Below are 42,226 nucleotides of genomic sequence, written 5' to 3' on the forward strand. Positions count from 1 at the left end.
GCCTGCTCCGCGGCCGCGGGCAAAGTAGCCCCCCTTTCCGCGTCAGCGACCCACCAAGCCGCGCGCTCGGCTGGCGCCGGCGCCGGCGCCGCGCGGGGGTGCGGCCCGGTGTCCCCTGGCTTCAGTGCCTTTTTCCCCTCTCTTTTTTTCATTCCGCATGAGAACCACCCGCGTACCCTTCCCGCGCGGCGGGCGCCGACTCCTGGCCCCGCTGCTGCTGCTGCTGCTGCTGCTCGCCTATTTGCCGGGCTGGGCCCAGCAAGCGCAGCCCATCGGCAGCTTGCTCACTTCTCGAAACACCGCCCAGGCGTGGCGATTGGCCCTGCTAGCCTGGCTCGTGCCCCTGCTCACCTGGCTCGCCCCCCCGCTAAAAGCCCAATCCGTGCGCTGGCAAAAAACCTACGGCCTGCCTTATACCTCCGGTAGTTCTACTCAGACTTCCAATGACGTTAACGCGGCCGTCGCCACCCCCGACGGGGGGTTCTTGCTGGCCGGACAAACTACCCAAATCATCCCTGGCACCACCACCACGGGTTACTACGGGCTATTGGTTAAAGTGGATGTTAGCGGCCAGGTGCTCTGGCAGAAGACCTACGGCCAGAGCTATACCTTGACCTACACCTCCGGCACTTACACTCGCGCTCAGAGTAACCTCACTGCGGCGGTAGCAACCCCCGATGGCGGGTTCTTACTGGCCGGAAGCACTTACCAAACCAAATCGGGTGTTGATGTAGGCGTCTTTGGACTACTAGTCAAAGTGGATGCCGATGGCCAGGTGCTCTGGCAGAAGACCTACGGCCAAACCTTCTCGAATGGCACTTGTGCTTACTGTCTTATGGCTTCCAATTCCCTCAACGCGGTCGTAGCAACCCCCGACGGCGGGTTCTTGCTAGCTGGAGGCACTACCCAACTCGTCTCTGGTAGTGGGCATTCTGCTCTAGGTGGCTACGGGCTGCTAATCAAAGTGGATGCGACGGGCAACATGCTCTGGCAGCAGACCTACGGCCAGACCTATACCTACAACAACAGTCCTGCTAACGCTCGAACTATCCTCAATGCGGCCATAACTACTCCTGATGGCGGGTTCTTGCTGGCTGGATACACTACCCAAGATAGTCCTACTATTGGAAGTCCTGATAAATATGGACTGGTGGTTAAAGTGGATGCAGCGGGCAATACGCTCTGGCAAAAGACCTGCGGCCTGGCCTATACCTACAATAATTATAATACCACTGACAATGCCCTCAACGCGGCCGTGGCCACCCCCGACGGCGGGTTCTTGCTGGTTGGACAAACTACCCAGATCGTCCCTGGCACCACTACTTCGGGCACTTACGGGCTGGTAGTCAAGATGAATGCCAACGGCAGCGTACTCTCTCAGCAAACCGCCGGCCTAACCTCTCTATACACCTGGGCCTACGGCTCTGCCACTACCGCTGCCAACAACTTTAACGCGGCCGTGGCCATCCCCGACGGCGGGTTCCTGCTGGTCGGCAAGGCTACTCAAACTGTCGCCGGCAGCACGCGTAACAACTACGGGTTGCTGGTGAAGGTGGACGCTGGCGGTCGGGCCCTCTGGCCCGCCCCGCGCACCGTACCCCCCGCCGCTGGCCTAACTAATTACGCCCCCAAGGCCGTCATCACCATCTTGGGGGGCGGGGTGTTGCTGGCCGGGCAAGTTAATCAAAGCCCGGGCACGCCGGCGGGCCAGTACGGGTGGGCGGCGCTGGTGGACTCGGGCCTGCTGCTGCAAAAGGCCGATGGCACAGCCCAGGCCGCGGGCAAGCCGTTTCGCCTGCTCTGGCAGCCCGTGCTCACCGTCGGCGGGCTCGACAGCCTGGCCCGGCCGCAGCTGCGGGGCACGGTCACTACCTTCCAGGGCGGGCGCGTGCTGCTGCCCCCGTCTATGCAGGTGACCGACGCCAAAGGCTTCTACTTCTTCCAGGAGGCCAGCCCCGCGGCCGGCCAAGATACGTTGTTCTACGGGCTGTACGTACGCAACACGCCCCTCGCGAACGGGGCCACGGACGACACGCTGCGCCACCTCTACCAGTGCCGCCGCACCTTCGGCTCGCAGGCCGGCCCGCGAGCCGACTCGCTCCAGCCGCTCGCCCTCGGCACCCCGCCCGCCGGCGCGGCCCAAACAGCGGTTCCTGTGCAAAGAGAGACTTCTGCGTTGGCGCCGCGCCCCTCCCCTGTTCAGGCGGGCCGCCGACCAACCATGCCTAGGCGGCGCCTAGCCCCCCTTGCCACGCCGCAGCCGGCCCTGCTGGCTCCGCGGCAACGTGCGCACTAGTCCTTTTCTAATGATTTACCGCATTACTGGCGGCCTAACGCGCAATCTTCTGGCATTGGAGTAGCGCTCAGCGCCGGAATTCGACCTGTCTATTATTTCTTCTTCCGTTACTCATGAAAACAAAACGCGTACCCTTCTCCTACGGCTGGCGCCCAGTGCTGGCCTTCCTGCTGCTCCTGCTGGCCTCCTGGCCCAGCATGGCTCAAGACCCTCTATTTTCAAACCCTTCCTTTGAAGGCGTTGCGCCCCCGGCCATCGGCTCGTACGCGTTCGGGTGGAACTCCTGTACATACTCCTACGAACCATACCCTTACATATTTCCTAACGATACGCGGGTATATAATAATAGGAAGGGCACCAGAATTGCGCCCTCACATGGTGCGGCCTACGTGGGAATGTACGCTGGTGGTGAATACAGTGCCTCCTGCTACCATCGCTTAAAGGTGTCGCTCCTAGCGGGGCGTACTTACACCTTCTTAATGGATGTTGCCTATGGAAGCAAGTTTAGGAATGATTATGATTATGATGAGAGCCCAAACATCCAAGGTCCCGTCACGCTACGCATCAATTCGAGTTCGTCCGATTGCTACCGAATCACGAACCCTACCGTATTGTGGAGTAAATCCATCCCCCCCTCTCGCACCGGCTGGCAAACCGAGACGGTGACCATTACGCCCACTACCAATGTCGGCTACTTGCAATTTCAGGTTACCGGGACCACTAGTAATCCTTACACCGAAGGCGCGGTGCTGATTGATAACGTGCGCACTGTGAGCTTGGGCGGCACGGTGCTGCTGGATAAGAATGGGCGAAACCAGCCACCAGGGAAGCAGTTTAACCTGCTCTGGCAGCCCATCCTGGCGGCCGGCGAGCTAGACAGCTTGGGCCAGACGCAGCGGCGCGGCACGGTAACCCTCGCGTCGGGCGGGGGCATGATCCTCCCCCCCGCCCTGCAAGTAACCGATGCCCGGGGCTTTTACTTCCTGCAGGAAGCCACCCCCGCCGGCCAGGACACCGCCTACTACGGGTTCCATGTGCGCAACACAGTCGCCGCGAACGGCGCCAAAGACGACCTGCTGCGCGACCTCTACCAGGACAATAAGGACTACGGATCCCAGCAGGCCGGGCTGCTGACGGGCTTAACCTTTCCTCTCAATATCAACAGCTTAAGAGAGCTGCCCCTGCCCAAAGAGCTGCGCCTGGCCTCGCGCCCCGCCCCGCAGGCCGTGCTGGCCCCCTACGAACAGTTTACCGGCGGCAGCCTCACCGATTTCCAGGGCGGCGGCTTGGCCTTCACACCCAGTGGCAGCTGGAGGATCAGCAACGGGCAAGCCACTACCGGTACTTACACGAGCAGTGATTATTCTGAGCTCATCAGCCCCGCCTTCCGCCTCGACACCACACTCGTCAACCGCGGCGACGCCCTGATGGGCTTCGCAATCTACTTCGACGAGCAATACCGCTTCGAGAGCCGGTACGACAAGGGCCTGGTGCAGTTGCAGTACCAGAGCCCCAACGGGAGTTGGAGCCCGTGGATCCTGCTAAGCCAGCGTACGGGCCAGAGCCCCGGCACGGGCCAACGCACGACGTACTTGAGCCTGCGCGACCCGGCCTTGTGGCACAAACAGGTGCGGCTCAAATTTAGCCTCTCCTGCGACTTCAGCATCCAGTTTGGGGGCTGGACTATCGACAACGTTACGGTGCGCCAGATCGTGACCACCCCGCAGATCCGCACCGCCTTCGCTACGACGGAACCCGGGGTGCCCGGGACCGGGGTCCGGCCGCGCATCCGGCCCGGCGAGCGGCTCACCCCGCCCATCAACGGCTTCGAGCGCTGGGTCGTGCCCGCCCTCGAGCGGCTACAGCAGAACGCCTGCCGGCTGGACGTGACCTTCGTCGTCAACGGCGCCTACCTCTCGCCCAACGCGTTTTACCAGGACCTGCCCCAGCTGGTCAACAACAACCTCGACCAATTGGCCCAGCTGCTGCAAGGGGCCCGGCAAACGTCCTGCAAGCGCGTGCGCTTCGTCGTGGCCGGCGGCCAGCAAAGCGTGCGGCCGGCCGGCACACCCTACAGCTACGACGTGGTGGGGGCGCCGCCGGCCTCGAACGCGCACCTGAACCTGGGGCAGACGGACCTGCTCCAGCTCAAAGACGCGGTGCTGTCCAAGCTGGCTTACACCGCCTGGCAGAACACGGTCCAGCCCCAGAACGGAGCCGTCATCCTGCAAGATTACCTGCAGCGCAGGTACGGCGCCGAGCCCGAGCCTGGCGTCAAACGCGTGGTGGTGGTGCTCAACAACTCCGATGACTTCGACGACGCGCTCTTCAACGTGCCCACCAGCCGCCCGCGCGTGACCCCGCAGGCGCTGCAGGCCCAGCTGCAGGCGTCGGGCGTCACGCTCGTCGTCAACAACCCGCCCCAGCTCAACCGGCCCTATTCGCTGGGCGTGCCCGGGCCGCTGCGGGCTACGGCCACTCTCAACTACCAGGACCGCGACCCGAAGTATATGCTGCTCGACCTGGCCGCCGCCGGCGCCTGCACCCCCCAGGACGAGACCTGCGACCCCACCCTGGTGCTGCAAAAAGCGGACGGCACGGCACAGGCGGCGGGCAAGGCCTTCCGCCTGCTCTGGCAACCCATCCTCTCCGTCGGCGGGCTCGACAGCCTGGCCCGGCCGCAGTTGCGCGACACGGTGACCACCTTCCGAGGCGGGCGGGTGCCGCTGCCGGCCACTCTGCAGGTGACCGATAGCAAGGGCTTCTACTTCTACCAGGAAGCTAGCCCCGCCACCGGGCAGGACACGTTGTACTACGGGTTGTACGTGCGCAACACGCCCCTGGCGAACGGGGCCAAAGACGACACGCTGCGCCACCTCTACCAGTGCCGCCGCACCTTCGGCTCCCAGGCTGGATTGCTGGGTGGCTCGCTCGCCCCACTGGCTTTCGGTAACCCGCCTGCAGCCGCGGCTCCACGCGCGGCCTCGGCCCGGACGGCTCGTCCCGCTGCCGTCCTGACCAGTCGACCACCCACCGCCCCCCGGCGACCCGCCGCCCCCCGGCTTGGCCCGCCGCCAGCCCGGCCCGCCTGGCGGCCGCGGGCCCGCTAGAGCCTGTTCCTTTTCTCCCCCCTGCTTGCCCCGTGGCCCGCGCACCCGCTGGGCGCCGCGCCCACTAGTTCCTTTTCCCCTCCATTTCTATTTCTGTTGCCCGTGAAAACGCCACGCCTACGCTTGCCCTCTGCTCCGCGCGCCTGGCGCCGGTGGTTAACTGCGCTGTTCCCCCCGCTGTTGCTCTTGTTGCTCGTTTCCGTGCCGGGCCAGGCGCAGCAAGAGGCGCCCGAGCCCATTCGCAGCCTGCGCGAGCTGCCGCTGCCCAAGGAGCTGCGCCTGGCCGCGCGCCCCGCCCCGCAGGCCGTGCTCGCGCCCTACGAGCGCGAAGGCAGCGGCGCGCTCACCGACTTCCAGGGCCAGGGCCCGGCCTTCACCCCCGCCGGCAGCTGGACCATCATGGGCGGCCAGGCCCGCACCGGCACGAGCACCTACCAGCCCAACGAACGCGCCGAGCTCGTCAGCGCCCCCGTGTTGCTCGACACCGCCCTGACCGACCGGGCCTACGCCCTGATGGGCTTCATGCTCTACTTCGACGAGCGCTACGCCCTGGAAACCGGCCACGACGTCGGCGCGGTCTACCTGCAGCACGAGCGGCCCGACCAGAGCTGGAGCCCGTGGAGCCTGCTGAGCCAGCGCACGGGCCAGCGCCCCGGCCCGGGCCTGCGCACGACCTACCTGAGCCTGCGCGACCCGGCCCTGTGGCAGCGGCGCGTGCGCGTCAAGTTCGTGCTCGAGAGCGACTGTGCCACCCAGTACGAGGGCTGGACCATCGACAACGTCGTTTTCCGCCAGATCGTCACCACCCCCCAGATCCGCCTCGCCTTCGTCCCCGGGCTCCCCATGGCCCCGATCGGGCCGAACACCGGGGGCCTGCCGCGCGTCCGGCCGGGCGATCTGCTCCACCCGCCCATCAACGGCTTCGAGCGCTGGCTCGTGCCCGCCCTCGAGCGCCTGCAGCAGCACCCCTGCCGCCTGGACGTGACCTTCGTCGTCAACGGGGCCTACATCATGTACAACTCCATTGTGCAGGACCTGCCCCGGCTGGTCAACAACAACCTCGACCAGCTGGCCGAGCTGCTGCAAGGCGCCCGGCAAAGCTCCTGCAAGCGCGTGCGCTTCGTCGTGGCCGGCGGCCGGCAAGACCCGCTGCCCGACGGCACGCGCTTCAACGCCACCGTGTTCGGGGTGGTGGCCAAGAACTCGAACGACCACGTAAACTTGCAGCAGACCAACCTGGCGGACCTCAAGCAGCGGGTGGCGCCCCTGCTCGCCCGCAACTGGGACCAGAACACGGTCCCCCCGCAGAACGGGGCCTTGCTGCTCAAAACGTACCTGGACACCTACTACGGGGCCACGCCCGAGCCGGGCGTCAAGCGCGTGATCGTCGTGCTCAACAACTCCGACGAGTTCGACAACTTTGATTTCAGCCACGGGCCGGTCGTCACGGCCCCGCAACTGCGGGCCCAGCTGGCGGCCCAGGGCGTCACGCTCCTCGTCAACACCCACCCCCAGCTGGCGAACCGGTACGGTTTGGGCGTGCTCCAGCAGGCGGCGGCGGTGACCTACCAGGACGCCGACCCCCAGCACATGCTGCTCGACCTGGCCGCCGCCGCCGCCTGCACCCCCCAGGACGAGCCCTGCAACGACGAGGACGAGGCGGTGCGCCTGGTGAGCGTAGACTTTCAGGGCGCCGACAACCACCCCATGCAAAAGCAGGCCGCGCGGAAAGAGGACCCCTGGCAGGACGACACGTACGCCGACGCGGGCAACCTGAAAATCGACTACCCCGAGTGGCAGGCCGCGGAGCAGGAGGGGCCGCCGGCCGTCAACGACCCGGTGGCCCAGACCCGGCAGACCCCAGCCGTGATGGAAGTCCAGCTGCGCGTGGGCCGGACGGCGGCCACGACCGGGACCGTGACGGTGTACCGCGACGGGGTGGCCGTGGCCCGCAAAGCGGTCAGCCTGCAACCCGGGCTGAATACCATCGAGGACTGGACCTGGGAGCAGCACGTGTCCGATGTCACGGGCGAGCAGCAGGTGGACTTGACCTGGCGCTTCACCCCCGAGAGGGGGGCCGAACAGTTCCTGGCCGCCACCACCCATACCTTCTTCATTCTGCTGGATAAGCTTGTCTTGACCGGTGACGATAAATACATCGGCCGCACGGCGAAGCGGATGCAGTTCGCTGCGAATGCCACCGCCGACATTTGCTGCAATCGGCAGGATGCCCAAGAGCCCGGCGCAGATGAAACCGATGGCTCGCACGTTACCGTCCTGACCCTATCGCCCAAGAAAGAAGCCGTCTTCAAGGCCTTTGACTATTTCCAAAGAAAGAACATTAATTTTAACCCGTACTGTGTCCCATGTGAATCAAGTCAGACAACATGGAATATACTCGATGGACTCAACAACAGCTCTGGGGATTGTGGAAGTTTGGCGGAACTTATGCAGATAACATTGGCAATGGGAGGCGTCGAAGCGCAGCACAACTACCTTTTTGCCACCACAAAAAATGACCTTTCTTTTTACAAGGACGGTAGAACAGGCTGCTTAGTGGATTTGGTTGAGAAGCGAGACTTTGTTGTCAATGGGCAGACGAAAAACTTGCAACTGATGTACCTAAACGGAGGAGATCCAGGTATCAACATAAAGGAATCGGTTACCTATGCGGAAGGGTTTCTGATCGCTCCTGCTGTAGGCATTTGGACTGATCCTGTTGATGTATTGACCAATTTTATCTGTCCCAATACGGTAGAATCTGGTAACTATCAAGTTTGGGTAGAGAACATAGGAAACAATATGGTAATAGTTCAAGAAATTCCAGGCCATTATCCAGAGCCGTTTCCTTTTAATTGTTTAAAGTCTACTACTTTCAGCTATAAGGGCCAAGGTAAGGTCAAACGCAAGATCCAGCCCAAAACGGCAACTGCTTCTGCGGTCCGTACAGTAACAGCTGCTACGGTAGCAGCAACATTGGTAGCAACCACGACAGCGGCCACCACTCTTGAAGTCCACCCCAACCCGTTCCAGGACGAGTTCACCCTTGTGTACGAGCTGCCACAACCCGACGAGGTAAGCGTACTGCTGCAGCCGCTGGCCGGCGGCCGAGCTACGCTCCTGCTCACTAGCAAAAAGCAAGCGGCCGGCCGCCAGCAGCTCACTCTGCGCAGCGCAGGCGTGTCCGCCGGCCTGTACCTGCTCATCGTCCGCGGCCAGCACGGCTTCGAGTTACGCCAGAAGCTTGTCAAGCTGCCCTAGCAGCTGTTATGGACTGGTAGGCTGAAAAATGCCTTTCTTTGGCCAATAACAGGCCGACGAAGACGAGGAAAATTCTTCATCCGTTGCATCACTAGCATAACCCACTTGCTGTGCCGTACCCCTAATTTAGACCACCAGTCCATAACAGGCTCTAGGGGTATAGTTCCGGCGTGAGGTGGGTGGAGTAAAGATAGCCGGCGTTTTTTGCCACGGTACCCAGCTCGCCGCCCCCCGGCTTGGGGAAGCGCCGCCAGTTCCTGCTCAAAGAAGGCAAAGAGCGGCGCGGCGCAACTTCAGGCTATGCTGCAGTCGTTTCTAGCCGTAGGCCAGGCGCTGCAGGCTACTCAGGCTCACGCGTGGGCCCGGTTCCCGGCCCACACGGGGCAACAACTGGCGCCGCTGCTCGGTGGCCTGCCCGAGCCAGGTGCCTACTTTTTTGGGCCACCGCGTCGAGTTGCGGCGGCGGCCCAAGCGCCTTCCGCCAGGTTGTCCAGGCCCCGATCCTGCCAGCGGGTGAGCCAGTGCGGCGGCAGTCAACCCAGGAGCAGGGCGCAGTAAAGCAGAAGTAAAATCTTGTATATCTATACGATTACTTCTGCACTACTACGTAAACGGTTCGCAAGCTACCAGGCACGTAATGCACGAGTTACCCCCTGATTCATGGCGTAAACCCGCCGCTCGTTACCTCCGTGACCAAGCACGAAGGCGCAGCAAGTGAGGCACTTGCTGCGCCGGAACCCTCTACGGAATTTTGTTTCGAAAAGATTTTGATTATTTCATCCTGCGGAGCCTCGGCTGCCGGCGCTAGCGCGGCGTCACATCCTGCACCCCCAGCAGTAGCTTGCTGGTAGGAGCCCCGTCGCCGGTAATGCAGCGGCCGTACACCCGCAGCTTCCGCCCGCCCACGTTCGGGAAATCACCTTCGAGCAAAAAGTCGTCGAAGGTTTGGTGAGGGTCTCGCAGCAGCGCTTCGAGGCGTTGGCGCAGGGCGGGCTGCCACCAAGTGCCGCCGTTGAGTTCGGCCAGGAGCTGGCCCCGGGGCCCGGCGGTGGGCAGGCCAAAGAGCTCGATAAATGAATGGCTGATGGCCAGCACCCGCAGGTGGTCGTCGAGCACCAGCAGGGGCTCGCGCACGGCCTCCACCACGGCCTCGGCCATGCGGCTGCTGGCTTGCAGCTGGGCTTCGAGGGTTTTCAGGTCCGTGATGTCGGTGAAGGTGATAACGGCCCCGCTAATGTAGTTGTCGAGGGTGCGGTAGGGCAGAATGCGCATGGCGTACCACTCGCCGGTGGTAGTCTGGATGCTGGCTTCGACGCTCACCAACCGGTCGAGCACCAGGCGCACGTCCTGGGCCAGGCTTTCGTGGCGCAAGGTGCTGGCGAAGTGCGTGATGGGCCGGCCCACGTCGGCCGGCAGCAGCGCGATGATGCGGTGCACGGGCGGTGTAAACCGCTTAATCACCATGTCGTTGTCGAGGAAGATGGTGGCGATTTCGGTGGCGTCGAGCAGGTTCTTCATGTCGTTGGCCGCCAGGCTCAGCTCCTCGGTTTTGCTGAGGTACTGCATGTTGAGGGTCATCAGCTCCTCGTTGAGGCTCTGCATCTCCTCCTTGTTGGTCATGGCCTCCTCGTTGGTGCTTTGCAGCTCCTCGTTGGCGCTTTGCAGCTCCTCGTTGGTGCTTTTCAGCTCCTCCACGCTGCTCTCCATCTCTTCGATGGTGGTTTGCAGGCGGTGCTTGGTGTACTGCAGCTCTTTTTCGAGGGCCGTCACCACGGCGTCGCGGCTGAGGTCGCTGCCGAAGGCAGTTTTGCCCAGGCGCACCTTGCGGGGCGTGGGCTGCTCCTCAAACACCACCAGCAGCAGGCCGGCCAGTTGCTCGGGCTCATCGAGGTACTTCACCGTCACGCGCAGCAGCTGCACGCCGGTCTCGGTTTTCACCTTCACGTTCTCGACCACGGCCTCGGCGCGGGTGGTGGTGGCCTTGTGCACCGCCCCGCTGATTTCGTAGTTCAGCTCCTCGCGGGCCATCTCAAACACGTTCATGCCGCCCAGGCCGGGGGCGGGCTCGAGGTAGCGCCCGGTGCGGCCATTCACGTACAGGATTTCGCCTTTGGCGTTGATGACCACGGCGGGCGGGGTGTACTGGCGCAACAGCAAGCGCTGCACCAAGGTAGCGAAGGGCCCTTCTTTGCGGGGAGAAGATAGATTCATGGTACCGGCCACCGGCGCGGGGCTGACCTGCTGGCGCGCCAGAGAAAAAGGAAAGGTGACAATACGGGTGAGGGTGGCCGCGCCCTCGGCGCGCCGCGAGATTTTCCATTTCACGTCCAATGCAACGAACAGGTCCTGGAACCCGGTGAGGGTTTCGCTCGGCCCCAGCAGCAGCAGCCCCCCGGGGTTCAGGGCGTAGTGAAACACCGGAATGATGTTTCGCTGCAGCTCGGCCGACAAGTAAATCAGCAGGTTACGGCACACCAGCAAGTCCAGCTTGGTAAAGGGTGGGTCCTTGATGAGGTTGTGCACGGCAAAAATCACCACGTCGCGGACCTCTTTTTTAATCTGGTAGTGGCCGTCGATCTTCGTAAAGAACCGGGCCAGCCGCTCGGGGCTCACGTCGGCCTCAATAGATTCGGGGTACAGGCCGGCCCGGGCAAAGTCGATGCCGTCGACGTTGATGTCGGTCGCGAATAGCTGAATCTTCAGGTGCTTGTACGGCTCCACCCGTTCGAAGCATTCGAGCAGGCCGATGGCTAGGGTGTAGGCCTCCTCGCCGGTGGAGCAGCCGGGAGCCCACACCCGCACCACGCTGTCGGCGGGCTTTTGGCGCAGGTAGGGCAGCAGCCGGGCCTGCAAGTTATCGAACGCCTCCCGGTCGCGGAAAAACTTGGTGACGCCAATCAGCAGCTCTTTGAACAGGGCTTCCACCTCGGCGGGGTTTTCCCGCAAAAACCGCACGTAGTGGGTAAACTCCCGAATCTGATGCGAGTTCATGCGGCGCTCGATGCGCCGGAACACGGTGTTGCGCTTGTAAAAGGAGAAGTCGTGCCCGGTTTGGGCCCGAATCAGAGTAAAGATTTTTTGCAGGGCGTGGGCCGGCTTGGAGGCCGACTCGGCCGACTCACGGCGGGGCCGGGCGTGAAATGGCTTGCGCACGTACTCAAGCAGCTTGGCGGGCAACTGCTCGGCGGGCAGCACGTAGTCGACAAACTCGGTGGCCAGGGCCGAGCGCGGCATGGCGTCGTACTCGGCCGTTTCGGGGGCCTGCACCATCACCATTCCAAAGTTTTCCATCACCATTTTCAGGCCGATGGTGCCGTCGGAGCCCATGCCCGAGCAGATGACGCACACGGCCCGCTCGCGCACGTCCTTGGCCATGCTCTGGAAGAAGTAGTCGATGGGCAGCCGGCGGCTGGGCGGCAGCGTGGGTGCGAACAGCAGCAGGGTGCCGTGCAGAATGCTCATGTCGCGGTCCGGTGGAATCACGTACACGTTGTTGGGCCGCACCCGCAGGCCGTCGACAGCTTCGTGCACGTCCATGCGGGTGAACCCTCGCAGCACCGCCGCCAGCTCCGAATGCTGCGTCGGGCTCAGGTGGCAGATGACCACGAAGGCCATGCCGCTATCGGGGGGCATATGCCGAAAAAACTGTTCGAAGGCCTTCAGCGAGCCGGCCGAGCCGCCCAGGGCCACTAGCAGAAACTTATCTTCGGGCTCTTCCGACCGCTTGTTTAGGCGCGCCGGGGCCGGCAGGGCGGCCTCCTCGGGCAGTTGGTCTTCGGGCGGGGTGGCGGGCCCCCCTGGCTGGTCGGGGGGCAGATCGGGGGGGGCAGATTTCATTTAGGCAGGCGTAAAGCGCACGAACCACAAGTAAGATAACGGCTTGGTTGCGCGTCGCGGAGCTAAGGATTTCGTTATCGTTAGGTGGCCGGGGCGGCCCCAGTAGCATAAGCCCGACCGTAGTGCGAGGCTTTACCAAAAATACTTGAAAAATGCGGGAAGCGTAACCTTTTGGCCTTTTCGCGCCGTACCTAAACGCCTAATTGCTCCCCTGCTCTTGCCTGCCCCCACGTATCTCATTGTCATTGGCACCTCCGCCGGCGGCATGCCGGCCCTGGTGCAGTTGGTCGCGCAGCTGCCGGCCACGCTGAACGCCGCCGTGTTGGTAGTGCAGCACTTCGCGCCCGACTCCGACGGTCCGCACCTGGCTAACCGCCTGGCCCGCCACGCCGCCCTGCCCTGCCGCATTCCCAACAACGGCGACCTCCTTGAAACGGGCACCCTCTACCTGGCCCCACCCGACCGCCACCTGCTGGTGAAGGGCCCCGAAGCGCCCCACCTGCTGGTCACCAAAGGCCCGCGCGAAAACAATTACCGGCCCGCAATCGATACGCTGTTTCGGTCGGCGGCGGTAGCCTACGGGCCGGCCGTGGTGGGCGTAGTGCTCACGGGCATGCTGCACGACGGCACCGCCGGCCTTGAGTTCATCAAGCGCTGCGGAGGCCGGGCCGTGGTGCAGCACCCCGACGATGCCGAGTACCCGAGCATGCCCGAAACGGCCCTGCGCAACGTGGCCGTCGACCATGTAGTGCCCCTCGAAGCCATGGGCCAGCTCCTCGAAGAGCTAACGAGCGGCCCCGTACCTTCCGGAGGAGATTTGACTATTCCCGAAGATTTAAAACAGGAGGCCGCCATTGCGGAAAGAGTCGTGGGCAACACCGAAGACATCGACAAGCTCGGGCAGATGGCCCCCCTCACCTGCCCCGACTGCGGCGGCAACCTCTGGGAAATCACCCACGGCAAGGTGCTGCGCTACCGCTGCCACACGGGCCACGCCTTCACGGCCGACACCCTGCTGCGCGACTCCGAGCACAGCCTGGAAGAAACCCTGTGGGTGGCCCTGCGCATGATGGAAGAGCGCAAAAACCTGCTCACCAGCATGGCCACCCACGGCAGTACGCTCTACGCCGTGCAGCAAACCGAGCGGATCGAAGAGCTGAAAAAGCACGTCAACCGCATGCGCGAGTTCTTGCTAAACGGCCTTTCCAATCGCCACAACGCCACCGACCCCGCCGCCAGCAGCGACTGAGGAAATAAAGTAGGGACTTCGGGCCCCGGGCCTGACCTACCGTTAGTGGCTGCAACCGGCGACTGGGCTTTATTTCACTACCCCCGCCCGTCCCGGGCTAGTTGCCACAGATACCAGGCCCTTCAGCCGGGCCCGCTATCTTAAAGCGGTTCTCCAGTCAGGAAACGGTTTTTTAGGAATTAAAAATGAAGAATTAAAAATCGGCTGGTCCATTTTTTAATTCTTCATTTTTAATTTTTAATTCTTTTCCAAAAACTGCTCTGGTTTATCTTTAAGCAGTTGGCAGCGTTCCAAAGCGGGCCTTCAAGTCCTCGTAGATAGCCGTCGAAATGGCCAGGTACTGCACCACCGTCGTGGTCGACTCGGAGGACTCGCCCTTACTGTCGAGCGTGGTGGTTACGTTTTCCAGCGTTAGGTACTGGCAGGTGGCGTCGTTGGGGGCGCGGTACAGCTTAAGGCGGGCAAAGGGTTCGGTTTTGGACGTGGCCAGGTGCGGGGTGAGGAGATGAAACTGGCCACTTTCGAGGGCCGTACGGGAGGAGGCCTCGTCCTGCAGGTAGCCCACGGGATGAGCCAGGGTTTCCTCGTCGGCCCACTCGTTGGCCAATTCCGAGAAGGGCTCCTCGGCCTGTGAGTAAGCCAGTAAATAAGCGCCCCCCACAATAATCAGGGCCTCAATACTCCAAACAACCCACAAAAACACGCCCGTGGGAGTAGTGCGCTTCACCGACCAGGTGCCGGTTTTGTTGATTTTCTCAATGGCCTCCCACATCTGGCCGGGGCTGGTGAGGATGCTGGCCAACAAGCTGGTGCTAAAGGACGTGCTGGTGTCGGCGTCGCGCCCGGTGCCGGTGGTTTCCGAGTTAAAAAGCAGCGTGAGGTATACGCCCCACTCCAGGTACACCGCCGCCAGGCCCACCAGCAGGACTAAGATCAGTACGCCCCGCGGGCTGCGCAGCTTGCCGGCCCGCACCAGTATCATTAACACCGCGCCGAGCAGGAGCCCGAAACCCAGGCAGAAAAAAACGTTGATGTATACGAAGGGAATGTACCACTCGGCGTAGATGTAAACCAGGGCCAGCACGGCCGCCGTCACCACGCCGCCGAGTAAAAAAAGTAGCACGCCGCCCAGGGGCATCCGGTTAGAAGGCTGGTAATAAAGACTCATGAAATAAGAAAAAAGATGAAAGATAGCTTCTACCCGCAAGAAACGAAAAGCCAAGCATTAGGCCAAATCCGTGTTTAGCTTAGACTTAATCCCGCTGCGTACGCTACCCGGCTGCCAGCAGCTATCGAGTGGCGGCAAGCCTCGGGAGCTTCGCCCCCATACGGTAGTCCGTGGTGTTTTTTTTGTTACCCCAGCCAACGCGTTTGGGTTGCGCCGGGCAGCATAATCGCCTGAGTTCGCGGCGGCCTACCCGCGGCCGGTAACCGGCAACTGGCAGCTCGCCCCGCACGATTGTTCGGGTACCAACTTTGGGCGCCGTACTTTTGTCCCCCGTCATGCCCGAACGCTCAACCCCCTCCCCCTCCGCGTCGGCCGCGAAATACATTTTCGTTACCGGCGGCGTCAGTTCTTCACTCGGCAAAGGAATTATTTCCGCCTCGCTGGCCAAGCTCTTGCAGGCCCGCGGCTTCCGGGTCACCATTCAGAAGTTCGACCCCTACATCAACATCGACCCCGGTACGCTCAACCCCTACGAGCACGGCGAGTGCTACGTAACCGACGACGGCGCCGAAACCGACCTCGACCTGGGCCACTACGAGCGCTTCCTGAACACGCCCACCTCGCAGGCTAACAACGTCACCACCGGCCGCATCTACGACACGGTAATTCGCCGCGAGCGGGAAGGCGCCTTCCTCGGTAAAACGGTGCAGGTCGTGCCCCACATTACCGACGAGATTAAGCGGCGCATGCTGCTGCTGGGCGAAAATGGCCAGTTCGACGTGGTGATTACCGAAATTGGCGGCTGCATCGGCGACATCGAGAGCCTGCCCTTCGTGGAGGCCGTCCGGCAGCTCCGCTGGGAGTTGGCCGACAGCGACTCGCTGGTTATTCACCTCACCCTGCTGCCCTACCTGAAAGCGGCGGGCGAGCTGAAAACCAAGCCCACCCAGCACTCCGTGCGCGACCTGCGCGAGGCCGGCCTGCAGCCCGACATCCTGGTCTGCCGCTCGGAGCACCCCATCCCGATGGAGATGCGCCGGAAAATCGCGTTGTTCTGCAACGTCAAAATCAACTCCGTCATCGAGTCGCTCGACGCTGACAGCATTTACTCCGTGCCGCTGCTCATGCGCAAGGAAGGGCTCGACGAGCGGGTAATTAAGCGCCTGAGAATGACCGGGGGCGCCCAGCAGCCCGACCTGGAAGCCTGGAAAGACTTCCTCGGCCGGCTAAAAAACCCCACCGAGGAAGTAACCATCGCCCTGGTGGGCAAGTACGTGGAGCTGCCCGACGCCTACAAGTCCATCAACGAGGCTTTCGTGCATGCCGGCGCCCAAAATGAGTGCAAGGTCACCTTGCGCAGCATCCAGTCCGAGCACATCACGCCCGAGAACGTGGCGAGCTTGCTGCACGGCTGCGACGGCGTGCTGGTGGCGCCCGGCTTCGGCGAGCGGGGGTTCGAGGGCAAGATTTCCGCCGTGCGGTACGTCCGCGAAAACAACATTCCGTTCTTCGGCATCTGCCTGGGCATGCAAGTGGCCGTGGTCGAGTTCGCCCGCCACGTGCTGGGCCTGTCGAACGCCAACTCCACCGAGATGGATGCCCTGACGCCCTACCCCGTCATCGCCATGATGGAGGAGCAGAAAAACATCACCCAAAAAGGCGGCACCATGCGCCTCGGCGCCTACGTCTGCGACCTGCGCCGCGGCTCCCGCGCCGCCAAGGCCTACGGGCGCAATCACATCAGCGAGCGCCACCGCCACCGCTACGAGTTCAACAACCAGTTTCTCGCTCAGTTTGAGGAAGCCGGCCTGCACGCCACCGGCACCAACCCCGAAACCGGCCTGGTGGAAGTGATTGAGCTGCCGAATCATCCCTGGTTCGTGGCCGGGCAGTTTCACCCCGAGCTGAAAAGCACGGTGGAGAACCCCCACCCGCTGTTTACGCGCTTCGTGCGGGCGGCCATTCAGCACCGCAAAGGCTAGCCCGACGCTATTAGAGGATGGGGTTCAGTTGTCCACTAGATGCTTTGACACTACAGCCCCGTACGTTAATAAGAAGCTGTTTGAGTTAATAAAAAATCAGTTTTGAACGTCCTGCTTTATCTGGCGTCCGCTGGTCGAAGCAGGACCATTTTTATATACTCAAACAGCTTCTAAGCTGACTAAAAAGCTCATTCATACTAGTAAGCAAGGCGTTGGATATGCATTCTAAAGCGCTTAATATTGGATTTGTCGTTTATCCAGGCTTCACCGGACTAGATTTGGTTGGTCCGCATGAGGTGCTGGTTCGAGCGAATACGCGTTGTTACCTTATTGGCAAGACCACCGCACCTATTAGGTCGGATCGGGGCCTTCAGATAATACCTGATGTGTCCTTTGATACTTGCCCAGCTCTGGACGTTCTGGTTGTTCCCGGGGGACCTGGTCAAACCCCTGGGATGGAGGACAATGAACTCATCAGCTTTCTGGCTCAACGGTCAGCGCAAGCACAATGGGTCGCTGGTGTATGTACGGGTGTTCTTCTCCTGGCTCAAGCCGGAATCCTAAAAGGCAAGTCTGCTACAACCCATTGGCTAGCAATGGCAGAGCTTAGGTGTCTGGATGCACATCCCGTTGAGGAGCGCATAGTCCGCGATGGCAGGATAATAACTGGGGCGGGCGTCTCCGCGGGGATTGATATGGCGCTAACTTTGGTTGCTATCGTTTTCGGAGAAGAAGAAGCTCAGCGAATTCAGTTAGCAATGGAATACGATCCACAACCTCCGTATGACGTTGGCACGCCAGTTAAAGCGCCTTCCCATATCGTAGAAAAACTTCGTAAGACTAGTCGATTTAATCGCAATTGAGACGATACAGTTCTTCAAAAATGAATAGTACCGGTTGGTTGCTATTAACTAACATTCTTGAGCCCGATGCTTTATCCGGTTGTTAAAGAGGAAAAGTATGGGTTTATCAATTCCCGGGGAGAATTGCTCGTAGAACCTATTTACGACCTTGTAGGGCGTTTCTCGGAGGATCGGTGCATTGTGGAAAAATTTCCGGCAGAGGGAGACCGTCTCCAGGAATATGTTGACTACCGGGGTCAGGAAGTTGTTTCTCCAACCAGGCTACAAGGGTATATAGACTCCAGCGGTCAGGAAGTTATCGCTTTGAAGCATACGCCATTTTGCTCATCTTTCAGTGAAGGACTTGCCCAGTATGCGGACGCTATTGGGCAGCTTGGCTTTATTGATCAATGGGGAGAATTTAAAATTCATCCTCAATTTAACATAGAATACGAAGGAAACGTCAGTATGAGCTTCAGCGAAGGCGTAACTGCCGTTGCTACTGAGGTCGGCTGGAAATACATTAATAAAGAGGGGGAAGAATTATTTAAGGATCGATTTGAAACAGCAAAGCGCTTCCATGATGGCTATGCCCTTGTCAGTCAGCTACGGCAAGCTTCTAAAACGGAGAATTATGTAATTGAGGATTTCTTCTTTATTGATAAAGCAGGGCACCGTCTGGAAACCATACCTTGTACCATTGGTAGTACCAATCCGGGATTTAGAAATGGTCTCTGCCAGGTTATCTTCCCTGAAGCGGGTGGGATATTCAAGGACAACCGGATAGGTTTTCTCAACACGGATGGAAACCTGGCTTTTGAAGAAGGTTTTAGCCATTCTTCTGGTTTTCATCAAGGCTTATGCATTGTCGAAAAGCGGGGTGGCAAGGCTGGGGTCATCAATACAAAGGGAGAATGGGTAATTGAACCGCTGTACGATAATATTGGCTTATTTAACTATGGAATTGCTGCTTTCCAGCAAAATCAGAAATGGGGGCTGTTAAATCAGCAGGGAGAGGTGATACTTTCTCCCCGGTTTTCATTTATCGATAGTTTTCGCGGATATCTTTCACCTTCGGAGCCCGACTCCAATCCTGAATTTCAGGATCTTACCGTAGCGATGATTGAGGAACCAGGGAGAAAGAAGCGAAAAACGGTTGAAAAATGGTACATTAATCGAGCCGGCGAGATCGTGAGTCCATTTGACCTTTCGGCTGGCTGAAATGGAGGCTGGCGTACTCAGGTAATAAGCTGCTGCGCATCCCGGTTTACTGTTTTGCGGCCCGGAGTTCTTGCCGTAAGGCTTCGGGGCAAAGAATTAAGTGCGTAACGGCTTACGCTACTTATCCGGAAATAACCTGGCGCCGAATTTTTGCTCCGCGGGCACATCCCCACAGGTCAGTTTCTCACAAGCCAGGTAAGCAAAAACGGGCAGCGGGGGCTACGCGCCAGCGTGCGCCCGGCACACGATTCGCACCGTACCTTTGTCCTTTCGCAATCTTACCTTAGTAATGGACAAAAACCAAGCAACCGGCCTGTTCCTCATCTCGGCCTTGCTCCTCGTGTATCTGTTCTTCTTCAGCCCGAAGAAGCCCGACGAAAAAGCCCCCGGCAAGGCTCCGGCCCCCACTACTGCCGCTACGGCCCCCGCTACGCCACCGGCCGCCCTGCCCGCGGAAGCCCCGCTCGATAGCACCGCCGGCCCGGCCCAGGACCTTACCCTGACCAACGCCAACCTGACCGTCACCTTCTCGACCCGGGGGGGCCGCGTAACGGCCGTGCGGATGAACAAGTACAAGACCTTCTTCGGCCAGCCCCTGGACTTGTTCGACGCCAAAAGCGCCCGCCTCGACACCCGCTTCCGCACCACGGACGGTAAAACCATCCGGTTCTCGGACCTGATTTTCCAATCGGTACGGGGGCAGGGGACCGACGGGGCCTCGGTGCTCACCTTCACGGCTCCGGTGGCGGGGGGTAGCATCGTGCAGACCTATACCCTGCCCGCCAACAGCTTCGAGCTCGCCTACAATCTGCGCCTGAACGGGCTGGAGCGGACCGTCGCCCAGGAGCCTCTCACCTTCACTTTTGTGGACCAGGTGCGCCAGACCGAGCAAGACCTTAAGCAAAACCGCAACCACACCACCATCAACCACTACCTGGCCACCGGCGACCAGGGTGCCCTGGCCGAAGCCAGCGAGAAGCCCGAAGAATACAAGGCGGCGGGCCCGGTTAAATGGGCCGCTCATAAGCATGACTTCTTCGTGGCCGGCCTCATTGCCGACCAGCAGCCCTTTAGCGGGGGGGCTTTTAACTCCAACGTGAATCTGGCCGATTCCGCCACCATCAAAACCTTGAACTCAACGCTGCTGCTGCCGGTGGCCGAAGTAGTGCAGGGCAAGGGCCAGTACCGCTTCTTTTTCGGCCCCAACTCCTTTAATCTGCTGAAAAGTATAGCGCCCGAGTTCGACCGCAACGTGTACCTGGGCTGGGGCTTGTTTCGCTGGGTCAACCGCTTCGTGGTGCTGCCGGTATTCCACTTCCTGGAGCAATTCATCGATTCCTACGGGCTGATTATCGCGCTACTGGTACTGCTGATCAAGCTCGTAACGTGGCCCCTCACCTACAAGACCTACGAGAGCCAGGCCCGGATGAAGGTGCTCAAGCCGGAAATCGACCAGCTCAAGGAGAAGTACGGCGACGACCAGACCAAGCTGCAGCAGGAGACGATGAAGCTCTACCAAACTTTCGGGGTGTCGCCCCTCAGCGGCTGCGTACCCACGCTGCTCACCCTGCCCATCCTGTTTGCCATGTTCCAGTTCTTTCCCAACGCCATTGAGCTGCGGCAGCAGAGCTTCTTGTGGGCCAAGGACCTGAGCAGCTACGATGTATTTATCAAGCTGCCCTTCTACGTGAAATGGTACGGCGACCACGTCTCGATGTTCACCCTGATGATGACGGCCTCTACCCTGCTCATGACCTGGCAGAGCAACCAAACCAACACGGCCATGCAGGGCCCAATGAAAACCTACAGCTACCTGATGCCCATTATCTTCCTGTTCGTGCTCAATAGCTTCGCCGCCGGCCTCACCTGGTATTACTTCGTGTCTAACGTTGTTACTTTCGCTCAGCAGGCCATCACCAAGTCTTTCGTCGACGACACCAAGATTCGCGCCCAGCTCGAAGCTAACAAAATCAAAAACAAGGATAAGAAGCCCGGGGGGCTCCAAGGCCGCATTGCCGAGGCCATGAAAGCCGCTCAGGAGCGCGAAGCCCAGGCTCGCAAGAAGCAGTCGTAGGCTAGCTCAGCCAAGCACGCACTGCGGCAAAGCCAGGACCGGGATGGGGCTGCGAATACTCACGTTCGCGTCCCGATCCCGGCCCTGGCTTTGTCGTGTAAGGCGGGTGGCTACTTCCCGCCAGCAAATCCGGGAGTGTGCCCTCAGCAGCCACGCGGTAACTGCTCGCCTGGATTAAGTAACTACTAATCCAGCCGGAGGGACCGGTTGAGCCGTGGTGTCTAGGTACCAATACGGATCTGCTTTATTTGGCTGCGGACAGAGGCTCCTTGCTGGTTGTAAGATTTTACCAAGGGCTGGCTGCCGGCAAGCCAATCCCAAGTCGCCAATCTGTGCTTATTACTAATTCTGCCACTATCATTTTTAATATTTAATTGCACTATTTTAATCATCGCAAAGAGCAAATCATTAACCAATGATGAACCTCATGCAATAAAAATTATTTTTAAGCGCAACGTATTGACTTATCAGAATTTATTTCAACCTTTGCCAAGCTGCATTCAACCCGCATAAATGCCATTTTATCGGCGATATGACTTTGCTTGCTGACTATACCTAATAGAATAACCAATAGATTATGTTGCCGCTAACCCGGGCCAACGCTTTTATACATATCCAATTTATCTATTCCCAACATTAGGTTCCGCAACTAGATTATTTTATAAAATACCAGTAAGCATGGACTAAACTAGCAGCGAGGATGTACGAGGGCTTCAGTCGACTTAACCAAGAATTGTAAAAGTGAGTAATGTCGTTCCGGAGCCATAAAACCCGTACCATCCTGTGAGTGATGTTGCTATATCTTAATCTGTGTAAAACGAGCTAATCGCTTCGGCGCCGGCGTGTAATAGTGCTGTTATCGGCCTGATAACAAGCCTGTCAGCGGGTCGGGCAACTAGCGGATATTGCTACGATTCACAACTCTTAATTCTACCCGCAATTACTATGGGAATTGCCTCTACCGTAACATCTTATGCAGCAGGACTGGAGCCGCGGCTGGCCGCTTCGCTAGGTCTTAACTCAACGGCAACGACGGCGTTGCTACATAAAGCGCTCCCAATAATGGTGCGTAGCCTGTACAAAGCCGACGGCTTGGGTGGCCCCGAAAACGTTTGGAATATGTGCCAGCAGTTTTACCACGCCCATGCGCATACCAATCTGGCGGAGTTGACCCGGGCCGATAGTGGCTGGCCCGAACACCGTCGGCGCCTGGCGCAGGCGCTGTTAACCAACGGCCGTTTTATGGCCCTGGCGGAGTACCATGCCCCGGCCACTCCCGAGCGGGCCGGCCAGTGGCTGGGCTGCCTGGCGCTGGTAACGCTGGCCACTGCCGGGCAACAGGCTACCGAAAATTACCTGGATGCCAAGTCATTACAGCTTTGGCTACAAAAACAAGTCGCCGTTGATCAGGGCCTATCCGCACCCAGAAGAGTAGCTCTAGTAATGGCTCCCCAGCCCGCGCCCATCACGATCAAGGCTCCGTGGTGGCCGTTGCTGCTGCTGGCCGTAATGAACATATGCGCCAGCAGCTATTTCTATCAGCGGCAAACTGTGACCGCTAAGGTGCCACTACCTGCTCCTACTGCTAAGGACTTGGCCACTTCGCCGCGGCAGGTGGTAGCGGTACCGTCGGTTTCTCTTACGACCCCGCAAGCAAGCGTTGCCAAGCCCGGACGCGCGCGGGCTCACGCCGCCCTGCCCGCGTCGTCGGCCCCGGCTCCCAATACGCCGGTTGCTCTCGCGTCGACAGCCCCCAGGAAAACCTCCGCCCCGAGTTCATTACGGAGCTTAGCAGAGCTTTCTACAACTAGCTGGCCCGGCGGGCAGCAGCTGCCCAAGCAGGTTCCGATGCCAACGAGAATACAAGCGGCCCCAACTCCAGCTGAGCCCCCTCGCTGGTTCAGCAGGAAGATGACTCTACCGAAATCCTGCTTTACAAACGCCTCGGCAACCCCGACGTGGCCAACCGCAAGCCCACTGCCCCCGTCCAGCTTTCCTTGGCCCTCGGCGACCCCACGCTCGAGTAGGTCGGCGCCAACCTTGTAAAATCGTTTAGTGAGGCCGGGGGCCGCACCAGTGGCGCGCCGGGGCGAGTAGTTAGTGGGCGTAGCCCGGGGCCGCTGCCTGCCCAACGCCGCGCTGCAGACCGCCCTTCGCCCGATGCCTCTTTCGGGACACCCGCCCAAGGGAGCTGTCCATCTGGCTGGCTGTTAATGAACTGGCCACCAATTTGGCTCTTATTCAGGACGTGGGGCGGCATGTGGTGGGTATCGGCTAAGTTTTTCACCCCGCTCCGGCTCGCCGACGTTCCAGCCGCTCCCGCCGCGACAAGCTTACCAGCCTTACGAAAATCGCAGGCACGGTTTTCGTAAGGCTGGTTTTTTACGTGCCTATTTTCACGCCCTCACTCACCAGGCCGTCGTTTCGGCTCCGTATCATGCGCTATCTCACTGTTTTGTTTCTCCTATTCGTCGGTAGCTGCGCGCTACTACCCGCTGCTTGCGCCCAACAGGCCGTGCCTCAGCGAGTAAAAACGAAGAAGCCAAGCCAAAAGGCGCCCACTAAAGAGGCCCGCCCCAAAGCCCCGGCGGTGAGCGCCGAAGCGGACCCGGTACTTATTTTTGAGCGCACGCGCTGCTTTGGCACCTGTCCGGCTTACTCCATGCGAGTTTTTGCCGATGGCCACATAGCCTACCAAGGCGACTGGGGGGTGCCCATCCTCGGCCCGAAAGAGCTTAAGCTCCCCCCCGCCACCCTAGCCGAGATACTCCGCCAGGCGCAGAAAGCGCGCTTCGACCAATTTAAGAGCCTGTATTCGCAAAATACCAGCGACTTACCCAGCACTATAGCATCCATCCGGCAAGCCGACGGTCGCATGAAAACCGTGGTCGTGGAAGAAGGAGCCCCGGAAAATGTGCTGGCGTTCTTCAGCTACCTCACCAACCAGTTCGATCAGCTCGCTAACCTCCAGGCCGAAAAGTAAAACGCAAGGCGGGCGGGCTCTTAGCGAGAGGCAGCCAAGCAAGTAGGGCACTGGTCAGCGAACCGACTATCCCGGCGCCCTTTTAATCTTTGCGCACCCGCTCCAGCAGCAGCTGGTTCATGGGGTTGGGGGTGAGGCCCCGCACGTTGTTTTGCGTGAGGCGCACCACTTCATCGTAATAGAGGCTGATGACTGGGCTCTCGGCCACGATTATCCGGTCCATAGCCTGGTAAAGGGCCGTGCGGCGAGCCACGTCCTGCGTGCGGCGGGCTTCGTCGTAGAGCTGGTCGTAGGCGGCGTTTTTAAAGTGAGTTTTATTGGGACCGGCCGGGCTGAAATTCGGGCGGTAGAACAGGGCCAGGTAGTTTTCCGCGTCCGGGTAGTCGCCCAGCCAGCTCTTGGCGAAGAAGGCCACGCGGCCATTGTCTACCAAGTCCTGCTGGGCGGCCGATTGGTTGATGTCAATCTGCACCTGTACGCCCACGTCGGCCCACTGCTTCTGCAGGTATTCACCTATCTCCTTGCGTTCCAGCACCGTGCTCAGGCGCAGGCGCAAGGGCCGCTGCGGGCCGTAGCCCGCCGCCCGCAGCAGCTGCCGGGCTTTCTGCGGCTGGTAGGTATAGCCGGGGACGGCCTTTTCGGAGAAGGAGGGCAAGGCCTTTGGTACGAAGCCCGAGGTGCCGGCGTGCCCGACCCGGTTGAGCAGGTAAGTTAGCATTTCGGGTTTGTTGAGGGCGTAGTTCAGCGCCTGCCGTACGCGCCGGTCGCGCAGGGCCCGGCCCTGGGCCGCCTGCTCGCCGGTGAGGTTGGCCGAGTCGAGCTGCATGCCCAGGTACTCGGTGTTCAGATACGGCACTTTCTCCACCCGGAATTTGCCCTTAAAATCTTCCCGGAGGGTGCCGTCCGGGTACATAATCAGGTCGCGCGAGCCAGCACGGATGCCCGACAGGAAATCCAGCTTGCCCTGCTGAAAGGTCAGGAACTCGGTTTTGCGGTCGGCCAGGAAGCTCACGGCCACGGCGTCGAGGTAGGGCAGCGGCCGGCCGTGCCGGTCGCGGCGCCAGTAGGTCGGGTTTTTCTCGAACAGCAGCACGTTGCCCTCGTCCCAGCGCTTAAACCGGAACGGCCCGGTGCCAACCGGGTGCTCGCGGAAGTCCTTGCCGTACTTGGCCACGGCCTCGTGGGGCACTACGTAGGCGTAGTGCATAGTCAGGATGCCCAGGAAGGGAATAAACGGCTCCTTGAGGTGAATGCGCAGGGTCGAGTCGTTGGCGGCGACGAAGGCGGTGTCGCTGGGGCTGCCGTCGGGCTTTTCCAGGACCTTGCCCCGGAAAATCCAGCCGCCGGTGCTGGCCGTGCCAGCGTCCAGAATACGCTTGAAGGAAAATACGAAGTCGGCCGCCGTTACCAGCCGGCCCCGGCCGTCGGGGAAAACCTCGCTGTCGTGAAACCGCACCCCCGGCCGCAGCACGAAGGTGTACAGCCGGCCATCGGGCGAAATACTGAACCGCCGGGCCAGGGCTGGGGCCGGCAGGAGCGTCGAGTCCAGCTCCAGCAAGCCGTTGAACAGCTGCTCATCGGCCCAGCGGTTGGCTTGGTTGCGGGCGAAGGCCGGGTCGAGGGAGGTGAGGGCTTCGGGCTGGTTGTAGCGGAACACGCGGCGCTCGGCCGCCGCCGGGCGGGCCGCCTCGTGGCAGCCGGCCAGGGCCAGCAGCACGGCCCAGAGTCCAAACAGTTTAGCTAATGAACCGGCCCACTGAGCCAAAAAAGGGGGCATGCGAATAAGGAAAGAATGTATCTTTGTGCAATGCTACGGCAAAAGTTATTAGTTCTTAGTTGTTCGTTATTCGTTGCTCGTTACTCGTTTCCAAGGTTCCAGAAAGCCCAAACCAGTAACGGAGAACAAACAACCACTGATGAGCAACTGACAACGAACAACGAACAACTACTCAAATGGGAAAAATTATCGCGGTAGCCAATCAAAAAGGCGGGGTGGGCAAAACCACTACCTCCATCAACCTCGCGGCTTCCCTGGCCGCCCTGGACTACCGGACCCTGCTCGTCGACGCCGACCCTCAGGCCAACGCTACTTCCGGCGTGGGCTACGACCCCAAGGACATCCAGAACAGCATTTACGAATGCATGGTGGACGGCATCAACCCGCACGACATCATCGTGCCCACCAACATTCTACCCCACCTCGACCTCATGCCCTCCCACATCGACCTGGTGGGCGCCGAAGTGGAGATGATCAACCTACCCAACCGCGAAGAAAAAATGAAGGAGGCCCTGCGCCCCCTCGCCGAGCAGTACGACTTCATCATCATCGACTGCTCGCCCTCGCTGGGCCTCATCACGGTTAACGCCCTCACGGCCGCGCACTCAGTGATCATCCCCGTGCAGTGCGAATACTTCGCCCTCGAAGGTCTGGGCAAGCTGCTGAACACCATTAAGATCATTCAGAGCCGCCTGAATATCGAGCTCGAAATCGAAGGTATTCTGCTGACGATGTACGACGTACGCCTGCGCCTGAGCAACCAAGTGGTGGAGGAAGTACGCATGCACTTCCAACAGCTGGCTTTCGATACCATTATTCCTCGTAACGTGAAGCTGAGCGAGTCGCCCAGCTTCGGCATTCCCGCCATTCTGCACGACGCCGAAAGCAAGGGCTCGATCAGCTACCTGAACCTGGCCCGCGAGATCGTGGAGAAAAACACCGTGGAAGCCCGGCCCGAGGAAACTGCGGAGGACGAGCGGATTTAAGCGGGAGTTCGATGTATACCTCTTCTGACCACCCTCTGATTGGCATTGACCCGGAAGTTCGGTTTGGGCGGGCGTGCCTTATCGGAACCCGCATCAGCGTAGACGATGTGTTGGGCTGGCTGGGTAATGGGATGAGCAATGCCGAGATAATTGAAGATTTTCCGGAGCTAGATGAAGGCTTAATTCGGGCCTGTCTGCGTTATGCGGCCGATCGGCAACGGCATACCCGCTTACTCGTTAAATGAAGCTGCTAATTGATCAAAACTTGTCACATCGGTTAGTTAAGCCATTACAGGACCAGTTTCCGGGCACTGAACAGGTCCGACGACTGGGCCTTACCGACCGCCGCGATGCCACAATTTGGGATTACGCCCGGCGACATGATTTCGTCATTTTGACGCAGGACGAAGATTTTGCGGACCTCAGCTCCTTGCGAGGAGCTCCACCTAAGGTCATTCTGCTACGCACCGGCAACCTGCCTACTGCTCAGGTAATCGCGCTGTTGCGAAATCATCGGCGGCTGATCTATACCCTATTGGATTCGGACGGGGAAGTAAATTGCCTGGAACTGGCATAAGTGGTCAGCCCGCCCCGAACTTCCCGGCTTGTCCTTCGCCTAACAATCCGTAATTTTGAAGTTCCGTATGCGCCGACCTTTCGGCCAACAGGACCTTGCCGAGATGACTCCAGAGAAGAACGACGAGAAAACCAATCCGGCTACGGCCGCAGCCTCCGTACCCAAGCGTAAGATTGGCGGCCTGGGCCGGGGCCTCAACGCCCTGATTGAGGGCAGCTATGAGAAAAAAGGCGACCGCCCCAACGACCGGCTGGTGTCGCACCCGGTCAACTCGGTGGGTTTTATCTCGGTGGAACACATTGAGGCCAACCCCTACCAGCCCCGCACCCACTTCGACCAGCAAGCCCTCCAGGAACTGGCCGACAGCATTAAAATCCAAGGCATCATTCAGCCCGTCACCCTGCGGCAGCTGGGCACCAACTCCTACCAGCTCATCAGTGGCGAGCGCCGGCTGCAAGCTTCCAAGCTGGCCGGCCTGGAAACGATTCCCGCCTACATCCGCAAGGCCGACGACCAGCAGATGCTGGAGATGGCCCTGATTGAGAACATTCAGCGCGAAAACCTGAATGCCATCGAAATTGCCCTTAGCTACCAGCGCCTGCTGAGTGAGTGTAACCTGCGCCAGGAAGAGCTCGGCGACCGGGTGGGCAAGAACCGCTCGACCGTTACCAACTACCTGCGCCTGCTGAAGCTGCCGCCCGACGTGCAAATCGGCCTGCGCGATGCCGAAATCAGCATGGGCCACGCCCGCGCCCTCATCAGCATTGAGGACCCCAAGACCCAGGTCGAGCTGTTCCGCAAGATTGTGGCCGAGGAGCTGTCCGTGCGCCGCGTCGAGGAGCTGGTGCGCGCCGGTTTCGGCCGGCCCACGGCCCCGGCCAGCAACGGCAGCTCGGCCAGCGCTGCCCCGGCCCAACCCGTGGTGCCGTTGGCCGAGCTGCGGCGCACCGAGCGCCACCTCACCGACCGTTTTGGTTCGCGCGTGCAGGTGCGGCCCGGCCCCAAGGGCAGCGGCGAAATCAAAATCGCTTTCGATTCGGTCGAAGACATGCAGCGCATTCTGCACATTCTGCATCCATCCTAAGCTCCCCCTGCATAAAGCTTTCGGGCAGAGCGCTGCTTCTTTAGGCGAGTGCAGCAGGGCACGCGAGCGGCGTTCGGCCCGGCAGCCTTTTCCCACCGCTATTTCGTAAGGCGCTACTCGCCGCCCGGCTACTTAGGCTAAACCCGAGGCGTTTTCCGTTAGCAGGTTCGCTATGAAAAAATTGCATCATCTTATTGCTACGCTGGTCGTTGTTCTGGGGCTGCTGGCGGGCTACGACAGCTGGGCGCAGGTATTCGACCCCGCCGCGCCGACTCCGAACGTCGTTCGGCCCGACACTACCGAGCGCCGCGAAGTAGTGGTAAGCCCCGAAGCTAAGCGCAGCAAGGCCGCCGCCGACTCGGCTAAGCGCACCGAGCGCATGTTTCGGGCTTTTGGGTTTCAGGGAATTCGCCTCACCCGCCCCGGTAAAGCAGCCTTGCTGGCCGTGGTTCTGCCCGGCGCGGGCCAGATTTATAACCGGCGCTGGTGGAAGCTGCCCCTCGTGTACGGGGCGCTCGGCGGCGTAGTGTATGGCGAAATCTTCTTCCAAGGCCGCTACCGGATGTATGCCGATGCCAGCAACCTCCTGAAAGCCGAAGCCGCCCTACCCAGTGGTATGCGGCCCCAAAGCGATAAGCTTCCTCAGCCCGTCCGCCAGGAGCGCAGCATTGAGGCCATTGATAACGGCGTGATTTTCTATCGGGGCTACCGCGACATTTTCTATCTCTACATTGCCCTCGCATACAGCCTGCAAATCGTGGACGCCTTAGTTGATGCCCACCTCAAAAACTTCGACGTGAGCGAGGACCTGAGCTTGCACTGGGAGCCCACGCTGCTGGCCGTACCCGGGCGGGCCCTGGCCCTGCCCACCGCCCCCGGCGTTCAGTTTGCCCTGCGAGTGAAATAATAGCTGACTGCCGGCAAGCCCCCTTACCTTCCTGCGACGATTCAAAAAGCTCCCTTCGATAATCAAAAGCTGACCACTGCTTCATGAAAATTCTACTCATCGGCTACGGGAAAATGGGGCAAGCCATTGCCGCCTTAGCGGCCGAGCGCGGCCACGAGATTGCCGGCATCGTAGACCGCAGCGCCAGCCAGCTTGCCCCGGCAGACATCACGGACTTCACGCCCGCCACGGCCGATGTAGCCATTGAATTCACCCACCCCGATTCGGCCTTTGCCAACGTGACCGCCTGCCTGCGTCAGGGGCTGCCGGTGGTCTGCGGCTCCACGGGCTGGCTCCATCATTTCGAGGAAGCCCAGACCTTAACCCAGGAGCTGCAAGGCAGCCTGTTTTACGCCTCGAATTACAGTGTGGGAGTGAATCTGTTCTTCCATTTCAACGAATACCTGGCCGCCAAAATGCACCTGTTTGGCGGCTACGACGTGGCCGTGCGGGAGATTCACCACACCCAAAAAATCGACCAGCCCAGCGGCACCGCCCTCACCACTGCCGAAGGCATCATGCGCCACTTTCCCACCAAAACCCGCTGGCGCAACGGCCCCGCCGAAACGGCAGCCGAGCTGGCCATCTTCAGCGAGCGGACCGGCGACATGGTGGGTACTCACGTGGTTACCTACTCGTCGGCCGTCGACACCCTGGAGCTCAAACACGAGGCTCACAGCCGCGAAGGCTTTGCCCTGGGGGCCCTGCTGGCGGCCGAATGGCTGCCGGGCCGCGTAGGAGTATTTGGAATGAAAGAGCTGCTGGATTTGTAACCTCATCACCCATTGTCGGCGGCGGCAGTGCCCCGCAGCATTATACTGCGTTTCTTTGCCTGATTTTCACTGCCAAGCCCAAGCTTGCTCCCATGTCATTGCTCCAAACTACTCCCACCACCGCTCCCAAGCAGCCCAAGACCAAAACCCGCGAGTGGGCCGACTCCCTGATCTTTGCCGTTGTGGCGGCCACCCTCATCCGCTGGGCCACGTTTGAGGCGTATACCATTCCTTCGCCCAGCATGGAAAACTCGCTGCTGGTGGGCGATTACCTGTTTGTGAGCAAGCTGCACTATGGCCCCATTACGCCCCAAACCCCGCTGCAGGTACCCCTCACCCACCAAACCATCTGGGGCACGAGCCTCAAAAGCTACTCGGAGCTGATTCAGCTGCCGACCTACCGGCTGCCGGGCTTTAGCAGCATCCAGCGCAACGACGTGGTGGTATTTCACGTGCCCCACGAGTCGCAGTACCCGGCCGATTTGCGCACCAACTACATCAAGCGCTGCGTGGCCGTGGCCGGCGACACCCTCGAAATCAGGAACGGGCAGGTCTACCTCAACGGCAAACCCGGCGTAACACCCCCCGGCCTGCAAACCACTTACTTCATGCAGGTCGACAACCCCAACGACGAGGTGCTGGCCGCTCTGCGCGCCCACGGCGTGGTGGAATATGACCAGCCCGGCGGAGTACCCCAGGCCGTAGCCGCGGCCGATGGCAAGTTCGGCTATACCATCAGCTGCACGGCGGCTACGGCCGACTATTTCCGTAAGCAGCCGTACGTTAAAAAAATGACCGTGCTAGAACCCCAGGCGCAATTGTTTCCGGACGTCGCCGATTTTCGCAACAGCGAAGCCATGAGCGCCACTCCCCGGAACTGGTCCTTGGATAATTACGGTCCGCTGCCCATTCCCAAGAAAGGCCAGACCATCGCGCTCTCCCCCGCCAACGCCGCCATCTACTATAAAATCGTGGCCCGCTACGAGCACAACGCCGGCATCACCTGGCAAAACGGGATGATTTATCAGGACGGCAAAATGCTGACCAGCTACACCGTCAAGCAGAATTATTACATGATGATGGGCGACAACCGCCACAATTCCGAAGACTCCCGCTTTTGGGGCTTCGTACCCGAAGACCACGTCGTGGGCAAGGCCGTCCTCATTTGGTTATCGCTCGACCCCAACGCCGACTTCTGGCACAAAATCCGGTGGAGCCGGCTGTTCAACATCATTCACTAATCGCAGCACAGGGTAAGAGAGCCGGCGGCCTCGCGGCGCGAAACAATCCTTGCTCTCTGAATATCAACAGCTTACGCGAAAAGCCCCGACTTTACAACGAGTCGGGCTTTTCATGTATTAGAGAGTTGCAATAGGTACAAGCCTACTCTGATTTGGAAAGCTTCGGGCCGCTCGCGATGACAGAGAGGTTCGCGCACAGAGACGATCGTGGGCTACCACTCTATGGGCGTCAGCCCCTTGCTCTGCAGCCAGGCGTTGGCCTTACTGAACGGCTTACTGCCAAAAAAACCTTTATCGGCCGCAAAGGGCGAAGGGTGCACCGACTTTAAAATCAAGTGCTTCCGCTCGTCGATCAGCTCGGATTTTTTGCCGGCGTAAGCGCCCCACAGAATGAAGACCACGTGCTCTTTTCCTTCCGATACTTTCCGGATGACGGCATCGGTGAATTCTTCCCAGCCTTTTTTCTGGTGGGAAGCCGGCTCGCTGGCGCGTACGGTCAGGGTCGCATTCAGCAGCAGCACGCCTTGCTGAGCCCAGCGGTCGAGGTTGCCGTTCGTTGCGGGCGGCGTACCGGGAATATCGGTTTGCAGCTCCTTGAAGATGTTCTGCAGCGAGGGCGGGACGCGCTGGCCCTCCTGCACCGAAAACGACAGTCCGTGCGCCTGATTGCGCCCGTGGTAGGGATCCTGACCCAGAATCACGACCTTTACTTTATCAAACGGGGTGGCCTCGAAGGCGTGAAAAATCTGCGGCCCGGCCGGGTAAACGGTGGCCGTAGCATATTCGCCTTTGACAAAGGCAATTAGTCGTTGAAAATACGGCTTTTCAAACTCGTCGGCCACCACGGGCTGCCAGCTTTCGGCGATCTTTACCATTGAGATTTTTAAGAAAATAAACGGGGTTTTGCGGCGTTTTCTCAGGACTTTTGCGTAAAACCAATTCTGACGGGCCGCTGTTATGCCCGCAGCTACACTTTAGCTACGCTATACTATGCCCACCACCACTACGCAAGGGGTCACCGTTTCGGTTACGACCAACTACTTGCCCGACTATTCGAGCCCTGGCCAGGAACATTTTGTGTTTGCTTACAAAATAGAGATTCGCAATAATAGTGAATTCACGGTAAAGTTACTACGTCGCCATTGGCACATTCACGACGCCAACGGCGTCGTGCGCGAAGTCGAAGGCGAAGGCGTAGTGGGCCGGCAACCGGTGTTGGAGCCCGGCGAGTCGCACCAGTACGTCAGCGGCTGCAACCTGAAGTCGGGCGTGGGCAAGATGTGCGGTGCCTACCTAATGGAGCGCCTCGCCAACGGACAGCGCTTTTCGGTGGAAATCCCCGAGTTTACCCTGGTGGTACCTTATCGCCTGAACTAGCACCGCCTTCCCGCCCGGGTTCCTTCTCCCCTCTCCTCTCCCTTCTGCAAAAAGGGCCTGCCCTGGTCGATACACGCCCACCGCGGGCACATGAGGTATCCGCCGGTACGCCGCGTACCCAAACTATTAAACCGCGCTGGGTTGTCAGTTGCTCATTGTCCGTTGTTAGTTTGTGTTCGGGATGTCGTTTTCGCCAGTGCCGGACGCCGGACAGCTAACGCTTATTTTGTTTCAACTTCTCGCTTACCTCCGCTTTTGGCTGCGCTCGGGCAATGCCCACGGGCTTCATTCACCTTTTGTGTTCGGCCTGTACACCTCGGCGGTTCGACACACGGGTACTTTTAGCGCTTACGCCCTCATCGAGGCCCGGCGGCGGCAGTTGCTGGCTAGCCCAGCCTGCATCAGCGTCACCGATTTAGGGGCGGGCTCTCGTACTAGTGCGGGCCCGCAGCGGCGCGTAGCCGACATTGCCCGCACGGCCGCCAAACCTCCGCACCTTGCGCAACTACTGTTTCGGCTGGTTAACTACCTGCGGCCGCAAACTATTCTTGAGCTGGGCACTTCGTTGGGGCTCACCACGGCCTACCTGGCCGCGGCCGATTCCCGCCACCAGGTCATCACCTTCGAGGGCTGCCCCAACGTGGCCGCAGTCGCCCGCGAAACGTTCGCCACTCTAGGTCTGAGCAATATCAGCCTGGTTGAGGGCAACCTCGACCATACCCTGGCTCCTACCCTTGTCGGCTTAAACGCGCCCGTAGACTTTGTTTTCTTCGACGGCAACCACCGCTACGAGCCAACCCTGCGCTACTTTGACCTGTGCCGGGCCCACCGCACCGATCAGTCGGTTTTTGTTTTCGACGACATTCACTGGTCGGCCGAAATGGAGCGGGCCTGGGAGGCCATCAAAGCTCACCCGGAGGTTACCCTAACGGTGGACTTGTTTTACATCGGGCTGGTTTTCTTCCGAAAGAATCAGCCCAAGCAGCACTTCTGGCTGCGGACCTGAATACGGCGCCGCTTTACTTTATAGATTAGCAATTGCATGCTTGACCAGTCTTTCCCGCTCCGACGGCTCAGCGCTTCGCATGGCCAGGATAAGCTCAGCAAAGCGTATTCCATCGACGTCGACATTAGCTAGCGGAATATTCAGTTCCTGAAAGCCAAGCATTTGGTTTAATTTCACCAGACCTTGCCTGAACTTACCCTTCGTACGGGAGGGCTCAAACGCCTCGTCCACCACCAAACAGATAGCTTGCTGCCGGTATATTGTAGCGAGGTAACTATCCCGAATAATCTCCCAGTTAATGAATTCCGGATGCGTGGCGCGGCTGAATACGCCGACTTCGTTCACGATTATCTGCGGACGGCGGTCGAGCAGCCGGAGAATACTTACTGGAAAGCCCAGCCCGAAAAGCGCAATCAAGACCCCGGACACCCAGTGCGGGATCAAAGAGCAGCCTAACCCGACAAGGGCCGCGCACATCAGCATCAATCGCAGTGCTTTCCCACGCGAGTTGTACAGTCGAAACTCGGTCATGCTGGGTTCAAGCCTTCTTCAGGCGAGGCCTACACCGGCAGCCCGAGGGCTTCGCGCACCCGCGTTAGCTTCACCAGCAGCCCTTCCAGTTGGTCGAGCGGCAGCATGTTGGCGCCGTCGGATAGCGCGGTAGCCGGCGTGGGGTGGGTTTCGATGAACAGACCATCAGCCCCCACGGCAATAGCCGCTTTGGCAATGGTTTCGATGAGGGCCGGCTGGCCCCCCGTCACGCCGCTGGCCTGATTGGGCTGCTGCAGGGAGTGGGTCACGTCCATTACCACGGGCACGTCGAAGCGGCGCATGGCGGGCAGGTTGCGAAAATCCACTACCAGGTCGGAATAGCCAAACGAGTTGCCGCGCTCGGTCAGGATCACGTGCTCATTGCCCGATTGGCGCACCTTATCCACGGCAAACTTCATGGCCTCGCCGCTCAGGAATTGTCCTTTTTTGATGTTTACCACCTTCCCGGTTTGGGCGGCGGCGATGAGCAAGTCGGTTTGGCGGCACAAGAAGGCGGGGATTTGCAGCACGTCGACGAACTCGGCCGCCAGCGCGGCTTCGGCCGATTCGTGGATATCCGTCACGGTTGGCACCCCTATTTCCCGTCCCACTTTTTGCAGGATGCGCAGGGCGGTTTCGTCGCCAATCCCGGTAAAAGAATCCAGCCGCGAGCGGTTAGCTTTCCGGTAAGAGCCCTTGAAAATGTAGGGAATTTGCAGCTTATCGGTGAGGTGCCGGATGCGCTCCGCAATGCGCAGGGCCATGTCTTCGCCCTCGATGACGCAGGGCCCGGCCATGAGGAAGAACTGACCGGAATCGGTGTGGCGGAAATGCGGAAGCGTGTTGGCCAGAGCAGTGAGCATGGTCGAGGAAGAACTCCAACCAAGGGCTGGAAATTTTGTGAGCGATATTCCGGGGTAAGGCGCGCACGGGGCACCAACCGAAAGTTGGCGGGCCGTTACGCTTTCTTCAAACAAATAAACAACTCCCGGCCTTGCCGGGGCCGGAGCGAGTTTGTAGCGGCCTCGAAATGCCGAAAAGTGAAGTAGGGCGCGAAATACGCCCGGTACTCTTCCTTGGTGCCACCAAACGGTGGCTCCGGCCCCGGGCCAAAGTCAGTATCAAACAGCAACCCCATCAGCGTGCCCCCGGGCCGGAGCAGCGCCGCGCACTGTTGGGCGTAAGCAGGCCGTAACTGAGGGTTGAGCGCGCAAAAAAAAGTTTGCTCCACAATTAAATCGTAGGGTGGCGCGGCCGGCAGGGCGAAGAAATCAGCGAGCAGCAGATGTTCCCGGGGAAAATCGGGCACTCGGGCTGCCAGGGCCTGTAGTGGTTCGGGCGCCAGATCGGCAACGAATACTTGCTGAAAGCCCAGTTGATGCAGGTATTCCGCCTCGTAGGCCCGACCAGCGCCGGGAATGAGGATGCGGGGCTGCGGCTCAACGGCCAGTTGATCGAAGTACGCGCGCAACGGCGGGGTGATGGCCTGGGCATCCCAGCCGTCGCGGCCGGTGGCATAACGGGCCTGCCAATAGGCCGAATCTAATACCGGGAAAACCGTTTCCATACTGTTAAAACGTAGTCAAAACTTGCCAGGGCACAGAAGTCCCCTATTTTTACGCTAAAGGTAAGCGCTGCACTCCACCGCGAGCTTCTATTATTTCCCGCTTTTTTACGTTTAACTATTCTCTCATGAACCCTAACGACACCACCGAACCCCGCTCTAATAACAGCCGCGTCCTTCTTTGGGTAGCCCTCGTGCTCGTACTGCTAGGCATCAATGGTGTTCTGTTTTACCTTAATCAACAGAAGGGGCAGAAGAACGAAGATTTGACCACCGAAGTAAAAGCCAAGGATAGCAAGCTGCAGGAGCAAATCAAGCAGTACGAAGCGTTGAAAGCTGATTTTGAGCGGCAAAGCCAGGAGTTGCAAGCCCTGGGCCTGAGTAACGATTCGCTGGAAGCCAAGATTGCGATTGTCAATGCCGACCTGTTGAAGCTTCGCTCCTTCAAGGCTAATAGCTTCTCGCTGGCCCAGCAAAAGATGTTTAAGCAGCGGGCGCTGAACCTGGAAGGCCAGCTGCGGAAAAAGGACGCCGACATTGCCCAGCTCAAAAAGGACAACGAAACCCTCTACACCGAAACCAACTCGCTGAAGGAGCGCCAGAACCGGCTGACCGACACCATCAGCACCATCGTGCGCGCCAACGAGGACCTGACGGCCAAAGTGGGCGTGGCCTCCCGCTTGCAGTCCGAAAATATTAAGATAGCCATCATCACCTCCAAAAACAAGGAGAAGGTGGACGAGAAGGACGAGTATAATGTTAAGAAAGTAGAGAAGGTTAAGGTTACGTTTAACCTCGCCCGGAACGATGTATCACCGAAGGAAACCAAGGCCATTTACCTGCGCATCCTCGAACCCGACGGCGCGGCCCTCTACAATCTGAGCACCGGTGGCGGCAGCTTCATGGTCGACGGCCAGGAATCCTTCTACACCCAGAAGCAGGACGTGGTGTACGACAACTCGAAACAGAAATTGGAGTTCGTTTACGCTAAAGGCTCCGAATACAAGAAAGGCCGGCACACGGTCGAGCTGTACGAAAGTGGGCAGCTGATGGGCAAAGCCAACTTCACCCTGAAATAATAATTTATCGCTCATCGCTTCTTCCGATAGCTCCGGCTGCTATCGTTGCCGAATATTCTTCCATAAGAAAGCCCGCTTCACGTGGTGAAGCGGGCTTTTTACTGCCCATTATTTTGGCAGCCCCTGCCTTAAACGGCTGCTATCAGCGCTTCGTACTTGTCGAGCTTTGCCAGAACTGCCGAGATGTTCTCGGTGAAGAGCGTAATGACGGCCCCTTCGGGCGCCGCTTCGAGTACGTGGTCGATAGCATCCATCTCCGATTCGATATAGGTGATGGGCAAGTCCGGTTTGTCGAGCCGCAAGCCCCGCTCCATCAGCGCTTTGATTTCGTCGGCGGTCTTGCCCCGCAGGTCGCGGTCCTGGCGCAACACCACTTCGTCGAAAATGCGCCCGGCCACGCGGGCAAAGCTCAGGGTGTCCTCGTCGCGGCGGTCGCCCAGGCCCGATACCACCCCAATTTTGCGGGTAGCGGGCGTCGCTTCCATGAATTCCGCGAATTTCTGAATACCCGCCGTGTTGTGCGCATAGTCCACGACGACCTCGCACTTCGGAAACTTGTAGATGTTCATCCGGCCCGGGGTTTTCGCCGCCGATGGGATGAACGTGCGGAAAGCCGTTTTGATGTCGTCGCGGTCGAACCCCGCCAGGTAGCCGGCCAGGGCCGCCGCCAGGCTGTTTTCGATATTGAAGCCCGCGCGCCCCCCGAACGTGACGGGGAACTCAGCGGCCCGGTCGATGCGCAGCTTATAGCTGTTTTTGTAGATGGTGATGTAGCCTTGCTCGTACACCGCCGCTACGCCGCCGGCTTCGACGTGCTCAATGATGCGCGGGTTCTTCTCGTCCATGCTAAACAAGGCCACGTGGCAGTCCACGGTCCGCGCCATAGCATACACCAAATCGTCGGCGGCGTTAAGCACGGCCCAGCCGCTCTTGCGCACCGTGCGGGGCAGCACTCCCTTCACCGCGGCCATTTCCTCCACGGTGTAGATGTCGCGCATGCCAAGGTGGTCGGCGGCCACGTTCGTCACCACGGCGATGTCGCAGTTGTGAAAGCCCAGGCCCGAGCGCAGCATGCCACCGCGGGCAGTTTCCAGCACGGCGTAGTTCACGGTCGGGTCTTTCAGCACGAACTCGGCGCTAACACCGCCGGTACAGTCGCCCTTTTGCAGCTGCACGCCCTGAATGTAGATGCCGTCGGTGGTGGTGAAACCCACTTTGTAGCCTTTGCTGGCGACTAAGTGCGCGATGAGCCGCGTGGTGGTCGTCTTGCCATTGGTGCCGGTTACGGCGATGATGGGAACGCGCGCGGTAGCCCCGGGGGGGAACAGCATATCGACCACCGGGGCCGCCACGTTGCGCGGCAGCCCGTCGGCCGGCGAAATGTGCATGCGGAAGCCCGGGGCGGCATTCACTTCAATTACAGCACCCTTGCTCTCGTTAAGTGGCACGGCAATGTCGTTGGCCATCAGGTCGATGCCACAGATGTCGAGGCCTACAATGCCGGCTACCCGCTCGGCCAGAAGCACGTTATATGGGTGCATCTGGTCGGTTACGTCGCTGGCCGTGCCGCCCGTGCTGATGTTGGCCGTGCTCTTCAGGTACAGGGTTTCCCCCGCCGGCAGTACCGACTTCAGGGTCAGGCCCTTGCTTTGCAAGATGTCGGTCGTGTGCTTGTCGGCCTTGATGGCCGTCAGCACTTTTTCGTGGCCCACGCCGCGGCGGGGGTCCTTATTAACCTCATCAATCAGTTGCTGAATGGTGCTGCCGCCGTCGCCGGTGACGGCGGCGGGGGTGCGCTTGGCGGCGGCAATGAGCTTGCCATTTACCACCAGCAAGCGAAAGTCGAAGCCTTCAATGAATTGCTCCACAATCACGGCCCGCGAATACTCCTGCGCGGCTTTCAGGCCCGCGACCGCATCTTCCCAGTTCATAATGCGAATGGTGGCACCCTTGCCGTGGTTGCCATCGAGCGGCTTGGTCACGATGGGAAAGCCCAGCCGGTCGATGGCCTCGCGGAGCCCTTCCTCGGAGTACACCGTGGTACCGCGCGGTACCGGCACGCCCGCATCGTCGAGCATGGCTTTCGTGCGGTTCTTATTGCCGGCCACTTCCACCCCGGCATGCGAGGTGTAGCTGGTGGTCGTGGCCCAGATGCGCTTCTGATTGACGCCGTACCCGAGCTGAATAATGTTGCTGTTCTTGAGCGCGATGTAGGGGATGTTGCGGGAAGCCGCCTCGGCCACGATGCTGTACGTGCTGGGCCCAATAAACTCCTCTTCACGAATCTCGTGCAGTTCGTCGATGATGGGCTTCAGGTCGACTTTCTGCTCGTGGCACGCGGCTTCCACGATTTCGACGGCTGCCTCAATGGCTCGGCGCCCGGCCCGCTCTTCCTGGTAAGCAAACACCACGTACTCCACTCCCTCTTCGCGGGCGGGATAGGACTTACCCCAGTACACCGGCATGCCCGCCATGCGCTGCAACTCCAGGGCGACGTGGTAGATGACGTAGCCCAGGGGCTCCCCATCGTTCAACTGGTCTAAATCGAGGGGCGGGCGGCGGGTCGCGTGTTTGCCCCCGCTCATGCCCTTGGGCTGGGGTTGACTGATGTCCGGGAACAATTCCATCAGCCGGCTTCCCAACCCAGCTATGGTATTGGACCACTTGCCGGCCAACTCTTCTAAATCAACTTTGGAGACGATGAGTTTGGTGTGTTTCACAGACCAGTAGCTAGGTCCGCGCATAGTGCGTAGGTCAATTATTTTCATATTGAGGAAGGAAAAAGGCATTTGCCCCACCATACGTAGGGACTTCCGGCTTGGCTGCGAAATGTAGACATAATGCAGCCTAAAATCGCAAATTGCCTTGTTCGTACACGAAGAAAGCCCCGCCCCTCGCCGGGCAACTGAGCAAATAGGGCCTCTTGGTTGGGAACCAGTGGTAGCGGGCGAAACTCAGCAACTGCGGCTACCTAAGCACTTAATGTTCGTCCAGGGCCATAAGCCGGATTAAGGCAGTGAGCTGAGCATCGAATGCTTGAGGGCGTTCGGCACTCAGTGGCTCAGTGTTATAATCAGCACCTGACGCGGCAAACCCTTTACGTTCACGACACAGCGATCTATCTGCGGTTGGTAGGTTGCGCCTATTGGCGCGACCAAGCAGATACTCGCTCCGCTAGTGGTGCCTCCCGACTATCTGTTCAGGGAAGCAACAGTGGGTTGCAAGTCTTTTTTACCGGATAGGTAAGCTAACAATTTCGCGGTTTGGTCTCCCAGCAGCTTACTATAGCGCTTCTCGATCAAGTGAATGGCGTAGGCCAGCGAGAGCATTAGTAGCACTAGCAGGCCGAACAGGACATACTTATCCAGGCGGTCGCCAACGCGCTGATAAATGACAAATCCAATGCTGCCATGCACCAGGTATAGAGGGTAAGTCAAGGCCCCCAAATGGCCCAGCCAGGTGTAACGCTCGAAATTGATCACTCGATTAATAATCAGCAGAAAGACGCCGAAGAACAGGGTAACCGCTGCCGCTGCCACCGTAAATGAAAAATTGGGGTCACGGAAGAAGATGTGCAAGCCGGCAATTTCAGCGCGAACACTCCGTAGCGCCAGCAAAAACGCCCCCACCAATAAACCGTAAAGCGTCCATCTGTTGAACCAGTTGTTTTGTAGCATGTAGAAGACCATACCCGCCACAAAGAACGGAGCATGCGTCGGCTGGAACAGGTAGGTAAAAGCGAACATACCAGACGTAGGACCTGAAAAGGCGCTATACGCCAACCAAAGGGCTAACATCCAGGGCAGAGAGTGGTACAGGTTCCAGCTAATAACCAGCGTAATAAGAAAATAGAAACAGATTTCGGGAGCCAGCGACCAATAGGAAGAGTCCAGGTCCTCGATGCCCATGAAAGAATGCAGCATGGTTAGATTAAGAACTAACTCTCTGATGTTCACATCCAGGGAAGTAGACCACCCCACGGTTCCCGGTACAGGTCCCCACAGGCGCACTACGACAAACGTCAAAGGGCAGGCCACCCAAAAGGCGGGGTACAGGCGCTTCACCCGGGATATAAAAAATTGCTGCACTGTTTTGCCGTGGGCCGACAAGAGCACCACATAGCCGCTGATGATGAAGAACAGCTGGACGCCTAAAAACCCATAGCGGGTCACCCTACCTAGCTCGGGATACCTTACCGGGCTGAAGTCGTGTTCGGCCCAAGCCCGGTACGTGTAGTGGAAGATAAGAACGGCCAGGGCAGCAAGGAAGCGTAGTAAGTCGATTTCGTAAAAGCGAGAGGGCGCTTTATGCAGTTCTGGTTCCAATCCAATAATGCTACAATGCTGAGAGAAATGAGGTACAAAGATAGACAGTGAACCATATCACGAAGCGGGGCCTTTCGTCACTGCCAACGCTAAAACGTGCCGCACAGCGAGCCCCGTGACACCCCTGAATGCCAATTGCAGTTTGTAATACCAGCCATGGCGGAAGTCCGCGAGGCAATCTATGCCACGAGAAGTTAGTTTCTTTCTCTAAATTTCCCTGCCACAAAGCTATGGGATTGGCAATCTCACATCCCCTCCTGTGCTTATCTTCGTCTTATGGAAGTAGCCAACCACACCATTGCCGAAGCCACCACTACGGCTCCTTATCTGGATTACGCCGTATGCCGCGATGCCAGCAATCGTCCCGCTAACCACGTGGGAGACTGGCCGGTAGAGGGCGTTATTTATACCGTGCGCGTGGCCGAGAGCCGCGTTGAAGGAATTCCCTTGATCCATGTGCTGGGCTTTGAAGGCGAAGCCCCCTACTTCAATGCCTTTGCTCCTCATCGCTTCGAGATCCTGGAGCGGGTGTGGCTTAACTAGCAGTGTTTGTGCGTTTTTGCCTGATAACAACACCTTATCCTAAATAAGGTATAGAGCCTAGTGACGCGCTGTCCGTTTAGCATTCGTGACATTGTACTCAGGCTGCTTGGCGCGGGCCCTGCGTGCGTCGCGGACGCTAAACCCGATGAGCCGCCCGCACAGTACAGACCTATGCCAATACTACAGTCTGATTAGTATTTTAAAGCCTGACTGTTTCCACCGGTAAAAGCTCGATTCAGCTTGCGCACCATACCTGACAAAAATCTACAGCTTATTTTGCTGACGAACCACTAAATAACGTGGATATAAGCAGAAACTACTAGAGTGTGTGGACATTCATCTCATCCAATCCATTGCGGCCAGTAGGTGAGCGACGGCCAGAAAGGAGGTAGCG

At 59.4% G+C, this 42,226-nt stretch carries 31 protein-coding genes; 21 read left to right on the forward strand and 10 right to left on the reverse strand.

The window, feature by feature from the left end; translation table 11 throughout:
* Positions 1-157: 157 nt before the first annotated feature.
* The 3 genes from IC235_RS20720 to IC235_RS20730 all read left to right on the forward strand — a co-directional run bounded on the left by IC235_RS20720 (position 158) and on the right by IC235_RS20730 (position 8,667).
* The gene (locus IC235_RS20720) at positions 158-2,296 is read left to right on the forward strand and encodes a hypothetical protein (protein ID WP_191007127.1); all 2,139 of its coding nucleotides are present in this window, start codon (positions 158-160) and stop codon (positions 2,294-2,296) included.
* A 113-nt stretch (positions 2,297-2,409) separates the two neighbouring features.
* Positions 2,410-5,406 (forward strand): hypothetical protein, encoded by a 2,997-nt coding sequence (locus tag IC235_RS20725; protein WP_191007128.1) that lies wholly within the window; start codon positions 2,410-2,412, stop codon positions 5,404-5,406.
* Between the two features lie 102 nt (positions 5,407-5,508).
* Positions 5,509-8,667, forward strand: coding sequence for a hypothetical protein (locus IC235_RS20730; protein ID WP_191007129.1), 3,159 nt, complete (start codon positions 5,509-5,511; stop codon positions 8,665-8,667).
* Positions 8,668-8,982: 315 nt separating this feature from the next.
* On the opposite strand, the gene IC235_RS20735 is transcribed toward IC235_RS20730, so the two are convergent.
* Positions 8,983-9,138: a hypothetical protein gene (locus tag IC235_RS20735; RefSeq protein WP_191007130.1), complete on the reverse strand. Its 156-nt coding sequence runs from the start codon at positions 9,136-9,138 to the stop codon at positions 8,983-8,985.
* A gap of 333 nt (positions 9,139-9,471) precedes the next feature.
* The gene (locus tag IC235_RS20740) at positions 9,472-12,504 is read right to left on the reverse strand and encodes a CheR family methyltransferase (protein ID WP_191007131.1); all 3,033 of its coding nucleotides are present in this window, start codon (positions 12,502-12,504) and stop codon (positions 9,472-9,474) included.
* Positions 12,505-12,721: 217 nt separating this feature from the next.
* On the opposite strand from IC235_RS20740, the gene IC235_RS20745 reads away from it, so the two are divergent.
* Positions 12,722-13,753, forward strand: coding sequence for a chemotaxis protein CheB (locus tag IC235_RS20745; RefSeq protein WP_191007132.1), 1,032 nt, complete (start codon positions 12,722-12,724; stop codon positions 13,751-13,753).
* 271 nt (positions 13,754-14,024) lie between these two features.
* Here the strand turns inward: IC235_RS20745 and IC235_RS20750 are convergent, their stop codons facing one another.
* Positions 14,025-14,921, reverse strand: coding sequence for a hypothetical protein (locus IC235_RS20750; protein WP_191007133.1), 897 nt, complete (start codon positions 14,919-14,921; stop codon positions 14,025-14,027).
* A gap of 335 nt (positions 14,922-15,256) precedes the next feature.
* On the opposite strand from IC235_RS20750, the gene IC235_RS20755 reads away from it, so the two are divergent.
* From IC235_RS20755 to IC235_RS20780, 6 genes are all read left to right on the forward strand, one after another.
* Positions 15,257-16,903, forward strand: coding sequence for a CTP synthase (locus tag IC235_RS20755; RefSeq protein ID WP_191007134.1), 1,647 nt, complete (start codon positions 15,257-15,259; stop codon positions 16,901-16,903).
* A 218-nt stretch (positions 16,904-17,121) separates the two neighbouring features.
* Complete coding sequence (locus IC235_RS22905; RefSeq protein WP_191007156.1) at positions 17,122-17,766, forward strand: DJ-1/PfpI family protein; 645 nt, start codon at positions 17,122-17,124, stop codon at positions 17,764-17,766.
* A 66-nt stretch (positions 17,767-17,832) separates the two neighbouring features.
* Positions 17,833-18,966, forward strand: coding sequence for a WG repeat-containing protein (locus IC235_RS20765; protein ID WP_191007135.1), 1,134 nt, complete (start codon positions 17,833-17,835; stop codon positions 18,964-18,966).
* 289 nt (positions 18,967-19,255) lie between these two features.
* Positions 19,256-21,040: a membrane protein insertase YidC gene (gene yidC, locus IC235_RS20770; RefSeq protein ID WP_191007136.1), complete on the forward strand. Its 1,785-nt coding sequence runs from the start codon at positions 19,256-19,258 to the stop codon at positions 21,038-21,040.
* A 1,062-nt stretch (positions 21,041-22,102) separates the two neighbouring features.
* Complete coding sequence (locus tag IC235_RS20775; RefSeq protein WP_191007137.1) at positions 22,103-23,086, forward strand: hypothetical protein; 984 nt, start codon at positions 22,103-22,105, stop codon at positions 23,084-23,086.
* A 409-nt stretch (positions 23,087-23,495) separates the two neighbouring features.
* The gene (locus IC235_RS20780) at positions 23,496-24,023 is read left to right on the forward strand and encodes a DUF6438 domain-containing protein (protein ID WP_223847458.1); all 528 of its coding nucleotides are present in this window, start codon (positions 23,496-23,498) and stop codon (positions 24,021-24,023) included.
* An 82-nt stretch (positions 24,024-24,105) separates the two neighbouring features.
* Here the strand turns inward: IC235_RS20780 and IC235_RS20785 are convergent, their stop codons facing one another.
* The gene (locus IC235_RS20785) at positions 24,106-25,800 is read right to left on the reverse strand and encodes an ABC transporter substrate-binding protein (RefSeq protein WP_191007139.1); all 1,695 of its coding nucleotides are present in this window, start codon (positions 25,798-25,800) and stop codon (positions 24,106-24,108) included.
* 176 nt (positions 25,801-25,976) lie between these two features.
* Between IC235_RS20785 and IC235_RS20790 the strand changes: the two genes are divergently transcribed.
* The 7 genes from IC235_RS20790 (at position 25,977) to lepB (ending at position 31,407) form a co-directional block, all read left to right on the forward strand.
* Positions 25,977-26,786, forward strand: a complete 810-nt coding sequence (locus IC235_RS20790; RefSeq protein WP_191007140.1) for a ParA family protein — start codon at positions 25,977-25,979, stop codon at positions 26,784-26,786.
* Between the two features lie 11 nt (positions 26,787-26,797).
* Positions 26,798-27,031 (forward strand): DUF433 domain-containing protein, encoded by a 234-nt coding sequence (locus tag IC235_RS20795; RefSeq protein WP_191007141.1) that lies wholly within the window; start codon positions 26,798-26,800, stop codon positions 27,029-27,031.
* Positions 27,028-27,363 (forward strand): DUF5615 family PIN-like protein, encoded by a 336-nt coding sequence (locus IC235_RS20800; RefSeq protein WP_191007142.1) that lies wholly within the window; start codon positions 27,028-27,030, stop codon positions 27,361-27,363. Before IC235_RS20795 ends, IC235_RS20800 begins: the two co-directional genes overlap by 4 nt.
* Positions 27,364-27,430: 67 nt before the next feature.
* Positions 27,431-28,447: a ParB/RepB/Spo0J family partition protein gene (locus tag IC235_RS20805; protein WP_223847459.1), complete on the forward strand. Its 1,017-nt coding sequence runs from the start codon at positions 27,431-27,433 to the stop codon at positions 28,445-28,447.
* A gap of 172 nt (positions 28,448-28,619) precedes the next feature.
* Positions 28,620-29,354, forward strand: coding sequence for a DUF5683 domain-containing protein (locus IC235_RS20810; RefSeq protein ID WP_191007143.1), 735 nt, complete (start codon positions 28,620-28,622; stop codon positions 29,352-29,354).
* An 83-nt stretch (positions 29,355-29,437) separates the two neighbouring features.
* Complete coding sequence (dapB, locus tag IC235_RS20815) at positions 29,438-30,166, forward strand: 4-hydroxy-tetrahydrodipicolinate reductase (RefSeq protein WP_191007144.1); 729 nt, start codon at positions 29,438-29,440, stop codon at positions 30,164-30,166.
* 92 nt (positions 30,167-30,258) lie between these two features.
* Positions 30,259-31,407: a signal peptidase I gene (gene lepB / locus IC235_RS20820; protein WP_191007145.1), complete on the forward strand. Its 1,149-nt coding sequence runs from the start codon at positions 30,259-30,261 to the stop codon at positions 31,405-31,407.
* A gap of 212 nt (positions 31,408-31,619) precedes the next feature.
* Here lepB and IC235_RS20825 read toward each other — a convergent pair whose 3' ends face one another.
* Positions 31,620-32,282 (reverse strand): uracil-DNA glycosylase, encoded by a 663-nt coding sequence (locus IC235_RS20825; protein WP_191007146.1) that lies wholly within the window; start codon positions 32,280-32,282, stop codon positions 31,620-31,622.
* 115 nt (positions 32,283-32,397) lie between these two features.
* Between IC235_RS20825 and apaG the strand changes: the two genes are divergently transcribed.
* Together apaG and IC235_RS20835 are read left to right on the forward strand one after the other, a co-directional pair.
* On the forward strand, positions 32,398-32,784 hold the full coding sequence (gene apaG / locus IC235_RS20830; RefSeq protein ID WP_191007147.1) for a Co2+/Mg2+ efflux protein ApaG: 387 nt from the start codon (positions 32,398-32,400) through the stop codon (positions 32,782-32,784).
* 226 nt (positions 32,785-33,010) lie between these two features.
* A complete protein-coding gene (locus tag IC235_RS20835; RefSeq protein ID WP_317173625.1) occupies positions 33,011-33,790 on the forward strand; it encodes an O-methyltransferase in 780 nt (259 codons plus the stop codon).
* Positions 33,791-33,808: 18 nt separating this feature from the next.
* Here IC235_RS20835 and IC235_RS20840 read toward each other — a convergent pair whose 3' ends face one another.
* The 3 genes from IC235_RS20840 to IC235_RS20850 form a co-directional block, all read right to left on the reverse strand.
* Positions 33,809-34,321: an STM3941 family protein gene (locus tag IC235_RS20840; RefSeq protein WP_191007149.1), complete on the reverse strand. Its 513-nt coding sequence runs from the start codon at positions 34,319-34,321 to the stop codon at positions 33,809-33,811.
* A gap of 29 nt (positions 34,322-34,350) precedes the next feature.
* On the reverse strand, positions 34,351-35,184 hold the full coding sequence (gene kdsA / locus IC235_RS20845) for a 3-deoxy-8-phosphooctulonate synthase (RefSeq protein ID WP_191007150.1): 834 nt from the start codon (positions 35,182-35,184) through the stop codon (positions 34,351-34,353).
* 95 nt (positions 35,185-35,279) lie between these two features.
* Positions 35,280-35,888, reverse strand: a complete 609-nt coding sequence (locus IC235_RS20850; RefSeq protein ID WP_191007151.1) for a methyltransferase domain-containing protein — start codon at positions 35,886-35,888, stop codon at positions 35,280-35,282.
* 125 nt (positions 35,889-36,013) lie between these two features.
* Between IC235_RS20850 and IC235_RS20855 the strand changes: the two genes are divergently transcribed.
* On the forward strand, positions 36,014-36,964 hold the full coding sequence (locus tag IC235_RS20855) for a hypothetical protein (protein ID WP_191007152.1): 951 nt from the start codon (positions 36,014-36,016) through the stop codon (positions 36,962-36,964).
* 128 nt (positions 36,965-37,092) lie between these two features.
* Here the strand turns inward: IC235_RS20855 and cphA are convergent, their stop codons facing one another.
* Positions 37,093-39,684 carry a cyanophycin synthetase gene (gene cphA / locus IC235_RS20860; protein ID WP_394355279.1) on the reverse strand — a complete coding sequence of 864 codons (2,592 nt, stop codon included), beginning with the start codon at positions 39,682-39,684 and terminating at the stop codon, positions 37,093-37,095.
* 471 nt (positions 39,685-40,155) lie between these two features.
* The gene (locus IC235_RS20865) at positions 40,156-41,289 is read right to left on the reverse strand and encodes an acyltransferase family protein (RefSeq protein ID WP_191007154.1); all 1,134 of its coding nucleotides are present in this window, start codon (positions 41,287-41,289) and stop codon (positions 40,156-40,158) included.
* Positions 41,290-41,565: 276 nt separating this feature from the next.
* On the opposite strand from IC235_RS20865, the gene IC235_RS20870 reads away from it, so the two are divergent.
* Complete coding sequence (locus tag IC235_RS20870) at positions 41,566-41,832, forward strand: hypothetical protein (protein ID WP_191007155.1); 267 nt, start codon at positions 41,566-41,568, stop codon at positions 41,830-41,832.
* The last annotated feature ends 394 nt before the right edge of the window (positions 41,833-42,226 follow it).

The sequence above is a fragment of the Hymenobacter montanus genome, from assembly GCF_014699115.1.
GTDB classification, from domain to species: Bacteria; Bacteroidota; Bacteroidia; order Cytophagales; family Hymenobacteraceae; genus Hymenobacter; species Hymenobacter montanus.

Bases quoted from the DNA above. Each gene is read 5' to 3' on its own strand.
- IC235_RS20725 (WP_191007128.1), top strand. From the start codon at position 2,410: ATGAAAACAAAACGCGTACCCTTCTCCTACGGCTGGCGCCCAGTGCTG.
- lepB (WP_191007145.1), top strand. From the start codon at position 30,259: ATGTCATTGCTCCAAACTACTCCCACCACCGCTCCCAAGCAGCCCAAG.
- IC235_RS20755 (WP_191007134.1), top strand. From the start codon at position 15,257: ATGCCCGAACGCTCAACCCCCTCCCCCTCCGCGTCGGCCGCGAAATAC.
- IC235_RS20765 (WP_191007135.1), top strand. From the start codon at position 17,833: ATGCTTTATCCGGTTGTTAAAGAGGAAAAGTATGGGTTTATCAATTCC.
- IC235_RS22905 (WP_191007156.1), top strand. From the start codon at position 17,122: ATGCATTCTAAAGCGCTTAATATTGGATTTGTCGTTTATCCAGGCTTC.
- IC235_RS20775 (WP_191007137.1), top strand. From the start codon at position 22,103: ATGGTGCGTAGCCTGTACAAAGCCGACGGCTTGGGTGGCCCCGAAAAC.
- IC235_RS20810 (WP_191007143.1), top strand. From the start codon at position 28,620: ATGAAAAAATTGCATCATCTTATTGCTACGCTGGTCGTTGTTCTGGGG.
- IC235_RS20790 (WP_191007140.1), top strand. From the start codon at position 25,977: ATGGGAAAAATTATCGCGGTAGCCAATCAAAAAGGCGGGGTGGGCAAA.
- IC235_RS20840 (WP_191007149.1), bottom strand. From the start codon at position 34,321: ATGACCGAGTTTCGACTGTACAACTCGCGTGGGAAAGCACTGCGATTG.
- IC235_RS20850 (WP_191007151.1), bottom strand. From the start codon at position 35,888: ATGGAAACGGTTTTCCCGGTATTAGATTCGGCCTATTGGCAGGCCCGT.
- IC235_RS20750 (WP_191007133.1), bottom strand. From the start codon at position 14,921: ATGAGTCTTTATTACCAGCCTTCTAACCGGATGCCCCTGGGCGGCGTG.
- IC235_RS20805 (WP_223847459.1), top strand. From the start codon at position 27,431: ATGCGCCGACCTTTCGGCCAACAGGACCTTGCCGAGATGACTCCAGAG.
- yidC (WP_191007136.1), top strand. From the start codon at position 19,256: ATGGACAAAAACCAAGCAACCGGCCTGTTCCTCATCTCGGCCTTGCTC.
- IC235_RS20825 (WP_191007146.1), bottom strand. From the start codon at position 32,282: ATGGTAAAGATCGCCGAAAGCTGGCAGCCCGTGGTGGCCGACGAGTTT.
- IC235_RS20720 (WP_191007127.1), top strand. From the start codon at position 158: ATGAGAACCACCCGCGTACCCTTCCCGCGCGGCGGGCGCCGACTCCTG.
- IC235_RS20800 (WP_191007142.1), top strand. From the start codon at position 27,028: ATGAAGCTGCTAATTGATCAAAACTTGTCACATCGGTTAGTTAAGCCA.
- apaG (WP_191007147.1), top strand. From the start codon at position 32,398: ATGCCCACCACCACTACGCAAGGGGTCACCGTTTCGGTTACGACCAAC.
- IC235_RS20785 (WP_191007139.1), bottom strand. From the start codon at position 25,800: ATGCCCCCTTTTTTGGCTCAGTGGGCCGGTTCATTAGCTAAACTGTTT.
- IC235_RS20795 (WP_191007141.1), top strand. From the start codon at position 26,798: ATGTATACCTCTTCTGACCACCCTCTGATTGGCATTGACCCGGAAGTT.
- dapB (WP_191007144.1), top strand. From the start codon at position 29,438: ATGAAAATTCTACTCATCGGCTACGGGAAAATGGGGCAAGCCATTGCC.
- IC235_RS20870 (WP_191007155.1), top strand. From the start codon at position 41,566: ATGGAAGTAGCCAACCACACCATTGCCGAAGCCACCACTACGGCTCCT.
- kdsA (WP_191007150.1), bottom strand. From the start codon at position 35,184: ATGCTCACTGCTCTGGCCAACACGCTTCCGCATTTCCGCCACACCGAT.
- IC235_RS20740 (WP_191007131.1), bottom strand. From the start codon at position 12,504: ATGAAATCTGCCCCCCCCGATCTGCCCCCCGACCAGCCAGGGGGGCCC.
- IC235_RS20855 (WP_191007152.1), top strand. From the start codon at position 36,014: ATGAACCCTAACGACACCACCGAACCCCGCTCTAATAACAGCCGCGTC.